A 57,671-nucleotide genomic window follows, 5' to 3' on the forward strand; every position below is an offset into this window, starting at 1 on the left:
TACTGATAATTTCAAGCGTTTGTCTGTGCATTTCATTGAAAAATTTTACGGTATTTTCATAGCCGTCAGCCAGTTCTTTTCCACATCCCGGATAAGCACTTTTCTTTCCCATAATGGTTTCTCCATACATATACCTTTCTATAGTGGCAATATGTCTTATCTGATCGCCAATGGTAAACTTCCCTGGTTTATAGGTGAAATCTATATGTTCAGGCGGAACTACTGTAATAATGCGGTTGGTTCTTTCCCTTATTTTCTCATAATAATCAATGAATGATTGTACTGTTTTTATTTCCATATTTATTGTTTTGTCTGATCTGTTTTTGCAGGATGAATATAAGGAATCTAATGACAGATGTTTTTGGTTTTATTATAAATTATTCATAAAAATTAAAAAAATCCCCAATAAGTGATAGTAAAATTTGGCAGCTTACTAAATATCCAATATTTTAGTTAAAAATAACCATGATGAGAAAAGGAATTTGCTTGTGCATCATTCTATTGGGCTTTAACAGTCTCACTGCTCAGTCTGCAAAAATTGACACTGAAAAGCTTCTTGAATATTATGAAACACAGCGTTATGCCGATGCTGCAAAATATCTTCAAAGTATATATCCCGGAGATACAGAGGATATAAAAGCTCTTGCACAAATAGCCTACTGTAATATGATGGCCGGAAAGCTACCGGAAGCAGAAAAAAATTATCTGAAAATCAACACCATCCAACCCAATAATCTTCCCACTTTATTTAGTCTGGCCAGTATCAATTCCAGGCGAGGGAATGCTGCTAATGCCAAAACCTATCTTCAACAGATTGTTCAACTGGATAGTCTTAATTTCAATGCTTATAAACAGCTTGCCACTTATGCAGATACTCCTGAAATCAAACTGAGCTACCTCAAAAAAGCCAACTCTCTTAACACTACAGATCCCGATGTAGCCTATGATCTTTCTCTGACCTACAGTGGCCTGAAACAATATCAGCCTGCATATGATGTTTTGAAAACAGCTATTGCTTATGACCCTGAAAATTTCACGTTACAACAGGCGTTATTACCGGTTGCCAATCAACTCGCCAAATATCCGGAAGTCATTGAAATTGGTGAAAAACTTCTTAAAAACCATGCGGATGTGAATGTAATAAATGATATGGGACAGGCTTATTTTTATGTGAAAGATTATCAGAAATGTGTTGGCCTTTATAAAATGCTGGAAGGTATGGGAGTACAAAACGAAGGCACTTTATATTTCATGGCTTTAAGCTATCGTGAACTGAAAGATTATAATAACGCTGCCATCTATGCCCAAAAGACTATTGATGAAGCCATTTCAGATCATACCACACTATATTATGCCGCATTGGCAGGCATTTATGAAGCCAAAAACCAGTACAATGATGCGGTGACAGCTTATAAAAGAGGATTGACTTTTGGGAACAGTAATATTATTTATTACCGCTTAGGCCTTTTGTATGATCTGAATCTGAAACAGCCTAAGAATGCGGCCACCTACTATCAGATGTACCTTAAAAACCATCCGGATCAGGAAAAGGAAAAAGAACAGATTGCGTATGCAAAAGGAAGGATACCTGTTTTAAAATAGTGTAAAATGGAGTCATTTTGTGATTATAGTCACAAGTGAAACACTCAGCGAACCGCTAATTTTGTACTCAACAATAAAAACAATATTATGGACAATACAACCCAAAATGTGGCGGAACAGTTTATTCAATATTTAAATGAGGAAAATTTTGACAAGGCCGAAAGCTGTCTTGATCCAGATTTTAAATTTATAGGCGTACTAGGGAAAAGAGAAGGCGCATCTGTTTACATTAAAGATATGAAGCAGATGAAGTTTAAGTATGAAATTCTGAAATCTTTTACATCTGGTGAAGATGTATGTTTCTGGTATATTATTGATATGGGAGAAAAATCGACAGAAGCTTCCGGATGGTACCAGATTAAAGATGGAAAGATTCATACCTTAAAAGTACTGTTTGACCCCAGACCTTTATTGGATAAGTAAAAAATGTTGAAAATCCGGGAAATACAGCATCTGATTATATTACATTTGAGCAAAAACCAAAGACAGATTAAAAATAAAATTAAAACTCTGTCCCTATTCTCATGTCTTAATCGTCATTTAAATAAAGAATCTGATTATGAAAGAATTTGCATTAATCTTCAGACTGAAAGACGTTTCTGATTTTAAGCCTTCCCCGGAACAGATCCAGGAGCGCCTGAACTGGCTGGGAAGCATTGCTGCACAAAATAAACTGGTAGATAAGGGAAATACTCTTTTGCCCGCACCGGGAGCTGCAAAAACGGTAAGACCGAATCATATTGTAACGGATGGACCTTATACCGAAATCAAAGAATTCATCAGCGGGTATATTATTGTACGGGCAGAATCTATTGAAGAGGCCGTAGAAATGGCGAAAGGAAATCCTATCTTTAAAATAGGTGGGAATATTGAGGTTCGTGAAGTTTTGAAAGTGAATAATTAAGATGGAAGCAGGAAGATGGGAATTGGAAGTTATTGAAGTTTAAGTATAAAAGCTTCTTCTTCATTTAACATTTTTTAAATCCAGCCTACTTTTTTCCTCCAAACCGTATATTCAACATTTTTATCATCTATTTCCGGAATGTCTTCAGGTTCCGGAATTTTGTTGATTTCTGCCTCAGAGAACGCATGAAGGTTTACTTTTTCCCGCTCTTTGTTTAAATTTTCTTTATTTTCTACGGGATACACCTTCCCATCAGCGGTAAGCTGTGTTCCATATTTTTGGGGTTTGCTTTGAAAGAACCGAATCCGGTCGTATAAATAGGCTCTATGGATGGGGTTAATATCACTGCTGTTATCTTCCATCATGGTACAGCATTTTTTCATAAATTCAGGCTCACCAATCGCGTGTTGAATAATAAGCCATGCAGCATTGCTTCCTTTTTCACCGACTTTTGAGGGGGTTGGAAATCCGATTTCCGCTATAATCTCCCGAAGCCGCCGGGCATTCGCTTTATGAACCTTCTCCATTTCAGGATGGTAACCTCCGGAAAGCTTTCCTGCAGAGAGCAGTTCTTCTCTTACAGCCAGATCTTTGTCGGCCAGTTCGATCAGTTCTTTTTCAAATGGGAAATTGTCCATACTATAATAAATGATAATTGATTGTTGATAAAGGATAGCCTTCAGCTGGGCCTGTTTCAGTTTTACATCAAAGCTCTGTCAAGGATAAACGCAGCCCTCATTTCTACAGTAACTTTTGATACTTCAATGATATTGAAACCATATTCCTGATAAATTTCTTTCATGCATTCAAAAGTAAGGATGGCTTTTTCAATGCTTTGTTTTCTTTCCGGGTCATTTTCATAAATTTCTTTCCATGGGGGAAGAATAAAAACATTGTTATTATAAACCATTTCCCGGGCTTTTGTTATCATTACTTCCGGAACAGGAATATTTTCAAGCCGCATATATCCCAGCGTATCCCATATTCCACGGTCAAAAAAAACGGGTTTCAAGTGGATCGATTGATTGAGTTTCCGGTAGGTTTTTACCGACTCTTCAAACATCAGTTTAGCAAAAAGTTCTTTGTTCAGCCAGGGAAGTCCTTCTCCTCCGGACTCTATCTGTTCTTTAATAATTCTCCTGCCTTCTTCAGGAACTGTTGCCAATCCATATTGGTTTAATTCATCCAACAGCGTTGTTTTTCCGGCTCCCGGACCGCCTGTAATAATATAGAATTTTGAAATATCCTGCTTCATGAGTTTGAATTATTTTTTAATACAGCCCATGTAAAACAGAAATTTTTGTTTTCCTGCAGGCTTAGTTATTATTTTTAATGATACTCTTATAGGTATAAACACGATCTTCTTCCTGATGCATATTACACAATATCAAAAGATTATCCGTATTGTACTTTTCTGAAACCTGTTCTAATCTCTGCTTTACAGACTGTGGTGTTTCTATGATAATTCTCTCTAAAAAGGTAAAAAATTCATCTTCATCTTTAGTTCCCAAAACCTTTTGCTCTACAGCTTCAGGAGATAGAACCGCATTAGGGCTGACTAATTGACGGGATTGTAAAAACTGGTAGGCCATTCCATAAGCATTCCGTCTGGCTTCTTCAATAGTATCAGCTACCGATACAGCAACGGCCACCTGCAAAGAAGGTTGGGAAAAATATTGGGTGTCGTCAAATTCTCTGAGATAAGCTTCTGTATTTTCCATCCCGTTCTCACTGTTCATAAAAGCAGCGAAGGAATACCCTGTCCCATGCTTAGCAGCTTCTTTTGCGGAAGTCATTCCTGATCCCAGCCACATGATTTCAGGAATATGCTGTACATGCGTGGGCTGTGCAATCAGTCCGTCATAAATTCCTTCTTCATCCCTGATCAGTTGAATGATTTCTTCCAGCTTCGTTTCCATATTTGATAAAACTACCGCTTTATGATTATTGAGCGCCATAACAGCATCTTTCAATCCTCCGGGAGCCTTTCCCAATCCGAGAATAAAACGTTCTGGATATAGAGTGGATAGCATTTTGGACCATTCTGCAATTTTATAGGCGGAATAGTTTCGCATCATAATTCCGGCGGTTCCTATTTTGATATGGCTGGTTTTACTGAGTATAATTGCTGCTAAAAGTTCAGGACTGGAACTTCCATAAGCTTCTACTCCATGATGCTCAGAATACATAATACTATGAAATCCTGTTTCTTCAGCCAGTAGGGCAAGATTGACACTATTTTCCAATGCTGAGGCTGCATTGCTGCCCATTGTTACAGGTGACTGGTCCAAGATCCCTAATTTCAGCTTCATACTATAGAATAGATTTTAGGTGAAGGTATGAAAAAAGACGATATAACTTTTTTATTCTTTAGGCGGAAAAACAATACCTTCATCTTTGATCAGGTCGTAACCAAACTGCATAATGGTTTCGATAACCGGAATGGCTTTTTTACCTTTCTCTGTAAGGCTGTACTCTACTTTCGGCGGTACTACGGGAAATACCTCACGATGAATCATTTCTTTGGCTTCCAGTTCACGCAGCTGGCTGGTCAGCATTTTGTCTGTGATATGAGGAATATCCTTTTTAAGCTCACTGAAACGGAGAGGTTTTTCCTGTAATCTCCATAGAACAGGCATTTTCCAGGTTCCTCCAATATGACTTAGAGCAAATTCAATCGGAGTATAATACAATCGTTTATCGTGGAAAAATTGAGGCATAATAGTCGTTTTTTTATGTACACTTTCAAAAAGGCAAGTATAGAACTAAAGAGTAAGTATATAGTTTTCTGATAGTCTATTGTGCAAATTTGCAAAAAAAATAATGAAAATGAACAGAAATCTTTATGTACTGGCACCTGGTGTTTTTGGAATTACAACCACAGAATTTGGAGTTATTGGTGTATTGCCTGAGCTTGCTTCAGCGTTCCGGGTTTCCATTGAAAAAGCGGGCTGGCTGCTGAGTGCTTTTGCGTTGATCGTTGCTGTTTTCGGTCCTTTTATGCTTTTGGCACTATCTTCTTTCAAAAGAAAAAGCCTGCTCATTTTTTCGTTGCTTATTTTTGTGACAGCAAATGTTCTTTCTGCATATATCACCCATTTTTATCTGTTGCTTGCTGTCAGAATGATTCCTGCATTTTTCCATCCGGTTTACTGGTCGATAGCTTTATCTGCTGCCGGAGAAACGTCTGATCCTAAAGAAAAGTCAATGGCGGTAAGCATTATTTTTTCGGGACTTACCCTGGCTACTGTGTTGGGGGTGCCTCTGGCTGCTTTTATGTCTGATCTGTTTTCCTGGCAGTCTTCTTTTTTGCTTACCGCTTTTATCAATGCAGTGGCTTTAGCAGGTGTTTGGATTTATTTACCAGCAATTCAGAGTAAAACCGAAACCTCAAAAGGTTTTCCCAGTCACATTTTTTACAATAAACACTTGTGGATTGGGCTTTTTCTTGCATTCTTCACTATTGCTGCCATGTATTCTACTTATGGTTATATAGCTGATTTTTTAAAGAATATAACGCAGATGAATGGAAAACAGGTCAGCCTGATGCTTTTCTTATTTGGAACGGTAGGAATTATCGGGAATAAAATTGCGGGAAAATATATGAGCAGATTTCCGTTTCAGACGACCCTCTTATTTTTGATGTTATTATCCGGCATCCATGTATTGATCTGGTATTACAGAAACCTTTTTTCACCTATGATCTGGATTGTTGGATGCTGGGGACTGGTTCATTCCGGAGGGTTTCTGATCAGCAATATCAATGTGACCTCTTCTTCAGATTCTTCGGAGTTCATCAATAGTATTTTTACTTCTTGCGGGAATTTAGCTGTAACAGCGGGTACGCTTTTCGGAGGATTCTGGATTGCTCATTATGGCATTGAAAATATAGTATGGTCAAGCATTATAGGCATCATTCTGGCTCTCATCATGTTGCTTATCAAAAGAAAATATACAGAGACTAATTTTTAATAGAAAAAAATAAAACCTTCCGGATGCCGGAAGGTTAGTTTATAAAATTTTTATGCACATCTGATATCACCACAGCCTCCGCCTCCGCCGTTTCCGTTTTTATAATAACATGCTGATGTAGGGCAGCCACATGCGATACATTCACTTTCTGCAGGCGGACGGCCTCCGGTGATTGATTTTAAACTCTTTCTTTCGATTTTCTTTAAATTTTTCATAATAAATAAGTTATTAGTTTGTGATGGTAATTTAATAAAAAAATCATTGAGAGCGCGTTCTCCAGATGTTAAAATAATATAAAAAACAATCTAGAATTTAAGGGCATTCAATTGGCTGAATTCTTCCTTTTCATAGATCTTTTCAATATTGCCATTTTGCAGAAAAGCGATTTTATCACAGGTATGAAAAAGAGTTTCAATAATATGGGAACTTACAATGACTATTTTGTTTTCGGATTTCAGATGTCTGATAATGTCATAAAGGATGTGAACTCCTTCAAAATCTACCCCGTTGAAAGGTTCATCCAGGATATTAATAGGTTTATCCAACATCAGCATTCCGATAAGAGCCAGTTTTTTCTTCATTCCACTGGAATAATACTGCACATATTTTTTCATCGGAAGATTGAACTTTTCAATGATTTCCTTGATTTCAACTTCTTTTTTTGAAGTAAAATACGCAAGATATTCTTCTCCCGTAATATAAGGGTAAAAATAGTTTTCGGTTTCCAGATAAGAAATCATTTCCCGCTTCAAACGTTCGTTCTTTCAGGTAATATCTCCGGTGAACGGCATGCTTTGGTACAGGGATTCAAACAGAGTGGTCTTTCCTGCCCCATTTTTCCCAAGCAATCCCAATATGCAGCCTTCTTCTATGGATAGATTCAGGCGATTTAAAACATTCTGATTTTTAAAATGAACATGTATATTTTTAATCTCCAACATAGGTTTTAATATTTTGAGAAGCTTCTTTTATATTATTTTTCAACAGGAATACCGCCGGAATAATGATTATACTGCATATAGTATACTCAATAAAAACGCCTATCGTATAGTAATTGCTCTTTTCTTTATGACGATACTGCTTATATTTCCTGGTCAGAATGAGCATAAAATACAGGTTCATAAAGGCAAAATAATAAAGTAGGTATAAACTTTCAGCAGGGTTCAGAATCAAAAACAGACAGTATGTTGGCAGCAGCAAAGCATTGAAAAGCAGAGAATTTCTTCTGAGCTTCTCTCTTAAAGTATATTTTTTGAAATACATTTCCAGCATTTCTTTGTTTTCATTAGGCTCGTAAAGATGTGAGATATAATCCAATGCAAAAGCTCCCACAAAAACCAGAGTCACAGGATGGTAAGCTGAGCACCAGAGAATAGCAAATCCCAGAACCGCCAGCAAAGTGTTTTTTCTCAGGAAACTCTTCCATTCAAACAAATCATCAGGAATAAAGTTCCACTGAAATGTCATCCAGGGTTGGGATCTTGGAGTGATAAAAGCCAGTAAGACAAACATCGGAAGTGAAAGTAATGCGGTTTTCTCAAATGTATAATGAATATTTCCGCATAGCAAAATACTGTAAATGAATACCGCTTCAAGTACAATGATCCAACGCCAGCTTCTGACAAAAACTTTTTTAAGAAAAGGAATGTCTTTTCTTTCGTAATGAAACAGCAATACCAGTATAAAAAATAAAGGTGGATAATAGTAATCTTCGGGTATCTTAATGGCAATCAGAACTCCAAGAATAATCAGAACAGGTATGCCTGCTCTCGGATTCAGGTTTAGCAGCCTGAAACTTTGATAAAATCTGAATTTTAAATGATGTAATAGTTTTTTCAATGGAGCTGACTGAATATTGAAGATTTTAAATATAAATATTTTTATCAGGAAGAATGGACACTATGAATTGATAAAGTCTTATTTCAAATCCTTATTTATTTTTGCGTAAACGGTTGTCTTTGATCAGAGTTATTATTATAAAGTAAATCAAAATTGCCAGCATATGACATCCTGATAAAACAAGCAGAAAAAACCACCAAACAAGACCTTGTCCTCCACTGCCATCATAAACTAAATGATAATATAATACTGAATTGTATAAGCAGAACAATATCATATTGACACCACCAAACTTCCTTTTGTGCCAGAACGTTAGAATAATGACCAAGAAACAAACTATTGAAACCGTATACAAAAGCAGATTATCATTCATGGATTCTCAAACTATTTATCACTTGTTTTAAATTTCACAAGAAGCGTTTCATCCCTCAGAGGATAGCCGTCTTTAGAAGCGAAACTCTTGTTCGTAATTACAAATTCATACTCCTTACCCGGTTTCAGATCTGCTGAAAGAACCAATGTTCTGTTATTATTTTCCATTCCTATTATTTTGGTGATCGGAAAATACTCTTTTCCTTTATCGGAGAGATTGAATGAATAGCTTTTGGGAAGCATTTCTTTTGAAAAGATAATTCTTATTTCTTTTGTGTCAGCATTGACCTGTACGGAACCGTTTGCTGGTTCTGTTTTCACAACATAGGGTAAATTTTTCTCATATTCTTTGATCAGCTTTTGTTTATCAATTTTTTCATTGAAAAATTTTGATCTGGTAAGAAAATTTTCAACAGCCTTATCGTTGTCATAATTCAGCTCTATAATATCTTTTATCGCCTGTTTTTTATCTTTTGTATTCTCGTAGTAGGATTTAGAGATTTCATATCCAATATAATAGCCCAGATCGGCGCTTTCTCCCTTCTTTCTCCCATTATACAGCCAGTTGGCAAAATTACCGGTAAACATTTCTTTTTTAAACAAATCCTTCACCTCAACTGCATGTGCTCTCCCATAGGAAAGATATTTCCTTTCCAAAGGCTTGTTCATGACCAGTTCGGCAATCAGATCACAGGCACCTTCTTTGATAGATTGGCTTAGAACCTTTCTGCGGTCTCCAATCTGCTGGGTATGGATATATTCATGAACATTTAAAGAGACGATATTATCCAGAGACTGATTTGCAAAAACCTCCTTTATCCAGTCATCCTGAAACTCTGAAACATCTGTAGACGGAAGCCCGGTGGCAAGTTCGGCACCCACCAATACCTTATTTCCACTCACTGTTCCTCCGGAATTAAGTCCGCCTATCGTAAAATACATTTCAGCTTCTTTGAGGTCCGGATAGAGTTCCTTCAGCCTGATAATACTGGCTTCAAGCTCATTTGTTTTAGTTTTTATCGACAGAGTATTTGGCCTGATCGAGTTCAAGAATTTAGGATACTTTTCTATGATGTTTACAAACACCGTATCATTATAATCTCTGGCTTTCATAAAGGCTTTCAGGCCTGATGTTGCTTTGTCTGTATAGAGCTTCTTAATCAGAGTCAGTTTTTGGGTATGATCGTTTGTTTTTTGAATGCTGTCATAGGCCACCCAAAAATTGTCAATATCTGAAGTAAAAATTTTAGCTGATTTTTGTGAAAAAGCACTTGCAAATACAAGCGAAAAAATAATCGAAGTGAAAGTTTTCATGGTTGTTTTTAATACCACAATGATACATACAATTATTATATTTCACAACTCTCATTTTACAGCATCAACACAGGATATTTTAGAGCTATAAAAGTTAAAAATCTGTCACAATAACTCTAAAAAATTAAACCGGAATATGTATTTTATCATTTATTTATATTAATTCCAAATAATTTTATTTCTTTCTATTTTATTGTCGTAAATATTTAATACTTTAGCTTAATAATTTGAACGAATGGGAATAATCCTTAAACCAATTGATATTGTAGATGATATTTCACAAGAAGATTTCCGTGAAAAATATCTAAAGCCATGTAAGCCAGTGGTAATCAGAAATATGGCTAGAAAATGGCCTGCCTACCAAAAGTGGACAATGGAATATATGAAAGAAGTGGTTGGCGACGTTGAAGTTCCCCTTTACGACAGTTCCAAAGCAGATCCCGCCGCTCCTATCAATACTCCGACTACGAAAATGCCTTTTCGTGACTATGTTGACCTTATTCAAAGGGAACCTACTGATCTGAGAATCTTTTTCTTTGATCCTATAAAATTTGCACCAAAACTGTTGGACGACTATGTTCCGCCAAAGAATCTGATGGGTGGATTTTTAGATAAATATCCGAGTATGTTTTTCGGAGGTAAAGGTTCTGTGACCTTCCTTCACTATGATATAGACATGCCTCATATTTTCCACACCCACTTCAATGGAAGAAAACATGTTCTTTTGTTTGAATACAAATGGAAATCAAGACTTTACAAACTTCCATATGCTACTTATGCACTGGAGGATTATGATATTGCCAATCCTGATTTTGAAAAATTTCCGGCACTGGATGGTATTGAAGGAATTGAATGTTTCCTGGAACACGGAGATACCTTATTCATGCCTACAGGATGGTGGCACTGGATGAAATATCTGGATGGGTCTTTCTCTATTTCCCTGCGTGCATGGGACAAAAGCTGGGCTGTAAAGGCACATTCTCTTTGGAATCTTGCTGTTCAGCGTAATTTTGATAATTTCATGAAAGGACGATACAAAAAAAGGTATATGGACTGGAAAGAAAGAAAAGCGGTGGAGATCGCCAATAATGCATTGAAAAGAGGACTTCCTAAATAACAGGAAGAATTTTATACTGATAAAAGAGGATGATTATAATAAACCATCCTCTTTTTTTGTTTAGAGACTTTAATTTTTTAAGATATCGTTTAAAATTTAATTAAATTGCATAGTACGTTCCCTAATCTCCATGTATATGTTTGAAAAGTTAATCGATAGTTTTGAGAAGCTGTGTCTGCAGATTATTATTGAAATATTGCTGGTTCCGGTAACCATTTTCAAATTATTTCAGGATCCCCGCCGATGCTATGATCTTTCTGTACATGAGATGGAAAAGGAAGAAACTGAACGTTTTCAGGACCATCTCTCCCCTATCAAACTATCTGTTTATACGTCTGTCATCATTTCTGTACTTCTGATGGATTACGGTGGTGAACACAATATTATTTCAAAGATCAAGGGATTGAGCATGGTAGAGAAGGCATTGTTTATATTTCTGATGAATAATGTTACGGCAGTACTATTCAGTGTTGCTTTATTATGGTACAAAAAGGAGAAAGTAAACACTGTTGCTTTCCGTACGCTGCTGTTTTCTTTCATTTATACTACTGTATATACGTCTACTCCATTTTTCATATTAATCAGCTCTGCCATGTTTCTGGGACAAACCATTAATGTGGAATCTTATCTGGACCACCTTGGAAAAGTAACCAATTATGAAACAAGAGATTATATCTTTTTCATGGCTTTCCTTGTTTTTATGATCGTTGGTCTTATCGGTATTTTTAAACTTTTCAAAGCCCTGCATTACATTCTGAAGAATAATTTCAGTTATCATCCTTATATCGTTTGGTTTTTTACACTGTTATTTTTCGTTATACAACTGTATTATGCCAGAGGATTTATTTAAAATGTACCAGTCTGTTCATATTTTGTTTACATTTGTGGAAAATTTTAAACTATGCCCCGACCTCGCGAAAGAATACTAAGCACCGCTATGGTCCTCTTCCATAGACAGGGCTACAACAATACAGGGATCAATCAGATCATTGAAGATGCAGGGGTCTCAAAAGCAAGTTTTTATCTGCATTTCAGATCTAAAGATGAACTTTGCATTGAGTTTCTTAATAAAAGATATGACTACTGGGCTTCGGAACTTGAACAGTTTACATCAGAAACAAAAACAGTACAGGAAAAGATGCTAAAATCGTTTGATTTTCTGGTTGATATGAATAAAAGAGAAGACTTCAGAGGATGCAGCTTTCTGAATATTTTATCTGAAATTCCTGCTGACAAGGAAGAGATTCACAAGGTAATCCGGCATCATAAAAGTAAGCTGAGAGAATGCTTCAATGAAGACATTCAAAACGATATTGCAGCAGCTCATATCTACCTTCTTTTTGAAAGTTCGATACTCACCAGCCAGCTTTACAGATCCAATGAATTAATCGAAAAGTCTAAAATTATCGTGCAGGAGATACTCAATATTTCGAAATTTTAAAAAGGCCAAATTTCAAAAAATTAAATGCATTATTTGGATTCCTACGGAATGACAATGTGTGCGTGTATTTGTATAGTATTAATAGTTATTTCATCAATTATATACTCTTAGTGTATCCTTCCTGTTTGTCATTCCGCAGGAATCTAGATTTATCTTATCATCAAACCGTTTATCTGAACTTTAATAACAACATCTTTTTCTTTTATCTTTTATCTTCCTATATTAACAATTCTTAAGAAACACTTAATTTTCTCTTCAACTCCTTTTCCAAACAGTCGTTTAATTTTGTTGTGATTTTTATCTAAAAAAGGAAAAGTGAAGAAAATTTTTACATCTGTTTTATTTTGTGCCTCTATTTTTTTCTATGCACAAACCGGATCTCTTTCCGGAAACATTAATGACGACTCGAAAATTGCCCTTCCGGGAGCTAAGATCTCTCTGAGCCCGGGAAACATTTATACCACCTCAGATGAGCATGGAAACTTTGTTTTCCTGAATGTTCCTCCGGGAAGTTATACTATGAAAATTGATTATCTTGGGTATGGTGTTCATGAATACAACGTAACAGTTGAAAGTGAGAAAAATACCCGTCAGAATATTATTTTCGACAAAAAAGAAAACTCTATTGCTGCAATTGTAGTCTCTGGAGCTACTTTAAAAAATCAGGCAAGAGCTTTAAACAAGCAAAAAAACAACGCCAATATTACCAATGTCATTTCTTCTGACCAGATCGGGCGTTTTCCTGATGCCAATATCGGGGATGCTTTGAAACGTGTTCCGGGAGTTACCATACAGAATGATCAGGGGGAAGCCAGAAATCTTATTATCAGAGGACTAGCTCCCAATCTTAACTCTGTTACCCTGAATGGTGACAGAATTCCTTCTGCTGAAGGGGATAACCGTAATGTACAGATGGACCTGATCCCTTCTGATATGATCTCCACGATTGAGGTGAATAAAACCTTGACTCCGGATATGGATGCTGATGCCATCGGAGGTTCCGTAAACCTTATTACCAGGGCTTCCCCGAACGGACAAAGAATTTCTGCAACGGTTGCCGGAGGATACAATCCGATCCGTGAAAAAGGAAATTATACCGCAGGATTTGTGTATGGAAACCGATTTTTAGATAAAAAACTAGGGGCTGTATTCAGTTTTTCCTATAACAACAATAATTTTGGTTCGGATAATATAGAGCCGGTGTGGAGCCAGGCGAACGATCTTGCACAGACGGTTTATGTAAGTAAAATGGGAGTTCGTTATTATAATGAACACCGTATCAGACATAGTTTTGATCTTAATATGGATTATGAATTCAATTCCAAAAACAAGATCTATGCTTCTGCCATGTATAATTTCAGAAATGATAAAGAAACCAGGCTGGCTTTAGGATATAAAATAAAACCGGTCTATAACGCCGATGAAACAGAGATTACAGACTGGAAAGGAAGTATCACAAGACAAAATAAAGGTGGTGATGCTAATAATGACAATACCCGTCTTGAGAAACAGAAAGTTCAGAACTATGCTTTGAGAGGGGAACATTTATTAGGTTCTAAAGTAGATCTGGACTGGTCAGTCAACTATGCCATTGCAAGCGAGGATAAGCCTCATCAGCGTTATATTGAGTTTGAAAACAGCAAAATGAATTTCTCTCCCGATCTTAGTAATCCTGAAAAACCGATGTTCAATCTCCTTGCTGCAGATAATTTAGGAAGTTACAAACTGAGTGACCTTTCGGATGCCAATAACTTTACACAGGAAAAAGAATTGGGCGCAAAAGTGAATGTACGTTTTCCATTTTCTGTAATTGATGGCCAGAAAGGGCGTCTTCGTACCGGTTTCCGTATGCGTCTGAAGAAAAAAGAAAGAGAAAATGATTTCTATTCTTTTACGCCTGTGAACACTATGGGAAGCCTTTTATCTGTGCCAACGATAAATCTTGACGGTCAGAACTTCCAGCCGGGAAATTATGTTCCGGGAACATTCGTTGATCCTGCTTTCCTTGGAGGGCTGGATTTATTCAATCCTGCTTTGTTTAATGGAAAATTAAAGCCTGAGAAATATCTTTCAAGCAATTACAATGCGAAGGAGCAGATCTATGCAGGTTATATCCGTTGGGATCAGGATTTCAATGATCAATTATCCATGATCGTTGGAGCACGTATTGAAACAACCAACATTGATTACACCGGAAACTATGTAATGAATGAAAAGAATCTTGTAGGACAAATCAATAATACGAATACGTATACAAATGTTCTTCCTAATATTTCCTTCAAATATGTTCCGATTCAGGATCTTGTGCTTCGTGCAGCATTTACTACAGCTCTTGCCCGCCCGAATTATTATTCATTGGTTCCTTACCTTAATGTTATTTCAGAAGACGAGATCGTAGCTGCCGGAAATCCGAACTTAAAAGCAACCTATGCATATAATTTTGATTTTATGGCAGAAAAGTACTTTAAGTCTGTAGGGATACTTTCTGGAGGTATTTTTTATAAAAACCTGAATAACTTTATTTACACGTATTCCCAAAGAAATTATACGGCAAATGATTTCGCAAATGATTTTGCAGGACAATCCAACCCAATTCCTGCAGGGGAAAGCAACTGGAAATTTACCCAGCAGCGTAATGGTGATAATGTAGATATTTATGGTTTTGAAGTAGCTTTACAAAGACAGCTTGACTTCATCCCCGGAGCTTTCTGGAAGGGTCTTGGAGTGTATGTAAACTATACGTACACCAAATCCAAAGCAAAAGGAATCACCAATGAAGAAGGCATTGAAAGAACAGATGTAGGATTCCCAGGAGCCGCTCCTCATATGTTCAACGGATCTCTTTCCTGGGAAAACAAACGTTTTTCAGCCAGAGTTTCTATGAACTATGCGTCTCATTATATTGATGAACTGGGAGGAAAAGCCTTTGACGACCGTTATTATGACAAACAGTTTTTCCTTGATGCCAATGCTTCCTACAAAATTACAAGCCAGCTCAGAGTTTTTGCAGAAGCCAATAATCTGACCAATCAGCCGTTAAGATATTACCAGGGAATCCAGAGCAGAACCGCCCAGGCTGAATATTACAGGCCAAGGTTTACAATGGGGGTAAAATTTGATTTTTAAATACATATGAAAAACATACATTATATACTGGCTCTTTCAGTTCTTCCTTTTGTGATGAACTGTACAGGGCAGAAAGAGTTAGCAGAAAAATTAAAACCCACAGTTATCACAGAAACTGTGGTTCATGATACGGATGATCCCGCCATATGGATCAATCCACAGGATACCTCAAAAAGTATCATCATCGGAACTGATAAAGATACCAACGGAGGATTATATGCTTTTGACCTTAACGGAAAAATCATCAATAAGGTTTTGGGATTGAAACGTCCCAACAACGTTGATCTGGAATATGGTTTTATGCTGAATGGTAAAAAAACAGATATTGCTGCCGTAACGGAAAGGGAAACCAACAAAGTAAAGTTATATACGCTTCCTGAGCTGAAAGAAATCGGAGAAATCTCTGTATTTGACGGAGAATCCGAACGTGGTCCGATGGGAGTTTCTCTCTATAAAAATCCTCAGACAGAAGAAATATTTGTCATTGTGGGAAGAAAATCAGGTCCGGCTAACGGCTACCTTTGGCAATATAAACTGATTGAAAAAGATAGCGTCATTACTGGAGAAGTTGTTCGTAAATTCGGGAAATACAGCGGGCTGAAAGAGATTGAAAGCATCGCTGTAGATGATGAAATGGGGTATATCTATTATTCTGATGAGCAGTTTGGCGTTCACAAATATTATGCAGATCCGGACAGAGGAAATGAGGAATTATCCGTTTTCGGGAAGGGTGATTTTAAATCTGATGTGGAAGGAATTTCCATCTACCCTACTTCTAAAGGAAAAGGATATATTCTGGTTTCCAATCAGCAGAATGATACCTTCAATGTTTATCTGAGAGAAGATCAATCAAAGGGAAGAATTGCCGAAATTCCTGTTTCTACACTGGAAAGTGACGGTTCTGAGGTAACGAATGTTAATTTAGGTCCAAAATTTCCTAAAGGAGTTTTCGTGGCGATGAGCAATGGCAGAGTATTTCACTTTTATGATTGGAGAATAGTTGAGAAAGCCATTAAATCTGCTGTGAAATCTGCTAAATAAAAATTAGCCTTTCAATCATAAAGGCTGATAAGGTTTTAAGAGTATTAATTTGAGCCACACTGTCATTGCGAACCAAAGATGAAGCAATCTCATGAGTTGAATTCAACTTAATACTCTTCATTTTTCATTCCTTTTACTGAATATGCTTCTTCAGAAACTCTGCAGTGAATGATATTTTGTTTTTCAACAGCTCCAGCGGAGTGCCTTCAAACAATACTTTCCCGCCAAATTTTCCTGCACCTGGTCCCATATCAATAATCCAGTCTGCCTGTGAAATAATATCCAGATTGTGTTCTATGACAATCAGTGTATTATTCTGATCTACAAGACTATTAAAAAAAGTCAGGAGTTTTTGGGTATCACTTGGATGCAGACCTGTACTTGGTTCATCAAGAATAATGATCTGATTGGTATTTTTCAGCTCTCTTGTCAGCTTCAGGCGCTGTCTCTCACCTCCGGAAAAGCTGTCCAGTCTTTGTCCAAGAGTCAAATAATCAAGCCCTAATTGTATCAGCAGATCAAAATTTTTGAGAACAGGTTCTTCTTTAAAGAAAGAGACTGCTTCGGAAACGGTCATATTCATCACTTCCACAATCGTTTTTCCACTGTATGTGTATTGCAGCACATCAGGATCAAATCCCGAACCTCCACAAACTTCACAAGGCTGCTCAATATCATCCATAAAAGCAAGATCAATCTTTTCTATTCCCAATCCTTTACAGTTTTTACAGGTTCCTTCACTATTTCTGCTGAACAGTTTGTCTGAAACATGATTAGATTGTGCAAAAAGCTTACGCACAATATCTGATATCCCCAGATACGTAAGCAAGTTGGACCTGGCACTTGCAGCGAACAAAGATTGGTCAATAATGGTCACATCAGGATAAAGCTCCGGCAGAATGCGGTTAATCAGAGTACTTTTGCCAGATCCTGCCACTCCCGTTACAACGGTCATTACTCCGGTTGGGATATTTACAGTCACATTGTTAAGATTATACCTGTTGGCATTTTTAATTTCCAGATAACCATCAGGCTTTCTGAATTTTTGCTTTATAAAAGGTTTCCTTGCAAAATAAGACCCTGTTTTGCCGGTTGAAGTCTTTAAGTTTTTAAATGTTCCCTCATAGACCACTTCTCCCCCGTTTCTTCCTGAGCCCGGGCCTATATCAATAATATGATCTGCCATTTTTATCAGGTCCGGATCGTGCTCTACAATTAAGACAGAATTTCCCTTATCTCTGATCTGCTGTATGATCGTGATAATATTTTGCAGATCTTTTGGATGAAGACCAATACTGGGCTCATCAAATATATATAAAAGATCTATCAGACTGTTTCCCAGACTCCGTACCATTTTTATACGCTGTGATTCTCCTCCGGAAAGGGTGTTGGTACTCCTGTCAAGAGTCAGATACTGCAATCCGATGGTCATAATATTCTGTAGTTTTGCCGAAAGTTCTTTGATAACGACTTCATATTGCTTTGATTCCAACGAAGTAATGAACTCAAGCAGTTCATCCACAGAAAGAGCCATACAATCTGCAATACTTTTATCTTCGATCTTACAGGACAGTATTTTTTCATTCAACCGTTTTCCCTCACATAACGGGCAGGTTTTTGTAATCACAATATTTTTCAGGGCATCTTTTCTTGTGATGTTTTCTTTAGAATCTTTTTTCAGGAACGCTTTTTCTATTCTTGGAACAAGCCCTTCATATTTTACGGTTTTTCCCCAGTCTTTATGGGGATGTTTGGGTTTATGCTCTGGTGCATACAGCAAAATCTCCCACTCTTTTTCTGTAAAATCTTTCAGTTTCTTATCATTATCAAAATATCCGGACAAGGTATATCTTGTTAAACGCCATCCACCCGGCTGAAAGGTCGGAAACCGGAGTGCTCCTTCATGTAAGGATTTTTCACGATCAATTAAAGCATTCACGTCCAGGGTCTGAACAAAACCCAATCCCTCACATTCCGGGCACATTCCCTGCGGATGATTAAATGAAAAAACGTTTGAATATCCTACAAAAGGTTCTCCCATTCTCGAAAATAACAACCTTAAGGAAGCAGATACATCAGCTGCCGTTCCCACCGTAGATCTGGCATTTCCTCCTAGCCGCTTCTGATTGATGATGATAGGAACATTCAGATTTTCAATTTTATCCACATCAGGCAGGCCATAATGCTGCAGACGGTTTCTGATAAAACTGTTCTGGGTCTCATTAATCTGTCTCTGAGCCTCAGCTCCAATGGTTTCAAAAACCAATGAAGATTTCCCGGATCCTGATACTCCCGTAAAAACCACGATCTTATATTTTGGAATTTTTATGGAAATATTTTTGAGATTATTTTGCCGGGCGTTCGTAATTTCTATATTTTCCATATTTAAATTGCTTAACTTTGTTAATAATTAACTAAGTTAAGTATATTTATCATGAAACACATTGAAAAAGAGTTTTTTAACACATTCACCAATTTCCAATGTTTTATTCTGGCACATATGAACCGGGGAAATATCAATGGAGTTACTGCTGCTCATTATAATATCATTGAATTTATTTTAAGAAAAGAAACAGCCACAGGAAGGGAAATCTCAGCAGCATTTAACATCAGCCAGGCAGCCATCTCGAAGCAGCTGAAATTTCTGATCAGCAATGATTTGATCCTTAAGAAACAGGAGGAAACAGATCACAGGAAATACAATCTTTCAGTAACAGATAAGGGAAGGTTTATTATAGAAAATTCAGAAACTTTCCGCAAAAACATTACCAAACAGACGGCTTCTATACTGACTTCTAAAGAATTGGAAAATTTTAATTACCTGCTAAGCAAAGTGCTGAGTCATGTAAAATTGTAATATCCTTCTCTTACTTATAGGTCCCAAATATCCTGTCCCAGATAGAAGTATAAAATCCAAAGTTTTTGCTTTCGTCCAGATGATGCTGATTATGAAATCTTGTTGTTCCTACGAATAAACGGTCAAATGAGGCCGGAAAAAATTCCCTGTTCAGATGTCCTATGGTTCCCCAGATAAGGTTGAGTATTAGATAAGTGGAAATAGAAATTACGGAGAAATCATAACCGATGAGTAAAACGAGCATCATGAATCCAAACCCTATTGTTTCAAAAGGATGGAGAACAAAAAGGCTCAGAAAATTGGTACTTACATGCTCGTGGTGCTTTCTATGCAGAATTTTGTAGATCAAAGGCAAGTGGGCTCCGTAATGAAAGAAATACATCAGAAGATCCATCAAAAGAAGCAAAGCAATGATTTCTGCTGTTATCCCAACTACCGATTGAGTTTCTCCAAGCACAATCCATCCGTTTTTCCATAAGAAAGCTCCCAGCAGCATGACGAAGCTGTTACAGATGATGGTAAAAAGGCTGAGGTAGAAATCGGATCTTGTAACAGGATGATTTTTTTCCTGCAGCTGACTTTTACGGCAGGTCTTTTCAATAAAAACATATAAACCTATAGAAAACAGGTACAGAAAACTGTTAATGACAAGACTGAATATCATCCATTGCGGCCAGGAAAACTGCCAGAACAGATGCAAATTACCGGAAAACTCTGCTTGATTAAAATTCATAAACCTTTCATCCTTCAGCTTGATGTTATAAAGGTATGAATTTCACAGCAAAATCAGCTGATAAAGTAGTTTCAGGTATTATTTCTGCCTTGCTTTTCTTCTGAGCTCCCGAAGCCTTACGGTAAGGTTTTTCCGTAAATCATTATGATACTGCCGGTAGTTTTTGATGCTGTTCTCCAGATTCTTTTTATTAAGCAGATATTCTTCATACAGATGACCCAGTTCTGAAATCTGTGTAACCACATCCGAAGGCTGGCTTTCAGGATCTTCTGCAGCTTCTATCAGCAGACGGTAATATTCAATACGGCTGGTCAGGTTCATGTGAAGTTTCGGTTCTATTCCCTGCATGATTTTGTGATTTTATGGTGTTCCTGAATAGGTAAAAGGGCAAAAAAGGTTTTATCCTTTTACTATTCGATATTATTTTTTTTATTATTAAATAAATCTTTTAATTTTTTCTTGAACCATTAAGATTGTATTAAGGTGTTAAGATTATTAAGATCAAACTTCGCTTTAACTTAAGATCAGAATGATTGGTCTTAACTATACTTTATTTCTTCAAATTTCTTAATGGTTAAAAATATTTACTTCATTTCTTTCTCTATCCGAATTCTATTTTTCCATCATCACAGGAGGCACATCACTCTGATAGAGAATTGTAACGCTTCCGTTCTTTTCCTGACCTGTGGATTTGAAATAACCTCCATTAAGGGCAGAAGAAATAAGGGTTTCGTTAGGATCACCCAAAGGTAATAATGGCAGCCCGGCATATTCGTTGACCATGATCTGTGGAGAAATTCCATTGCTGTATTCTCCGGCTCCACTGGCATTAAATACTTTATAAATTACCGGATGAATCTGCCAGGAAATTTTTCTCGGTTTCCGTTTGTCTTCTACTACAAATCCGGCCATATCTTTACCTAAAGTAGTATCTCCGATCTGAATAACCTGCATATACGGCTTCAGGTTGTTGATGACAATTTCCGCTGCAGATGCTGTACTGTTGGAAGTAAGAATAAATACTTTCTGTAATCCCAGTGCATTGGCACGTAGAGTATTAAAATCAAGAGCTTTGGGATCATAAGCAATCTGTTGGGCAAATGTTCTTTTTACTTCACCTCCGTTTTTATTTCCTTTAAAAATGATGAATGGCGAACCAGATGACAGCCCAGAAGGAATCAATGAGCAAAGAGCTGCTGCAGATGACACTGAACCTCCGTAATTATAGCGGAGATCAAGAATCAGTTCCTGTACTCCGGCAGCCTTAAATTCTGCAAACTTCTGATTCAGGGTTTGTGTCATTCCATCCGGGAAATCATAGATATACAGATATCCTGCTTTTTTACCGTTTTTCTCAAAAACTTTAGATAAAACGGGTTGTTCAAAAGAAAAGCCATAGTAAACGGTAATATTTTTTTCATCGGTAACCGTTCCGTTCTGCCATTTTCCTACGGTAAGGTCCACAACGGTCTGGTCTTTAATGGATGAAGCCATTGATTCTGCATTGGCTGCTGTGATGACTTTTCCATTGATTTTGGTCATAATCATTCCCCGTTCCAGTCCTGCATTGAAAGCCGGAGAGTTTTGAAGAACCAGCTTTACGATTGTAACAACCTGATTGTTGGCAAGTTTGGCAACGGTATAATCAAAACCGTACATATTCCTTATGGAACGTGGATAGGTAGAAGAATCTTCAGTATTGACCATGAAAGAAAACCGGTCCTGGGAAGACAGCAGACTTTTAAAAAAATCTTTTACGGGAAGGCGATAATCTGGTTTTGCAGGCATCTGATCTGCCCAGTAATAATACCGTTTCATACTGTCCTGAACCCAGAGATTGACAGATTCTGTACTTCCTTCCGGAAAAACAGGTGCGCTTTCGTCATTATTATTCGTACACGAAATGAGAAAGACTGCGATCGCAATGCATTGAAGTTTTAAAAAGTTTTTCATACGCAATTACAGATATTCTGCGACATCAATATCTCCTTTTACCACCCATTCCCCATTCTCTATTTTTTCCTGGAGAACAATCATGTTTGCTCCTGTGTGCTGTTTCAGTTTCACCTGAATCATTTTAGATCCGGAATAAGGTTCTGTAGTTCCCGGCTTGTACAGTTCCAGATATATCGGAGCTGTAGAACTGAAAAAACTATAGATTTTCATTGCGGTAAAATTGTCTTTTCCTATGTTGTCAAATTCTGCCAGTACCACTCCATTTTCTCTTTTAAGAACGCCTTTCACTTCTTTCAGTGTGGTTCCGGAAAATTCGCCAAGATTGGGAAAAATAAATTCAAACCCTACTTTTCCAAGATTAACCTGAGGTTTTACAGCATAAGTCTGCAGATAAATCCCCGGAAGATTGAAAAAGTATAAGTTTTTATAATCATTTATATTGTCATAGGTAATATTGTATTTTGCAATTTCGGTTCCTGTTTCATTATTATATACGGACAGCTTATTGGTTTCACCCTGATCCAGGACAAACTGAAGTTGTGTTTCAATTTTATTGGTATAGGATGTTTTTCCGTCAATGGATACAGGTGCTCCATTGAACCTCAGCTGAAGGACATCAGGCTTGGAAAATCCTTTGATATTAACCTCACCGGGTTTCTGTACTTTATCATACAGCTCCATCGTATTGTTGTCTGTGCATGAAAGCAGTGCAGTAAATAATAGTAGTAATGCAAAGATTCTGTTCATCTTTCGTCAATTATTTCATTGTAAAACTTAAAAATATTGCCCTACCCGGGAGCAGGGCAATATATAATTATAAAAAAACTAGTTGGATATGTTCTGGATAGCCTTTATCAATACTATCCATTATCTTATATTAAAAATTCATGGTCTTTCTGGAATCAGTTTCTAAGGGGAGAAGAGTTATTTTTTAATAAACTTCAACCTTTCTGTAGTCTTTCCATCTGTAATTTCTGCTATATAAGCTCCAGATGTAAGACCTGCTGTGTTGATTGCTTTAGAATACTGAGCGGTAAGTACTTTTTGTCCTGCTGCGCTGTAAATGGTTACCATCGTCATATTTTCTTTCAATGCCGGATTAAGCTGCAGCTGCAGAGATTCTTTTACCGGATTTTCTGCTATTTGTGTTACAATTTTGTTTCTTTTTACATCCTTAGTTCCCAAAAATGAAGTAGCGTAAATTCCGATTTCATCAATATTGATATTCTGGACATTATTTCCGCTTGTTTTTCTGTTTGACCACATTCCGATATAGATTTTCTTCCCTGCAAAAGCGGAAAGATCTACAAGGGATTCTACAAACTGGGTAAGATCAGCCGGAAAAGGATTAGCTGAGTCACCTACCTGTATTTTATATATACTCTGAACATCATTTCCATCCGCATCTACTGTCATTGCCTGGAAGTCTGATAATGCAGGAATTTCCTTTTGTGGTGTGCTTACATAAATAAAAAGCTCTCTGGCAACAATAGTATGAGTAGATCTCTGTCTCCCGATATAGGCAGCCAGCGTAACGGTTCCTGCAGTATTTGTAAGATCAATCTGAGGAGAAATAATCCAGTCATTTTCTGTTGCAAATCCAGTAGCATTTCCGGTTGGAACCAAACTGATAGAATGACGAAGAACTCCGGTAGTTCCATAGGTTAGAGCAGTTCCGTTGTGATAAATGTTCTGTCCCTGTACCCATCCGTTGCTATTGTTGTTCAAATCATGGAAAGTCCATCCCTGAAGGTCAGCAGGAGTATCAAAAGAATTTCCCCATACCAGAGTCTGTGCTGCAGCCAGGTGAGATAAAAACAAAACAGATGATAAAATTATTTTTTTCATAATGCTGATTATTAAGGTTTTTGAAGTAAAAGCAAGGAATCAGCATATGCTGTTCCCTGCTTTTTTAAAGTTTTTATTATTCTACAATTGAGAAATTGTATTTTGTCCAAAGTCCCTGGAAGTTTCCACAGTTTCTTGGCGATACATTCCAACCACCTTCGTTGAAGAAAGGCTGGCTCATACCCCATAGAGATGCAGGAGTACCAGTCGCTAGGTTAGCTGCAGGGATTCCTGCTGTTCCTGTACCTGTAACTGAAGTAGTAAATCCGTGGATCTGGATCGTGCTGTATGCAGAAGCTGAAGAAAGTTCAGAACCTGTACCTTCTACTTTGATTCCCACAGGGTAACCTGTAACCACAGCGTTATTTAATGTTAATCTACCGTGTCTTCTGATGTGGATACCGTTTTCATACAAAGCACCTTTAGTAGAGTTCTTAGAACCAATGATCGTAAGGTTGTTGATAACCGGGTGAGTCAACAATGTTGTAGAAGAACCTTCTGCGTTGTTATCAAGCTCGATACCGTTAGAATCAGGGCTTGCTCCGCTAAGACTGTGTGTAGAGTTGTAATCTGCCAAAGCAAGAGCACAAGTAATAGTTCCTGTATATCCGTTATCAAAATCGAAGTTATCATCATCCGCAGCGAAAGAAACAAGGTTTGAAGCGTTTACAGTACCACCGAAGAATTCAAAAGAGTCATCTTTCCCGAAAGATACCTGAATATGATCCAAAGTAGTTCCGTTTCCTACTCCTCCTAAAGTAAGACCGTTAATTTCGTTTCCTGAGTTAGGAGCCAAAAGATCATACCCTGCAAACTCGATACGTACATATTTCAATGTTCCTCCATTATGAGAAGCATTGGTACCTCCGTAATAAAAATCAGGACCAGATAATCCTTCAATCGTTTTTGTGAATGGAGTGTTTGTAGGAGCATCTCCTAATATAACAACACCTCCGAAATCACCAGGAGCAGCAGTTGTATCTTCGTTTCCGTCTAACAATTTGTAGCTGGTGAAAATGATTGGTTGAGCTTCTGTACCTGCTGCGTTGATTTTTCCTGTTTTAGCAATTACCAAAACTCCTGTAGCTGTATTGTTTGCGCTTGGCTTAGCCTTAATGAATGTACCAGGCTGGATTGTTAATGTAGCACCATTTTTTACAGTTACAACTCCATCTAATTCAACTACACCACTCCATGTAGTATTTGAAGTAATAGCACCACTTACGCTGGTTACCGGAAGAGCCGAAGCTGTAAGGTACTCAGCAGAAGTAGATTTCATTTCGAATGGAGAAGATGAGTCCGCCAGTTGATCGTTTTGACAAGCTGTAAGAGATAATGCTGCCACTGCAATTAGAGTTAGTCTTTTCATTGTTATAATTTTTAATAAATCCGGTCGTGTTATTTTATATACCAGATCAGTTTTTTATTCAGGAATATCTTCCTCTCTATTCCTTCGATTTGTTTTTTGGTGTTCATCCCATCTCTGCAGGAGGAACTGCATTGCGGGAGTTCCCATAGAAACCGTTAATACCTGGGAAAAGCCATTAACGTCCGGTTTTTTCAGAACTGTACTGCTGTGCGCATCATCAGTATTTTCCAGTCATTTGATCAGGTTCCCGAAACCTGTACGCTGCTATAATTAAGATATCTTTTAATCTAAATTTCTATTTCCATGCTCATAAGGTTCATTTCCTTATTCCAAAATGGAGAAATTATATTTAGTCCAAAGTCCCTGAAAATTGCCGCAATTTCTTGGTGATATATTCCATCCTCCTTCATTAAAAAATGGTTGATTCATCCCCCACCCGGAAGCAGAAAGCCCGGTAGATAAGTTTGTAACAGGAATTCCTGATGTACCAGCACCTGTAACAGAAGTTGTAAATCCGTGGACCTGAATCGTATTATAATTAGAGGCAGAAGCAAGCATTGAGCCTGTGCCTTCTACTTTAACTCCTACAGGATATCCCGTAATGACAGCATTATTCAATGTTAATCGTCCATTTCTTCTGACGTAAATTCCATTTCCGTACATAGCGCCCATTGTGGATTTCCAAGGCCCTATTATTGTAAGATTATTTACTACCGGATGTGTAACCAATGCTGTAGATGTTCCATCAATATTATTATCGAGTTCAATACCGTGAGAATCATTAACTGCCCCACTGAGACTATGTGTAGAATGATAATCTGCCAAAGCAAGTGCACATGTAACGGTTCCTGTATATCCATTATTAAAATCGAAATTATCATCGTCTGGTGCAAAAGAAATAAGATTGGAAGCATTTACGTTTCCTCCATAAAACTCAAAGGAATCGTCTTTACCGTAAGATACCTGAATATGATCAATAGTAGTACCACTGCCCACTCCAGCTAAAGTAAGGCCGTTAATTTCATGGATTGTATAAGGAAATATATCTGTTCCTCCGAATTCAATGCGCACATATTTCACAATTCCTCCGTTGTGATTCTGATTAGTCCCGCCATAATAATAATCAGGTCCGAACAGACCCTCAATGGTTGTTGTAGACGATGTATTCGTTAAAGCATCACCCAGCAGGATCAATCCTCCAAAGTCACCTGGCTCTCCAATAGTGTCTTCATTCCCGTCCAACAAGTTATAACTTGTAAAAATAATTGGCTGATTTTCTGTTCCTACGGCATTGATTTTTCCTGTTTTTGTGATGATCAGAACTCCTGATGGAACTGCTGTGCCTTTTGGTTTTGCTTTAATATATGTCCCTGGAAGGATTGTCAGTGTAGCTCCATCTTTTACTGTTATTATTCCGTCCATTTCGATGACTCCACTCCAGGTTGTATTGGCTGTAATATTACCACTTACACTGGTTACCGGAAATGAAGAAGCAGTAAGGTATTCTGAAGAAGTAGCCTTTATTTCAAAAGAAGACTGCTTATCCTCCAATCTATCATGCTGACAAGCTGTAAAGAATAATAATAGTATTACGATTGGAATTAATTTTTTCATTGTACAAGTTTTAATAGTATATTATATTTTCTCATTCTTTCTTCAGTCTTCTTTATCTTATCTTAAACCTTGTTTAAAACATATAGTTCACACTCAGGCTAAACATTCTGCCACTGTAGGCTCTAAACATGATCTTATCAATATTCTTGTCATACCTGTCGGTTGCACCCGGTAAAAGTCCCCATGCTTCCCTTTCTGTTCCGATAGCACTCCCCAATCCCAGTGGTATTACATAGGAATTATAATTATTATAATATTCCTTCACTCTATTGAATAAGTTTCTTGCATTGAATTTTAATTCAAGGTTTTTATTCCTGAGAAATTTATAGGAGATCTGTGCATCTGCTACGGCATAAGGGCGTTGTATTTCTTCCCCCTTGTAAGCATACCCAACGGTAATGTACTGGTCACCCTTTGCATTGTATAAAAAGCTCAGCCCCAAACGGTCACCATCATAGACCAATCCAAGATTATAGGCATAAGGAGTCTGCCCGTACAGCGGACGTTTTACTTCATAGGTTTCATCATTGTCCCCTGTTTTATACATATCCTTGAAAGCTATTACTTTTGTATGGTTATAGGTAAAGTTTCCACTTATGAAAAGTTTTTCCAGAAAAGTTCCTTCGGCAATAAATCCTAAATTCTTTCTTACCTCCGCCTCTACTCCTGCAAGTTTTGCATTTTTTGAATTACCATTATATAGGTATAGATTCCCTTCACTGGAAATATGCCCTTCACGTTCTATGGGTCTGTCTATATTTTTATAGTAAAGCCCTGCAGAAAATATTTCTCCCAAGCCGGGAAACCATTCAAATTTGAAATCATAATTATTAATGACAGAAGAGGTCATTTCTGTATTATAAATCAAGCCATTGGCAATCGGATCAAAATAAGGAAGTCCTGTTCTTTCATTAAACTGTGGTCGAATTACAGATTTATTATAGGCAAGTCTCAAATTGATTTTGTTCGTAGGACTATAGGTAAAATTTACAGAAGGCATCCATTGCCACGGTTTATCTTCTATGGGTGCTTTGGTAACATTTTTTGTATCACTTGGATCCAATTGTTGAGAAACAAGATCATACTTAAAATATTCTGCACGAACTCCCCATACTAGCCTTAATTTATTTTTCCAACGGTTATCAAACATCACATAAAGAGCGTGTTGTTTCACTTCTCCTTCATATTTATCATTTTTATACAATGCTTTGGTTTCCCACCCAATACCTCCCGGAACATATTGAGATCCATTGAACCAATCCGAAAGAGTACCGTACATTGTCAGGTAATTTTTTTCACTATTCGGAACATCACGGTTCTCGTCTACCCTTAAGAAGAATTTCTGCTGCTGATTGGTATTGTTCTTTAATGTTCCTGCGTATCCTGTCTTAACAGTATTTTTAAAATTCCCTGTATCCAGATCCCACTTAACTGAAGCTCCATAATTGTAATCGGTTTCTTTATTAGCGATATATCCTCTGTAAAAATTTCCTCCGGTATTATAAATTTTATGATAGGTAAGAATTTCACTTCCAATAAAATCATAAAGAGTAAGATACTGCGTATAATCTTTAGTATCAGAGGCTATCCCGGTTCTTGCTGCAAACCAGCTGACTTCTGTATTACCTATTTTATGGTTCCCTTCCAGTTTATTCTGCAAAAGGGTTTGAAAAATCGGATAATTGGTATTATCAGTATAAGGTCGGTCTAAGTTTTTGATCTGGGCAGGATCATTATTGGGGATGATTCCGTTATAAAAATAATTATAGGCTAATTCTGCGTTGGAGGCCATAGAACTTCCGGTAGTATATTCATTCCAGCCTGTAACTCTTGTTAAAGTATTATCAAAAATATGGGTGTATGAATTTCGGGAAGAAATTCTGTTCTTCCCCAGCTGAAGTCCAAAATTAAGCATCCCCGCCATCGTAGAGTTGTAATTATAGGAAGCCCCCTGGTTTTTAAAATTATAAAATGGTATAGGAGCTACCCCTTTTGTCTGCCAGTCAGCAACATAAGGTCCGGTAGTGTCCAGCCAGTTTCCTCTTCCCGTATGATCGATTTCCAGCTTATTTTGTTCGTTTCTGATGACAAATGCTCCGGCAAATCCCCATTTATTATTGTTCTTAAGGGCGTAAGTTCTTCCTAATGCAAGCTGTATATTAGATCCCATATCACCTCTTGTTTTATAGGTGCTGAAATTGTCATTGGTAAACTGTCTGGACTGTTCAAAAAATCTGGGATCTGTCCAGTTCATCGGCTCAAGCCCTTTGGGAAAATTTCTTGTTCCGTCATCATACCCGAAATAGTCATACTTTCCGCGCTGACGGGTCAGGAATTCTTTGAACGCCGACTGGTCATTATAAGAAGTTCCCATGGTTACTGTTGTAAAATTTTCGTTGGGGATATCTTTGGTTCTCACTTCTACATAACCTCCGGCAAAGCTTGCATTCATATCAGGTGTTGCAGATTTACTCACCACTACACTTTCCACCATGGCAGTAGGAATGATATCAAATGAGAAATTCTGATTATAGGCTTCCGTACTCGGGAGATTAATTCCATCCATGGCTGCGGTATTCCATCGTTCACCCATAGATCTTACGACTACATACTTATTATCAATAGTGGTAATTCCCGTTACTCTTTTCAAAGTTCCTCCTACATCGCTGTCCGGTGTTTTGGAGATCTGTTCTGCCGAAATCCCGTCACTCATCTGTGCCGCTTTTTTCTGTTGAGCAAGGAGTCCCGCCTGTGTATCTGCTTTACGGGCTGCGGTAATCACGACTTCTTTAATATCTGTGATTTTATCGGAAGCTTTATTCAGAGCAAATGATACAGAACTTGTTTCTTTATCGGTGACAGATAGTTTTTCAACTCTCAGCGTATTATATTTAGGTGCTTTTATTGTCAGATTATAAGTTCCCGAAGGAAGATCTACTGTAAAATCTCCGTTATTATCTGTGACTACGGTTTTCTGAGCTATATTAATTTCAGCTCCGGTAATGGGATTTCCTACCTCATCCACTATTTTACCGGAAATTCGTCCGTTTCCCAGTACAGAGATATTAGAATTTTCATATTTTATCGAAATAAGATCACCATGCAGGCGGTATACTACAGGAAGGCCATTGGTAATATCCTTCAGGCAATTGTTAACAGAAGTATTTTCGCATTTTACCCCTTTTACCTTCAGCTCTTTAATATCTACTTTGGAATAAGCGAGTCTCATTCCTGTTTTTCCGGCAAATTCCTCCAAAACTTCAATCAACGGTCTGTTGGCAGGTACAGAAAATGTTACTTTCTGAACCAGCTCCTGTGCTTCTGCTGCTACAGTAAAAAATAAGGCTGCTATGGTAATCCCACATTTCAAACTTTTCATACTTAAAGTGTTCTCTTGATTATGATTATTTATTTTTTTGAGTAGTGTTTTATTTTTTCAGGATATAAATGTTTTCTTTTTTCTGTACTTCCAATCCAAGGATGAAGGCCAGAGATTCAATATTTTCTCCTACCGTTCCACCGGTAAAGTCTGCGGTAATTTTCTTATCTTCGGCATCTTTAGGATATAATATTTTTGTGTTATAGCTGCTCTCCAGAACCGATACGACTTCTTTTAAAGGAACATCATTAAAGCTTAAAGACAGAATTGAAGAAACTTTCTTCGCTGAATTTTTCACCGGACTTATTGAAATGACTGCTGTAGTATGTGCAATCCCGAAATTCGTCCATTTCTGATTCGGTTTAAGGAAAGAAACCGGAACTCCCGGAGAAGATACAGCCACCTTCCCTTCATAAAGATCAACTGCTTTTCTCTTCCCTGATTGGGATATTTTAAATACCGTTCCCAAAACTTTAGTACTGAAACCATCAGCACGGACTACAAAAGGATGTACTTTTGACTTGGCTACGGAGAAGATGGCATCTCCTTTTAAATCCACCACTCTGGTAGAAGCAGGAAATGATTTCTCAACGATAAGTTCAGCGCCCGGTAAGAGTGTAACCACAGATCCGTCTTCGAGATGAACAATACGGTTTTCCGATGTTGCAAGATAAATATCAGGCTTAATGAACATAGTATACGTGAAAATACCTCCCAGTGACAAAAGCAGAATAATAACCGCTGCAATTTTATACAGGTTGGTTTTAAACCTTTTTACAGAATGGATAGAAATAATATCTGTTTGAGGAAAATAATGTTCCAGTCCGGATAATACCCTTTCTTTAGATTCTTTTCTATAAACAGTATCCAGATCTTTTTCAGTCCGGATTCTCCATTTTGTTAAAAGTTCTTTTTCTTTTTCAGAAATTGGTTCTTCAGAAACTTCCCTTTCCCACAGTCTGAAAACAAAGGCTTCAATATTTTTATATGTTAAACGATTTTTCATAAAGTCTTTCATGGTATTCACAGATACTTCTATCTATAAGACAGTGAAAATGAAAAACTTCCCCAGGGCATTCTTAACGTTATATTCATATTATGAGCAAATTGTTAATAATTTTCACCATTTTTCACATTTAGCCAACATTAAGCCGCTATTTTGACCCCGTTTTTCAGAAATATTTAATCTTACCATCCCCAAAGTTCACAAAAAGTTAATTTTCCTTTAGGTAATTTTGCATCAACAATATGAGCCCAACAGACTATACATTATTAAAGAAAATAAAATCAGGCGACCGCCCTGCATTTATGCTGCTGTATGACCGATACTGGGATAGTCTATATAACTTTGTTTTTGTACGGACCCGGGATAAAGAAATTGCTGAGGAAATTCTTCAGAACTTATGGGTAAAAATTCTTGAGAATACAGATACGATACAAACTGACGATTCCGAAAGTGCAAAAGGCTATCTTCTCCGCCATCTTCATTACCGTATCCTTGATTTTTACAACAGTTATAAAAAAGCCCCTCCAACGCTGAGTATTGACGAGTTTGACATCCCCAATGAATTAGAGATATCAGATACTGATTATTTTGAAATTCTTGAGGAGAATGAAATCAATTCTTTATTATCAATGATTGATGAAGTGGTTGCCAGCCTTCCTTCCACAGAGCAGCAGGTCTATGATATGAGGATCCGGAAAAATATGTCCGTTAATGAAACCGCAGAAGCATTGGGACTCAGCAATAAGACGGTAAGTAATAAATTAAGCAAAGCTTTGGGTGAAATCCGTGAACAGCTGAATCCGGAATATCAGTCGTCTAAGAAATTAGTCTCTATTCTGTTGCTGATGGATATTTTGATGAGGTATTGAGAGCGGGGTTCGGGGTTGTGTCAATCGTCAATTTGCTGCGCAGTCAATCGTCAATTTTTACAGAACTTATTAAAATTCACAGCGAAGCGGATTCACTATTCACTATTGATATTTTGCGTTAATGGTCAATTTGCTGCGCAGTCAATCGTCAATTTTTACAGAACTTATTAAAATTCACAGCGAAGCGGATTCACTGTTCACCATTGGTATTTTGCGTTAATTGTCAATTTGCTGCGCAGTCAATCATCAATTTTTACAGAACTTATTAAAATTCACAGCGAAGCGGATTCACTATTCACTATTGATATTTTGCGTTAATGGTCAATTTGCTGCGCAGTCAATCGTCAATTTTTACAGAACTTATTAAAATTCACAGCGAAGCGGATTCACTATTCACCATTGATATTTTGCGTTAATTGTCAATTTGCTGTACAGTCAATCGTCAATTTTTTACAGAACTTATTAAAATTCACAGCAAAGCGGATTCACTATTCACCATTGATATTTTGCGTTAATTGTCAATTTGCTGTACAGTCAATCGTCAATTTTACAGAACTTATTAAAATTCACAGCAAAGCAGATTCACTATTCACCATTGATATTTTGCGTTAATTGTCAATTTGCTGTACAGTCAATCGTCAATTTTACAGAACTTATTAAAATTCACAGCAAAGCAGATTCACTATTCACCATTCACTATTATCAACTTATTCACTAAACACCGGCAGCAAAGTATTGCTAAAGTTCAATATTCTAAAGTCGGCAAGATCAGAATCAATGCTTTCATCATCATTGGTAAAAACGATGGTCTGCATTCCTGCTTCTTTTGCAGCCTTTAATCCTGAGTGACTGTCTTCAATAGCAATGCAGTATTCAGGAGAGACACCAAGGCTTTTTGCAGAGGTAAGATATACAGCTGGATGAGGTTTGCCATGGGTTTCAAATTCAGATGAATGAACAGTATCAAACAGATCACGAACCTGAAGCTTTTCCAGAACTACGTTTGCCACACGCAAAGGTGCATTAGTTGCCAATCCTATTTTATATTCTTTATTCTTAAGATGTCTGATAAATTCCTGTACACCAGACATGGTACAGTCCTGGGTTTGTATCAGGTCGATCACTTTTGAAACAACTTTATTTTCCAGATCAGATGCATCCCGGTTTTCCCATGGAAATCTTTCATACCAGAATTCTGTCACTTCCTGAGTGGTCATGTATTTGGTTTGCGCCGCCAACTCTTCCGTTACCTGTACTCCATAGGATGAAAATACATCAAGCTCTGCCTGGGTCCAGAATTTTTCTGAATCTATCAGGACGCCATCCATGTCAAATATTACTGCTTTTAAAGCCATCTTTTGAATAATAAATTAAATTACTGGCTGATTTTATAAACACAACGCTGCCCGCCGGAAATAATATGGTCTACTCTCTCAACCGTATATTCTTTCCCGATCAGCGACTGGAAATTGGATAATTCAGCACGGCAGAATCCCTGACATTCTGTTGCTGCAGCACATATCGGACAATGGTTTTCAATCAGAAAATAATCTGTTCCTTCTTTTTTCCATTCTGCCATATATCCCTCTTCACTGCGTACTTTTGCAAGGGATTCAAGGCGTTGTTCCAGAGATTTTGCCTTAGAAAGTATTTTTTCATACCGTTCATGAGTATTCTTCTCACGGTCACTGATTAATAAATTCAGGGCATTTTCACCTAAAAGATTTTTCACTGATTTCAGAATCTGAACGGTTACATCTGCATGGGTATCTGGAAACTGACCCAATCCTTTTTCAGTAAGGGTATAGTAAGTAGAGGGACGTCCCACGCCTTCACTCTTCACCAACGACTCAATCAATCCTTCCTGAGCAAGATTTAATAAATGTTTTCTTGCCCCTTCTTTGGTAATTGACAATTCTTCAGCGATAAGAAGTGATGTAACTTCACCTCTCATCTTTAAAAACATCAGAATACGATCAGCAGCCGGCTTCTTCATTTAGCAATATTTAAGTTGTTTTATTTTTCAACAACAAATATAGTCATTTTCTATAACCTCAAAAAAAATCACACAAACAACACATTAACAATCTTTTGAATCATAAAAACACAAAATCTATAAAACAACCTAAAAGTTGTTTTATTCAAATATATTTTTACCTTTGTCAGACAATAATCAAAAAAATAAATACGATGAACCCATTTACATTACCTCAGTTACCTTATGCTTATGATGCTTTGGAACCTTTTATAGATAAAGAAACAATGACAATTCATCACCAGCGCCACCACCAGGCTTATGTTGATAATCTGAATGCAGCGCTGGCACAAACCAATGAAATCAATCCTGATCTTGATTCTTTACTGCAAAGAATAAGTGAATACAGTCCTGCTGTAAGAAATAACGGCGGAGGACACTACAACCACTCTTTATTCTGGGAAATTCTTTCGGCTCAACCAAAACTTGCTCCTGAAGGTGCGCTTCATGATGCTCTCATTGCCACTTTTGGAAGTCTTGAAAATCTTAAAGCAGAAATGAAAAAAACAGGTTTGTCACAATTCGGGTCCGGATGGGTATGGCTTTTTGTAAAATTCAACGGATCTCTGGCCATCAGTTCAACCCCTAATCAGGATAATCCGATGATGGATGTTCTTTCGATGAACAGAGGCTTCCCTATTCTTGGGATAGATGTGTGGGAACATTCTTATTATCTGAACTATCAGAATAAAAGGGCAGATTATCTGGATTCTTTCTGGTCGGTATTGGATTGGTCTTCTGTGGAAAGAAAATATGAAGAAGCTTTGTCAAAAGTAAGATAAGCAACACTGAAAGTAAACAAACTATGACTGAGGAAAATTTTATCAATAAAGCAAAAGCTTCAGGTATTATTGCTCTTGATCTTTCAGACTACAAACCGACAACGGAAATTGTGGAACTGGATATAAAAGCTCATCTCTTCATGGGAATGATTGTCAAGGAAAAAGAGTTTAAAGAATCAATTGCTACGGTGGATTTTTCTGTCTATAACGAAAAAGCAGTAGGAATCATCTGCTCTACGGATGCGATTATCCCGCCATGGGCCTATATGCTGATCATGGAAAAACTATCACCTTATGCTTCTTATGTAGATTTAAACAATGCAGAAACGGTTCTGCTTGATCTCTGGAAACGCCGTCTCATCTATGCAGACCTGAAACAGTACAGAAATCAGAAAGTAGTAGTCCGGGCGAGTACCCATCATGATCCTGCCCTTTATTTATTAGCTGCAGGGCTTCTGAAACCTTTGGTTAAAACACTGATGTACGGTGAGATAGGTTTACCTAAAGTAATTTTTAAACAATAAGAAATGAAAGCAATCATATTCAACGGATCTCTGGAAAGAAGATCACAATCTACTTCCGGACTGATTTCCAATTACTTTTCAGAGCGCCTGAAAATGCTGGGAATTCAGACTGATATTTTTACCCTTGCTGATTCCGGTATTCCGCTATTTGATGTCACACTTACCAAAACTCCTCTGGCAGTAGAACGCATGACCCAGATGTTTACCGATGCTGAGCTGCACATCTGGCTGGCTCCGCTTTACCACGGAAGCATTCCGGGAGTGATGAAAAACTGTCTGGACTGGCTTGAAGTGACCGCCAACAGGTACGAGCCTTATCTTACTGATAAAACTGTCGGACTCGTATGCTGGGCAGATGGTCTTCAGGCTATGCAGGGAATCAACACCATGGATTCTATTGCCAAGTCATTAAGAGCATGGTCATTACCATTCAGTGTACCTATTGTGAGATCATCATTATTTGATCCTGAACAATCAACTGAAATTTCGGAGCTCTATTCCGGCAAGTTTGATAAACTTATCAGTCTCGCAACAACTAAAAAATAGAAAGCCTGAATCCTTCAACATTCATAAAGTCAAAAGATTAGTCTAGTGATACCATTTATAAAGCAGATGCAGGGACTTCTCACAGAAATTGCTGCAGATTAATGATTTAAAAATAAAAAATAGCACACTTTATGCTGCTTATTTTCAAAGAACAGTGTTGAACTACTGTAATTAAGTTTAGCAGGGATTTCTGAACCGTTCAACGTTGAAGAAATCCCTTTTTAAAACCCTCTAAACATACACAATATGGCTATAAAAATAACGGATGCCTGTATCAATTGTGGGGCCTGCGAACCTGAATGTCCCAACTCCGCCATTTATGAAGGAGCCATCGACTGGCGCTGGAAAGACAAGACCAAACTTTCTGGTCATATAATTTTCCCGGACGGGACGGAAGCTGATGCCGATACTTATAATGAAGCTGTATCTGACGAGGTTTATTATATCGTATCCGGAAAATGTACGGAATGTAAAGGCTTTCATGAGGAACCTCAGTGTAAGGCGGTATGCCCCGTAGACTGTTGTATTGATGATCCTGATCATCGGGAAACGGATGAAGTATTACTGGATCGGCAGAAATTCATGCACAGTGCTTAAAAGTCGACACAATGTATAAATTCATTTTTTATTAGACCTCTGCACTATGCTTAACGATGGAATAGAATCTGGGAATTCTTAAGAAATTTCTATCTTTTATATTTAATTTCAATAGAGGCGGGTTTTAACCCGCCTTTTTATATTTCTTTTTCTTTTGGCTTTAGCCAAAACTTATTTTTGCTTTAATCTCAGTGTAGATTTTCTGAGTAAAAGGAGTATCAATACCTGTTTCAGAGCCATATTTCAGTACAGCTCCTGCAAACAGCTCCAGTTCGTTTTCTTTCTTTCCTGAATGAATGTCAAGCTGTAAAGAAGTAGGCGTTTCAAAAGGAAATGTAGACGCTTTTTCAAAGGTTTTATCAACGATGTCTTCCTGAAGATAGATTTCTTTTTTATCTGCAATCTGCTTTATTTCTTTCATAATTCCGGCAGCTTCATGCTTTTGCTGTTCATTTATACACACCGTCCCAATGGATGAATTATGTTTAGCTGTTACCAATCCGAAACTGGCAATGAAAATAAATTTCGTCCAGATATCTGTTAATGAATTGTCTTTAAAGTCAAAATCAATTTTACTTTCGCTCAAAAGGTCGGTAATCCACTCCAGAGAGGTGGAGAAATGCTCAGGATCTCTTCCCACAATCATTTTCCCGGCTTTTCCTTTATGTTCCACAATTCCTCTTTCCTTAATATGGGAAGCTACATAGATACAAGTCGGTAGAACCATATGCTCAGGAATTATTTTACGTATTCTGTCATAAATATCTGCTCCGTTCATCATCGGAAGCAAAATGGTTTCTTTATGAATGACTGGCAGCAGTTGTTTACACACATTTTCAAGATCATATTCCTTTACACAGATCAGCACGAGATCAGGATTTTGAATATCACTGATATTCTCTTCAACAGCATTGGGATATGTCTGAGTATTGGAATGTTCGGGAGACAGCAGAGTCAATCCGTTTTGTTTTATTTTTTCATAAGTTTCCCCACGTGCAACAAAAGAAATATGATATTTCCCTGAAGTTTCATTGGCCTGATTTATTTTAAAACCAAAGTAACCACCTACTCCACCTAATCCTACAACGACAATATGTTTTTTGTTCATGAAATTATTTTCAGCAAATATCAGGGTTGATCTCTGAACTATCACTTGACAAATGAAAAGAAATTAAAGTTTATGAATATCCCTTCTGATCCGGCTCAGGGAACTGTCTTTGATTCCCAGGTAAGAAGCAATTATCTTCAAAGGAACATGCTGAAAAATATCTGGATCTTTCTTCATCAGGTTAAAATATCTTGTGGAAGCTTTCTGACTGGCCATTTCTATCAATCTGTCATGAATATTGTAGTAATTAAGCACAAAAAGAAGCCGGCTGAACTCCCTGAATTCAGGAATATTGTGAAAATTATCCTGTACATTTTCCAATCCTGTTTCCCAGAAAATACAATCGGTTACCGTCTGGTATATTTCTTTGGTTGGCTGCTGCCTGAAGAAAGACAGAAAATCATTCACAAAGCAGGGTGCCGTATAGATATTGGTTGTGATTTCCTCATTATCTTCATTCAGTATGTAGGAACGTACATACCCTTTTTCCAGAAAGTATGTTTTAGTACTTATTGCATCCTTATCCAACAAAATAGTATTGCCTTTTAATTCAAAATGGATAAATTTTTCTGTGATCTTTTCAACCACTTCCGCTTTGATAGTGAAAAGGGAATGAAAGTAAGTGTTAAGTGATGATTTGTCCATGAGAATAAGAACTATGATACATTTATTTTTGAAATCTCTCCAAAACAAAAATAGTATTTAAAATCTTAGCGTTTGCTTTAATTCTGTACAATGAGGAATATTTTGTCAGTCTATTCCAAATTTTGTAATTTTCTTCTTTAAAAGCAACATTCTGCAGGTATAATTATGGACAACGACTTCTATTATAACTTCATCGAACCCGACAAAGAGATCGCTGATTTTGTTGAAAATCTGGGAACGTTTCAAAACCTTTCAGGTGAAGCTAAAGAAGTTGTGATTATTCCTGACGGAAGAGTTGATTTGTTCTTCTCACAGTCGGATTCAGAACCTTTTCATGTAACGCTTCTCGGGTTGGAAACTTATCCGGAGCAAAGATATATCGCTCCGCATATGACTGCTTTTGTGATCAGTTTCAAACCTATTGCTGTTGAATATATCTTAAATACTTCTATCGCTGATCTATTAAATATAGGAAAAGAACTTTCTCCCGGATTCTGGGATTTTAAAGCTGATGATTTACAAAACTTTGATCTTTGTTGTTTAAAAGCAACCCAAAAAATTAAAGATCTGCTTCCCCAAAAAGCAGATGAAAGAAAACACAGGCTTTTCGAGTTGGTATACGCTTCAAAAGGAGAAATGAGTGTAAAGGAACTTTCTGAAAAAACAGGCTGGAGCAGCAGGCAGATCAACCGTTATTTTACCAAACAACTTGGCTTATCATTAAAAGCCTACTCCACTATTTTACGTTTCAGAACATCTCTGGAACACATCGCGCAGGGAAGACTCTTTCCCGAGCTTAATTATACTGATCAAAACCATTTCATCAAAGAAGTGAAGAAGTTTTCGGGAGTTGCTCCTAAAGAATTATCCAAAAATAAAAACGACCGATTTGTACTATTATCCGTATTGAAAGGAAAATAAATTTGCATTGTAAAATTTAAATTTAAAATGCTGATAGAAAACAAATCAATAGCAATCGTTGGTGGTGGTCCCGCAGGACTTACACTGGCAAGACTTTTACAGCTGAAAGGAGCCAACGTAAAAGTATATGAAAGAGATTTCAATAAAAATGCACGGGTACAGGGTTCTCCTCTTGATATGCATGAAGATTCCGGATTAGCAGCCATCCGTAAAGCAGAACTATTGGATGAATTTAAAAAGACCTTCCGCCCCGGAGCAGACAGAACACTTATTGTCAATGAACAAGCAGAAATATTTTTTAACGATCATGAGACGAAACCTGAAGAAGATTTTGGTGAGGAACATTTCCGTCCTGAAATAGACCGCGGACCTTTAAGGAATATGCTTTTAGAGTCATTACATCCTGAAACTGTAGTCTGGGACAGTCACTTTCTTACGATGGAACCTCAGAACGAAGGTTGGCTTATGCATTTTAAAAACGGAACTTCAGAATATGCAGATCTTGTCATTGCAGGTGATGGAGCCAATTCTAAAATACGTCCTTATCTTACTGATATTAAACCTATTTATTCCGGAATTATCATGCTGGAAGGAAATGTTTCAAAAGAAGCTGCTCCTCAGATCGATGCTATGATTAAAGGAGGAAAAATAATGGCATTCGGAAATACCCAGAATATTCTGCTTGGCCAGAAAGGTAATGGAGATCTGGGATTTTATGCAAGCTTTAAAGCTGATGAAAACTGGCCTGCACACAGCGGTCTTGATTTTTCTGATAATGCACAGATGCTTAAATGGTTCAAAACAGAATATTCCGAATGGAGCCCCGTCTGGAATGAATTGTTTGAAAATGCTGCCACTCCATTTATTCCGCGCCTGATCTACTCTATGCCTTCAGATCAGACCTGGGAAGCACAATCCAGTCTAACTCTGATAGGCGATGCAGCTCATGTAATGCCTCCATTTGCAGGAGAAGGCGCCAATATGGCTATGCTGGATGCGCTTGAACTGAGTGAATATCTGACGAATGACAGTTACAGCACATTACAGGAAGCAATTTCAAACTATGAACTTCATATGCGGAAGAGAGCGGCTATTGCCACACAGGAATCTCTGGAAAACGGAGAACGGATGCATTCTGAAAACTCATTGGCAACCATGCTGGACTTTTTTAATGGTCATCTTACTTCATCATAAACAAAAGGCTGCCTCAACCAGAGACAGCCTTTTTTCAGTTAAATAAATCTTTTTCTCTCCGCGTTTTAGATCCTGATGCGGAGATTCATTTGTGTTATTTCTTGATTAACTTAGTATTATAAGTGTTTTTATCATCTTTTATAGTGACCACATACATTCCTTTTATCAAAGAAGCAACGTTGATCTTTCCATCAATTTTACCTTCCTGAACTAGTCTTCCGTCTGCACTGTAGATTTTGTAATCTGCTTTACCTTTAAGATTTTTCACTTCTACAAATGTATCTGCAGGGTTAGGATAAATAGATACTTCGGATGATTTTGTGTCTGCCGCTTCTCTCACTGCAAGGTTAGCATTTTCCGAAATTTTCACAGAAAAATCTCTGAAAGATCCTACAGAAACAATTCCTCCACCATTTACAGGTACGGTAGGGCTTCCACAAGGACCGCTGGCTGCATTAAAGAAAGTACTTGCAACTCTCATTCTCAACAATTTTTCACCAGAGTATGCCGTATCAGGCACTGTAAATGTTACATTTCCATCACGAAGGTAAGCCTGAGCAGCGGCAGCATAGAAAGGAAGAGCCCCACTGGTAACTACTTTTTCAGAGTTTTCAAAGACTCCGTTTCTGTTGTAATCTATCCAGATTTCAAGCCAGTCATTATAGTTTCCGCCTGCAAGGTTTCTAAAGCTTGCGGTGTACTGAGTTCCTTTTGTTAAATTAACAACTTTGGTTGCATCTTCACTAAAATCAAGATATGTTTTATAAACATCCAATCCTGAATATACATATGCCAGGTTAGATAATGTCAATTTTACAAGACCACTATTAAAGCTTCCTCCATTTCCTCCTGTAGTCATCAAACAATAATCTGCACCTGTTCTCAATCCTTTTGTTTTAAATGCATAATTAGTTGAGAATGCACCCGGAACACTGTTCACAACGGCAGCTACCTGTACTTCATAATTGGTTTCATCTTCAAGATTTGACAACAATACAGAGTTTGCAGCGCTTGTTGTATTCGACCAGCTTGCAACCCCCACTTTTCTGTAATTGACAGAGTAAGTGGCTCCCGGTACTTTATTCCACGATATTCTAGCTGTCGTTTTTAAAATTTCTGTCTCTATTGCAGAAACTCCTGTTGGAGCAACGGCAGTAGAAGTAGGAGCCGTTCCAACTGTTACAGCCGGAGATACAGCATAGAAAATATTGCCTACTGCTGATATTCTTAATTTAACGGCACCCGTTACATTTGCCGGCATTTGTACAGCATAGCTTCCTGTATTGGGTGTAGAAGCCACCAGATCTGTCCAAGTAGTCCCATTATTGGTTGTATAATCAATTTTTACAGCAGCTACATTATAAGGAGCGTTATTGGTGTTTGCGGCATCCCATGTGATGGTATTGGATGCATCATTATATAAAACAGAGGTTGTGGTAAGTCCGCTGAATTTGAAAGGTCCGTCATTACCTACCGTTACAACTGTTTCAGCAGTGGAAGTCATTGGTCTTAATGCATTCTGATCTCTTACAGTTACTGCATAGTTCAATGTTCTTGGGATATAGGAAACAGTTTCCCATACCTGTTTGTCTGTAAGTACACCATTCAATACAGTTTCCAGCTTAGGGAAATATCTTCTGCTGTTAGCTGTTCCCGGTAAAGATCTCGCGATAGCTCCTTCTGCATTATAACCCCACCCGCTATCTCCGGAAATGGTATTTCTGTCTCCTACACTGTTGTATTGTTCCCATGTATACGTAACAAGGTCACTTTCTGCATCTGCTGCTACAGCATCCAAATAATAGGCAGTTCCTTTAGGGATAGAATAATTAGCAAGTGGTGTAATTACCGGTGCTGTATTGTTGATGATATCAACAGCAACACCACACCCTACCTTAGATTCAAGGTTATTTAATACCTGAGAAATAGATTTATAATGGAAATATCCATCCATATTGGCCTGGATATTATCCTGAGTAATCCCCGGATATCCCATGATCGTTGTTCCTCCCCAAGGCTCCACATTAGCACCTGAAGCTTCAGTTCTCATAGAGAAGGTATGGTTGGCTCCCAGCTGGTGTCCCATTTCGTGAGCTGCCATTAAATCAAATACTTCTCCTACAGGGTCAGGGCTCATTGAAAAAGCCGCACCTTTACCTAAAGAAGTATTAGTGGCAGGGTTTGTACAAACAATTCCTATCCCTCCGGCATTTCCATTTCTGCTTTGTCCGACATTGCGATGAAATACGTGTCCAATATCATAATTGGCATTTCCAACATCTGCCGTCAACTTTTGTTGCAGCTGTAGGTTGAGTGACGGATCAGTGGCTGCTGCCTGAGGTGTATAAAAATCGGTAGCAGGATCTGTATAAATAATTCCCGGAAGATCCAGCACGTTAAAATGAGCTCCAAAATCTCTCTCAAAAACCCCATTGATTCTTGTCATTGTGTTATTGATCGCGGCGACAGCCCCGGCAACTGTACCTCCGTGAAATTGAGTATATTCACCGGTAACAGCCATAGCCATTCTGAAAGTTCTGTATTTGGTATTAGTAGGTCTATTGGTAATTCCTACATTGGAAAGCATCTTTTTCCCGTTTTCCACCAGTTTACCAATCTCTTTAAGATCATGCTCCGTATCACACTCAAACCCATGCATGTCTCCTTTTTCCTTTGTTTTATAAAAGACACCATAAGTCTGTTTATCTGTACTTATAGGCTCTATAAACTGAAATATACCGTCTTTAATAATCATAGACTGCATATCTGTTGGGGATGTACTGAATCTTAAATATTTAGAAGCATCATCCACACCAATTCCGACATATGAGCCCAGCTGATATCTGTCTACAAGGGATTGATCCATTACAGGATTGCTATAGACAGCAAATTTTTCAATCTTTCCTTCTGCTGTTGGTAAAGAAATAATAACAGGACGTGCATTTTTCCCCGTCTCTTCAGCATTTTTCAGCATTTCTCTCAAAGACTTCAGATCAACTCTATAAGAATGCTGTACTTCTACTCCTTCTCTTATGCGTGAAGATTTTTGAGAAACAGATTCCCATCTCTGAGCATTGAAAACCGTAAAACAAGACGCTAATGCGCAAACGAATAAAATTCTTTTTTTCATAGATTTATTTAAAGTTATTTTGGGAAGCTTATTGAAAATATTATCCAAAGACTGTTTCAGTTTCTATTCTTTAGTCATCATTAATGATAAAGCCACCATTATCATAAATTCAACAAAACGAAACATATCGTATAACATTCACAATAAAACTCTCTACAAAACTTATATATTTTTAATAAAAAACAAAAAAAGATGATACTACATAGATACACTTTTATCGTAAACAGCTAGATATCAATAATTTACATTTCGCTTCTTTTGTGTTCATTCATCAACAGAATTTTAACTGATAAAATACCTTGGATATTCTGATCAAAATATAACCGGAAAAACAAATTGAAAATCAGGAAGAAATTAATACTTATCTGCTACTTTAAGTAACATCCAAAAAGATAGATTATAAAAAATATAGGCAAAAAAATGAAGCAATTTAGAATCACAGGCTCTTTTTTTCATAAATAAACCTTCAAAACAACCAATAAAAACAACTCACTATGAATCAGTAGTTTAAAAACACAAATACACGATGTAGTACCCATGTAGTAGAGTGTTTTTTTCTGTTTTCGTTAAAAATTTTCATATTTGACCCAGAGACCACAAAAAAATTCAAGTGGTGAAAAGAGAATATTTTCGAGTACTGTCTGACCTGATAAATCAGACAGTTTTTTTTTGAATTATTTCAAAGTATCAAAGAAATGATAAATATCTGTTTCTCCCGGAATATTGAGTTTCTTTCTTATTCTGTATTTTTTCTGCTGAACACTTCTGTGCTGAACCAAAGTATAGCTTGCAATCTCTTTGGATGTAAAATGCAGTTTCAGCATTGCACAAAAAATCAATTCAGAACTTTCAAGATTGGGATTAATTGTTAAAAGCTGATCTATAAATTCAGGATAAACTTCTTTAAAACGGTTCAGAAATTCAGGATCATTCTTTTTACCAAGTTCTAAGACCTCTTCCTGCTTATTATCATTCATCCTGATTTTAAGGTTTTCAGCTTCAATGGTAAGTACTTCTTTTCTTTTCCCCAAAGCCCTGATAATTCTCCAGGCATACAAGCCCAGCAGAGAAAGACCTGCCAGTGACAGAAAGATTATCCAGTATATTTTACTTTTATGATGATCAGCATCCTGCTGAGCTCCCGTAATAAAAGATTCCATATCCTGGTTAATTGTGGCCAGTAAAGATGTATTGGTTTTATAATAAGCATCTGTATAGGCTTTCAGGTAGAGATATGCTTTTTCTTTATCCCCTGTACGTTCATACAACACTCTGAGATCGTTATAGATATACTTTCCGTAGTAGGCGTAGATGCGCTTAGTCTTCTCATTGATCTTCAGAGCTTTTTTAAGCGTTTCTTCTGCCTTGTCGTATTGTTTGTTGGTAAGAAAATATTCTCCCATAATAGTATTGGCATACAAGGCTATCCCGTCCTCCTTCCCTCTTATATTCGCTTTATTATAAGCAGTGCTTACATATTTATATGCAGAATCTTTGTTTTTATGCATATAAACATAATCACCTATAGCACAATCCGTAAGGCCTGAATTATCCATCTTTTTTGCTTTGTGAAAATACTCAAGTGCTTTTTCGTAATTCTTTTTCTGGATAAAATAGATGGCCTGCCTGAAATAAATACTGAAAAGAAGATCCTTTTTAAGTTCAGACTGACCGCTTTTCTGGATCAGGCTCATCGCTTCATTATTATATTGAAAAGCTTTGTCCACTCTTCGGAGTTCTATATTGAAACGGCCATAAACATTATAAAATCTGGCTTTATGTAGATTATCATCCGATTGATCCAGGATTTCTTTCGCATTGTCAAAAAGAACCTGGGACTTCTGAAAGTTTTCTAAAGAAATATTAAGCTCTGCCAGATTGATATAGCACAGCGCTTTTCCATCTGCGTAATTTATTTTATCAGCCAGTTTGTAATACTTTTTGTTGAGATTGATCAGAGAATCATATTCTCCGGCCACTCTGAATTGCTCATTCTGTTTCAGCAGGGAAACATCAAATTTCTTTTCAGCCTCTTTCTTTGAATGAGAATGGCACGAAACCAAAATAATAAGTAAAACAACAAGAAAAATACGCATCATATGTTTCTCTATTTAAGCTAAATTCCTGTATAAATTATGTTTAAAATAATCTCTCAGAATACAATTGTACTTTATTTTTAATTCTCTGGTGTTTCTGCTGAGATCAATAATAAAATCTTTTATAAAACAGAATACAGTACTTTTTATTGTGATGAAATTATTTATTCCGTTAAGTTTTCAAAAAAGTCATAAATATCTGTTTCTCCGGGGATATTCAGTCTTTTTCTGATCCTGTATTTTTTCTGTTGTACAGATCTGTGCTGCACAAAGGTATAATCTGCAATTTCTTTGGATGAAAAGCGTAGTTTCAACATAGCACAGAAAGTCAGCTCTGAATTTTCAAGGTCAGGATTGATTTTCAAAAGCGCTTTTATAAAATCAGGATGCAATTCTTTGAATTTTAATAAAAAAGAAGAATCATTCCTCTTGGCAAGTTCTATTACTTCTTCCAGCTGCTTGGTTTCCACATGATTTTTCAGCTCATCCGTTTCTTCTTTCAGGGAGTTTTTCTTTAGCTTTAAGTTGTTAATTATTTTCCGGACATATACTCCTGAAAAGGTAAGAACACTGATAGACAAGGCAATAAATAACGGAAGATCATTCTTATGCCAGTCCGACTCCTGCTTTACTTCAGATATAAAATCTTCGGTTGCCTTATTCATCGTGGTAAATCGGGCGGCGTCAAACCTCCCTTCTTCTTCCATATACTTTTTCAGATAGAAATAAGCCTTTCCTCCGTCATTCTTTTTCTTATACAGTTCTGCCAGTGCCTTGTAAACCTCTTTGATATGCGAAGAATATGTACGCCTTGTTTTAATATTGATGTCCAAGGCTTTCCTAAGTGCTTTCTCGGCCTCCTCGCTATTATCCACTTCATTATAGTAATATCCCATGGTATAGTAAACCCAGAGAGATTCTACATCGGTTGTTTTCTGGCTTAGCATCTTCTCATCTGCCCGTTCAATATATATTCCGGCAGAATCAGGTTTGTGAACAAATAAATAGTATTGGGCAACCATACAATTGCTATAGGCCGAGTTTTCCAGCATATTCGCTTTCGTGAAACATTTTAGAGAAGTTCCGAACCACCCTTTCCAGGCATAGTAAATTCCTTTGTTTACATACAGTCTCGGAAGTAATTTTTGAGTAAGACTTGTTTTTTCGGCCTGTTTTAGATAATAGAATGCTTTGTTATTGCATTCAATAGCCTTGTCATTTATTTTAAGATGAGAATAATACAAACTGTAGTCATTATAGAATGCTGCTTTATGATAGCTATTCTCAGAGTTTTTCAAATCTTTCTCCGCTTTGTTGAAAAAAAAACGGGCTTTATCATAATTTCCTGCTGAGACATTCACCCCTGCCATATTCAGGTAGCAAAGGCCTTTTCCAGCTTTATATTTCATTTTTGCTGCCTTTTTCAGGTATTTTATATTCAGCCGGATAAGTGCTTCGTATTCCCCTGACAGTTGGAGGTCTGAAGTCTGGTTTAATAAAGAAGTATCAAAATTCTCTCTTTCTTTATTCTGGGAATCACGGCTGCACGAAAGCATACATAAAAATAACCCTATGCAGATTGTACAGGCTATTATTTTCTTTATATCCTTTGAATTTATTTTTTTATTCGTAAGAATGATCAAACTAATTCTTTCCATCAGCTCCACTTTTCCCTATATCTACCTATACATATTCCATTGAAATATGTTGATAAATTTCTACTGTTATTCTATTATTATTCCCCAATAAGTGTTATAAATATACATAAATTATCATGCTTATTATGAAATAAGCAGTTAATTTTGCAAAAATGTAACATTTAAATAAAGTACTAAAATTTTCCCCCTTAAACAGACATCTTCTTAAGTTTTTCAACGGTTTCTGTAAGCTATTCCGCTCAAAAAATCTGTTTTTCTTTATAATAAGACTATCTGAAATGAAATTTGTTACAAATAGATCGGCTAGTTTGAAAATTTTAATATAATTATTGGGATTTATATTAAAAAGAAGTTCAAAATAATGTACATTTTTGTATCGGATATTAATGAAAATAATCATGACAAGTATTAACTATCGAAAACTTCTCCCCAACGAAAGTAGAATTTACAGGGCAATTCGCCTGGAAAGTCTGGAAAAATTTCCTGAAGCTTTTGGAGCAACCTATCAGGAGGCCTTGAGTATCGAAAAATTCCGGATGGAAAGCGATATTGAAGAACAAACACCAGAAAGGTTTGTATATGGAGCTTTCGCACAGGATGAACTTGTGGGCATCTGTACTTTTGTTAAAAATGAAAGCAACACAGGAAGTATTTACCAGATGTATGTAAAAAGAGAATTTCAGGGGAAAAATATCGGTAAGGGATTGATTGAAGCTGTTATTGCTGAAGCCTGCCGGAACTTTAATGGTATTGAAATCCATTCTGGAGGTTGCTCCGGAAATAATAAGGCTTATAATCTGTATCGGAAAATAGGATTTCAGGAAGTTACGCGTACTTCTTCTGAAGAAATCAGGATGAAATATATTCCCTGATAAAATATTTTATTTTCTCTGCTTCTTCAGTCTTAACAACAGTTGTTCTTTACTAAATGGTGCAAAATCCATTACTCCATTTTATATTTAATTATGAGTTCTTTACTTTTATCAACATTCCAAGTCAGTATGTGTTAACTGGGGATTTAAGGCTAGAAGCTTCTGATTGAAAAGAGGAAATACTTCACAAAACTTATCAACTAGACTATCTATATAATTCATCGGATTCTATAAAATCCCAAGCATAGAATTTCATATTAATGACAGTAAATAACAGATATCACTAGGCAATGACAGGTCTAAACTTCATCGTTTTATATTCAAAAAAATAATTTTGCATTAACAATTCACTGATTAATTATATTTTGAATCATCTAAGTAAAAAATATATAAATACTAAAAAGCACAAACAAATATTTTTTAAACCAATGAAAAATCTATTCACAATTGCTGGAATTTTATTCAGTTTTTTTTCGTTTGGACAGGTTGGGATTAATACTTCAACTCCAACAAGTACATTAGAAATAAGTGGCTCCCTTGAAGGTCAATATCGCAAAACTACAACAAGCACTACTCTTACAGATAAAGACTATTATCTCACGTATGAGGGTACAGCTCAGGCAACACTTACCCTACCTTCAGCATCACCAGCAAGTGGACCGACTAGCTTTGCCGGTAGAATTTACAAAATAAAAAACCTCAGTACCTATCCTATTGTCATACAAGCAGCTTCTGGACAAAATTTGAGATTTGGAGGGGGAACTGCAAATAATTCTAACTTTACATTAAATGGAGGTGAATTTGTTTCTATTACAGCAAATGATACGGGAAATACATGGAATTTGGATTTTTTAGGAGTACCAACAGCACCAAACAATGGTTGGAAACTTAATAACACAGTTTTAGGCTCAATAATTAATGTTGCACAGTCTATTACCACTCCTTCTCAAATACAAGTTGATGGTGGACAGCTAGCAGTAACGGTACCATCGGGTTATAACCAGGTGATGATAATTCTTCGATGGGATGTATGGGGTGATGTTAATACCACAGGAACAGGATATGGCTCATTAAGATTTCATATTTCACAAACTGGTACATCTTCAAGGACAATTTCCAGCATTATGATGACTTCCTGGGCAAGATCTCTTTCAGGGAATACATCCCCGTATGTAAGATTTTCTGCCCCTGTGGCATACACAATAAGTGATTTAACACCCGGAACCTATAATTTCAATCTATTGGTTAATAGGGAAGGCGAAAACTCAACAGCTTCAATCAACAGCCTCCAAATGTGGGGAGTACAGGCAAAAGCTGAAATTTATGTTAAATAGAAATTATAGCTTTTCTTGATAGTATTACATAAAGTGTAGCACCATGATTAAAGATAAGTCTTGGCAATGATATACTTAAATGTACTAGCTAATTGCAAAGAGGGAGTTTTGATAAAAGAGTCTATAGAATTTCTGTACAAGAGCTTGAATTTCGTCAACTTCTACTATTGGTACATTTAAGTATATTAAGACCTTCTTTTTGGTGACAATATACTTAGGTGTATCATATTATTTTGTTACTTAAAAATGGATTAGATTTTTCAATTTCAGTAGTGTCATTGGGTACTCTGGGCTAAAATAATTGGCCTCTGGATAGGAAAACCACCAATCAAATATATAAATCAGTAAACAAAGATCATAACTCAAGTAATTTTTCACGTTCATTAATAGAACAAAATACTCAAGAATATTTAAAGAAAAGAGATGAAAAGGTTAAAGAAAATTTTCTATAAATGAAATTGGGTACAAACTGAGATTTGAACTTTGACAGTTTTTCAAGTTGTCTAACTTAAACATTTCATAATTATCATAAGCTTTATATAACGCAATAGTAATAATAAATAACAAAAACTTATAATATCTTTGTTGAAGAATCAAAAAAAATATTGCCGTTTGTGAATTTATTCTATGTTATCGTTATTTTCTTTCCCCTATTTTTTTCTGCTCAAGATTATACTTTCCGGTGGTATAATATGGATCAGGGACTTCCCCAAAACAGCATAAAAGACATTACAAAGGATAAATATGGTTTTATATGGCTATCAACTGATGGTGGTATCTTGAGATATGATGGACACAATTTTTTATTGTACAATAACTTTAAAACAAGTAATCTCAGTTTCGGAAGCTTTCTTCGTACTAAAAACAGAGATTTTATTTGTTTTAATAATAATGATGAAAATTGTGTGTTAATATCAGACAGAACTGTAAAAATGCTGCCCAATGGAAAGATTTCCAAAACTTACTCAATGGGGAATAATGTACAGTATAAAAGATATTATAAAAGTAGTTTTATTAATAATTTTTTTCCGGAGACCAATTGTTATTATGTCATCTCAAATTCTGGAACTTATTTTTTTAACAATCGCTACATTATTTATAAGAAAGAAAATAAGCCGGAAAAAAAAATTCTGGCCCCATTTCTGATGAAAGAGCTTAGAAATGCTTTTGAACATGAAAATATCATTTTCCTACCAGATCAGAAAAACCGAAAAACCATTATATTAAAAAACGGAATTGTTTCGTACGACAGCAAACCATCATTATACAATGATCCTGGATCTAGAATATATTGGCATCAGGGTACGGGGCAAGTTTTTGTAATCAATAACGGTAATATTTATCGGAGTAAAATATCTAATGGTATACTTACCCTTACATTTCTTATGCGATATAAAAAAATTGAAAAAGAGCTTTTATATTGTATGTTTTATGATGAAGAATCCAATAAACTTTATCTTGGAAATGTTTTGAAAGGCTTGAAAATTATAAACCTGTCTAATTTTTATACTCCACAGAAAAATGTCCCGTTCTCAGGTGAGTTTGTTTATGAGGCTTTACCTTTTACCCCTAATTCAATTATTTCAAAACAAGGATTTGAATATTATAAAGATAAAGTAAATAAAATATATTCTGCTGATTTTAACTATGATAGGCGTTATCTCTTGTATGACAACTCTCTTAATCTTCTGTATGTAGAATATAATAAAATACACCGGAGATACAGATCTTCACACTATCAAGCACATGATTCCATAAATTTCCCCCAAAGAAATGTTGAAGGAATTTTTAAAGCAGGTAACAATTTTGTAGTAAACATGGCGGATAGTAAATATCAGTATTATTATCTCAACATATTTGCCGACGACCAATTCAAAAAGACAAAAAGTATTTTTAGATTTAAAGCTAATATCAATTTTGTTAAAGAATTGAATAAAGATTCTATGTATGTGGGAACAACTGATGGAATTTATCTTGTTTCCAACTCTAAAAACAAGATTTTAAAGCATTTTGCAAAAAATTTACCGATAAAGGAAATCCAACAGACAAAAGATGGAAACTTTTGGTTTACCACTCACAACAGAGGCTTCTATCTCCTGAAAAATGATAATGAAATCCGAATACCTGAAGACAAGAACGGCTACCTTTCGAGTGCGCATCATATCCTGGAAGATCACTATGGTTTTTTTTGGATTTCTTCTAATAACGGTTTATTCAAAGTCTCTAAAAAATCACTTTTGGGGTATGCAAAAAATAAAAAAACAAAAGTTATCTGGTATCGCTATACCAAAGAGGATGGTTTGCTCAATAATGAATTTAACGGAAGTGCAAATCCCAGCGGTAATATTTTGGAAAATGAAGAATTTGTATTTCCTTCTATGGAAGGTTTTGTTTTTTTTAAACCCGGTGAAATCAGAGTCCATTATCCCCGAAAGAACCAGCTGTTTATAGAAAGAGCCCAAGTTGGAAAAGAAACTATTAAATTTACTGATACCCTTTACCTAAAAAGTGATTACAAAAACGCCGAGATCTTACTGGATTTCCCTTACTATCATAACATCGAAAATATTTATATAGAAGCCAGACTTGAAGGAAGTTCAAACAGCAAATGGGAAAAAATAAAAAACGATAGAAAATTTATTTTAAACAATGCTGAACCCGGAGATTACAAGCTTAATATCAGGTTTTTAGGATCAGAAGATGGTCAATTCATATACAAACAGATTGTTGTAAAAATTAAGCCCTTCTTTTATCAGACAATTTGGTTTAAATCTTTTATGATCGTTCTGGGAATTATGTTTGTTGTTCTGATTATTTATGCGCGGACCAATTTCCTTAAAAGAATGGTCAAAACTTTAAAACATACCTTAAACAGTAAAGATCAGGAATTAGAAATCACTGCAAACAAACTAAAGAACGAGACTGAATATCAACAAAAAATCATGGAAAGCATCAGTCATGATATTACCACTCCGATAAGATTTCTAGTTTCTATCTCGCAACGGCTTAACAGCACAAAAGATAATGAACTTCAGAAAAAATATTTTGATGAAATTTATCATACATCCGAACAGCTGTTTAAGTTTACCTTAGATTTGAAAGAATATACCAGCTTATTTAAAGAGGAAAATATTTTTGATAAGATTGAAAATCACATACATACCTTAGTACAAAGCAAAAAACTATTGTTTGATCAGATTGCATTAGCCAATAATACTACTCTATATAATCTCTGTGATCCTCATATAACCACCAGAGTTAACCATAACATTCTTTCTTCAATTGTTCATAATTTGATAGATAATGCTGTAAAAAACACTCAAAACGGTAAGGTCCTTATAGAGACGGAACAAAAAGGAGAAAAACAAATAGAAATTACCATATCAGATACAGGTAAAGGGATGTCACAAGACCAACTTGAATACTATTCTTTTGTTTTTGAAAATATGGAAAAAGATAATTTTGTTTTTAAAAATTATGGGTTGGGTTTGCATATGGTTATCCAATTAACAAAAAAAATTAACGCTAAAATAACTTTTCATAAAAATACTCCTAAAGGAACTATTATAAAAATCTTTCTTAAAAACTAACGTATGAAAAAAAAAATATTGATTGCTGATGATCATTCTGTGGTAAGATTGGGAACATCAATGGTATTGCAAGATACATTAAATAATGTTTCAATTGATTTTGCAAAAAATTATCCTAACCTAAAAGAGAAGCTCAGAGCTGAAAAATTTGATTTGTTAATCCTTGATATTGAAATGGAAGGCAGCATCTATAAATTAATGATTAAAGAACTGAAAGAAATTCAGAAAGATCTTTTGATCATGATCTTTTCTTCCTCCATGGAAAATGTTGCCATCGAATATATTCTGGAAGGCGCAGAAGGTTATGCAAGTAAGCTAAGTGATGATGAAACTCTGACTAAAGCCGTAAAATATATTCTTGAAAATGGACATTACTATCCTCCCACCCTGGTAAAAGTACTAGCACAGAAACCGGACAACAATGATCCGGTAAAAAAATTATCTAAAAGAGAGTTTGAGATTTTCAAACTTTTAGGTGAAGGAAATGGAAATTTGGAAATTGCCAATGAACTTAACATCAAGGCCGGAACAATGAGTACTTATAAAAAAAGAATATATAGTAAATTAAGCATAAATAGTCTCATTGACCTTTTCAAAATTTACAAAAACTTAAACTAGAATAACCCCTGTCTTTATTTTCGTACATCCATGTCTTAATCTTCCACATGCTAAATTCTTCGAAAAAAGCATTCAGTCAATATTTTTGCACAGACAGGACAATGCTTATTTAAAACTTTGTCCTGTTTTTGCATTTGCCAGAAATTAATTAAGCAGAAATTTCATTACTATCTTAACCCATCGAATACATTCTGAAAGAAACAGGTGTCCATGTAAATAAGCTAAGTTTACAAAAACTCAGATCAGACCACAGGCAAGTTTGTCTTATTTTTAATACAACAATGTCTTTATTTTCATATACCCATGTCTTAATCTTCCTACAAGCTAAATTCTTCTAAAAAAGCAATTAATCTATACTTTTGGACAGGTTAAAAATCTTAGTTGAAAAAAAATTTATTGCCTTAAGTTGCTTATAGGATTTGCATCTGTTTAGCTGTTCCCTAGATACAATAGATGCAGATCTTGAGCAACAATTATGGGCAATGCAGCTTAAATTAGCAGAATTTCATTGGATAAAATTTCAAAGGAAATTAATAAAGAAGGACAACGTCATTTGATCGTGCTTTCCTTTGATAAATAATTTTTCCTGAGACCTCTTGATTTTTAATAATAGCTTTCAACTGAATGATCCATACAACAGAATTTGCTGTTGAGTAATCGGTATCATTTTCACCAAAATTATAATGAAACTGCATTTTAAGAACAATTGTAATAATTAGAATATGAAAAAAAAGGCAATCAGCATGTTAATTTTAATGATAGGATTAACTAAAACTTCTGCCCAAATTGGTATTAATACCCCGAATCCGCAAGCACAGTTTCACATAGACGGAGCAAAAGACAATCCAACAACAGGAGTTCCTACCGCTGTACAGCAAGCAAATGATATTGTGGTAACCAATCAAGGCAGATTGGGTGTGGGTATTGACACTCCTACAAACAATATAGATGTAGACAGCGGAATAGATGAAACCTCAGGGATAAGAATGCGTCGATTGCCCTCTGTAACGACACTTGCTACGGATGCCAATGGAAATGTTATTTCGGGAGCGTCGGAAACGGCAGGTGTTTCAGTTACAAAGCAAAGATTAATCGTACCTAACAGTAATGTTGTTGTAACCAGTGGTTCTGGCAAATATTCCTTTAGATATGCAGGCTATAATGCAACCACTTTATTAAACGGAACATGGCAAATCAGGTTAAATGATGGAGCTACACGACAATTTATGATCTGGGATGTGGAATTTGGTGGTGGTACCGACTCAGGAGTAAATGCTGCTGTATATAGACAAAGAACGACCCCTACGCTTATTCCTGGAACGTGGGTTAATTTAGACAGTAATATTGCTGGTGGTTCCCAAGAATATAATATTTATCATGTATATGATAGTGCTACTGGTACAATCATCAGATTTACCTGTACACTTTCTAATATGGGAACAACAACTGCTGGGATTAGAGAGGCTATGATTGTTGAAGAATTTTAAAATGTCTATTAAATTTAAAATCAATATAAAATAATACAAACCTAACAGGAAGATTTCTGTTCTCTACGATACTTCATAACCGAGATAATACGAGTGTTTATCTTTTTACTTTTTATGATATTCCAATATGGTTTACCTATAATGTAATTTTTATTTTTTTAATAATAAAGATTTAATTAGTGCTAATGGGGCAAAGTTTTGAATAAGCTTTGTCCTGTTTTGCATTTTAAACAGAAATCAATTAAGTAGAAATAGAATTTTCACCATCAATTTTAAAGCTGCTTCCTGCGATAAATATGGTCCATCAAATACATTCTGAAGAAGCAGAGGATTATAATGTAAGGTAAGCTTACAAAAACTTAAACCAGAGCGTAAATAAACTTGTCTTCTTTTTAATACAAACCTTGTCTTAATTTTCATACACCAATGTCTTAATCTTCTTACAAGATCAATTCTTCAGAAAAAACAATTAATCAATACTTTTGAACAGGCTAAAAACAACTTAGTTGAAAAAAAATTTATTGCCTTTAGTTGCTTGCAGGGTTTGCATTTATTCAGCTGTTCCCCAATAGATATAATAAATGCAAAACCTCTGTAAGAAGGTACTAATTATACTTAAATGCACCAATAGTAGAAGGAAACTAAATCAATAGGTCTCTAAGTCAGAGTTATTATGCTGTCTCTTACAAATTCTATTATAAAAATCATTTTATAATCTAACTAGTAGATTTAAGTATTTCATTACCTAAAATAACCACAACATTTAAAATAGATACAAAAAAGATGAAAAAATTATACACAGCAGCATTATTACTGATAGGTGGATTAATCTTTTCCCAAGTGGGGATTAACAGTATTGATCCGAAAGCAACATTAGATATTGCTGCAAAAAATGCAACAGGTACAATAACGGATACAGATGGAATCCTTATTCCACACGTCGACAGGGAGCGCGCACAGAATATGGCTGCAGTAGAAACTTCCACCATGATATATGTGAATGATATATCAACAGGAACAAACTCCGGAAAGGCTATTCGTATTGATGAAGCAGGCTTTTATTATTTTGACGGAATTGTTTGGCAAAAGCTTGATCTCAATAATCATTCATATTCTTTAGGAGATATCCAATATTCTGCGAGAGCAACAGATCATGATGGTTGGTATCTTTTGGACGGCAGACCTGTTGTAAACCTTCCTGCAAATGCCCAGTCAGCCGCTGCAAACCTGGGGCTGACAGGTAATTTATTCGATGCAGTCGATAAAACACTGAAAGCAAAGAGCACAACCGAAAGCATTGGTACCGTGGGAGGAAATACTTCTTTCACAATTTCACAAAGTAATTTACCCAATATAGCGCTGGCTGGGACTGCAAGCGTAACAATAAATTCGGCAGGAAGCCATGCCCATGGTCCCGATAAAGGTACGGGTTTTTTAATTACCGGATTACCTGGAGGAGGATATGGAGGCGGGAGTGCCGGCTCCTGGGGAGGAACTGGTGTGGCTACTACTACAGCAAGTGCAGGAGGGCACACGCATACTTTATCCCAGGCAGTAGCTATTCCATTGGGAGGATCCAATCAACCAATTGATAACAGATCTGCCTATCTGGCTTTGAACACTTTTATTTATTTAGGTGAGTAAAACTATCATTATAATCAAAAATTTATCAGCTATAGTGAAAAAAAAAATAAATATATCATCAATTGTATTTCTTACAATTGTGAATATAGCAAATGGACAAGTGGGAGTTTATACTTCGACTCCTCAATCAACATTAGATATCAAAGCCATAAATCCTATAGGAACATTTACTAGCACAGATGGAATTCTAGTTCCTCGTGTTGATCGCCAGAGGGCACAGAACATGGCTTCTATTGAAACATCTACTGTCATATACATCAATAATTCCACTACGGGAAGCCAGACAGGAAAAGCTCAGAATATTGATAATACCGGATTTTACTACTTCAGTGGAAGCCTATGGGAAAAATTGTTTTATACCGATAAAAGCTCTCTTACAGGAAATATAAAATATTCAGTGAAAACATCTGATCACAATGGATGGTATTTATTAGATGGAAGAGCTGTTTCTGCTTTCCCAGCTGCAGTTAAAGCCAAAGCGGAGGCTTTAGGTTTTACTACTAACATTCCTAATGCATCTGACAGAGTTTT

General features: G+C 36.4%; 49 protein-coding genes and 1 pseudogene (2 of these 50 only partly in view). 24 read left to right on the forward strand and 26 right to left on the reverse strand.

The annotated features are described in order from the left end of the window. Positions 1-298 carry the 5' portion of a DinB family protein gene (locus LC457_RS05765; RefSeq protein ID WP_223599014.1) on the reverse strand. 206 nt of this gene lie to the left of the window's left edge, so 298 of the gene's 504 nt are visible here — the first part of the coding sequence; the start codon lies at positions 296-298; the stop codon falls past the left edge of the window. 170 nt (positions 299-468) lie between these two features. On the opposite strand from LC457_RS05765, the gene LC457_RS05770 reads away from it, so the two are divergent. The 3 genes from LC457_RS05770 to LC457_RS05780 all read left to right on the forward strand — a co-directional run bounded on the left by LC457_RS05770 (position 469) and on the right by LC457_RS05780 (position 2,506). After that, complete coding sequence (locus LC457_RS05770; RefSeq protein WP_223599015.1) at positions 469-1,602, forward strand: lipopolysaccharide assembly protein LapB; 1,134 nt, start codon at positions 469-471, stop codon at positions 1,600-1,602. Positions 1,603-1,689: 87 nt separating this feature from the next. Further along, positions 1,690-2,025: a nuclear transport factor 2 family protein gene (locus LC457_RS05775; protein ID WP_223599016.1), complete on the forward strand. Its 336-nt coding sequence runs from the start codon at positions 1,690-1,692 to the stop codon at positions 2,023-2,025. Positions 2,026-2,161: 136 nt separating this feature from the next. Continuing rightward, positions 2,162-2,506, forward strand: coding sequence for a YciI family protein (locus tag LC457_RS05780; RefSeq protein ID WP_223599017.1), 345 nt, complete (start codon positions 2,162-2,164; stop codon positions 2,504-2,506). A 74-nt stretch (positions 2,507-2,580) separates the two neighbouring features. Here LC457_RS05780 and LC457_RS05785 read toward each other — a convergent pair whose 3' ends face one another. The 4 genes from LC457_RS05785 to LC457_RS05800 form a co-directional block, all read right to left on the reverse strand. Further along, entirely contained in the window at positions 2,581-3,144 is a 564-nt protein-coding gene (locus LC457_RS05785; protein WP_223599018.1) for a DUF6624 domain-containing protein, read from the reverse strand. A gap of 62 nt (positions 3,145-3,206) precedes the next feature. Further along, entirely contained in the window at positions 3,207-3,761 is a 555-nt protein-coding gene (locus LC457_RS05790) for an AAA family ATPase (RefSeq protein WP_223599019.1), read from the reverse strand. A 61-nt stretch (positions 3,762-3,822) separates the two neighbouring features. Next, positions 3,823-4,818 carry an MsnO8 family LLM class oxidoreductase gene (locus tag LC457_RS05795; RefSeq protein WP_223599020.1) on the reverse strand — a complete coding sequence of 332 codons (996 nt, stop codon included), beginning with the start codon at positions 4,816-4,818 and terminating at the stop codon, positions 3,823-3,825. Positions 4,819-4,869: 51 nt separating this feature from the next. Beyond that, positions 4,870-5,226 carry a helix-turn-helix domain-containing protein gene (locus LC457_RS05800; protein WP_223599021.1) on the reverse strand — a complete coding sequence of 119 codons (357 nt, stop codon included), beginning with the start codon at positions 5,224-5,226 and terminating at the stop codon, positions 4,870-4,872. A 109-nt stretch (positions 5,227-5,335) separates the two neighbouring features. On the opposite strand from LC457_RS05800, the gene LC457_RS05805 reads away from it, so the two are divergent. After that, a complete protein-coding gene (locus LC457_RS05805) occupies positions 5,336-6,478 on the forward strand; it encodes an MFS transporter (RefSeq protein ID WP_223599022.1) in 1,143 nt (380 codons plus the stop codon). 50 nt (positions 6,479-6,528) lie between these two features. On the opposite strand, the gene LC457_RS05810 is transcribed toward LC457_RS05805, so the two are convergent. The 4 genes and pseudogenes from LC457_RS05810 to LC457_RS05825 all read right to left on the reverse strand — a co-directional run bounded on the left by LC457_RS05810 (position 6,529) and on the right by LC457_RS05825 (position 10,003). After that, on the reverse strand, positions 6,529-6,693 hold the full coding sequence (locus LC457_RS05810) for a hypothetical protein (protein ID WP_156121018.1): 165 nt from the start codon (positions 6,691-6,693) through the stop codon (positions 6,529-6,531). 90 nt (positions 6,694-6,783) lie between these two features. Continuing rightward, a pseudogene (locus LC457_RS05815) lies at positions 6,784-7,419 on the reverse strand (ATP-binding cassette domain-containing protein). Then, positions 7,406-8,317, reverse strand: a complete 912-nt coding sequence (locus LC457_RS05820) for a hypothetical protein (protein WP_223599023.1) — start codon at positions 8,315-8,317, stop codon at positions 7,406-7,408. The pseudogene LC457_RS05815 and the gene LC457_RS05820 overlap by 14 nt, the downstream one beginning before the upstream one ends. Before the next feature lie 384 nt (positions 8,318-8,701). Further along, positions 8,702-10,003, reverse strand: coding sequence for an Ig-like domain-containing protein (locus tag LC457_RS05825; protein WP_223599024.1), 1,302 nt, complete (start codon positions 10,001-10,003; stop codon positions 8,702-8,704). A gap of 235 nt (positions 10,004-10,238) precedes the next feature. Between LC457_RS05825 and LC457_RS05830 the strand changes: the two genes are divergently transcribed. The 5 genes from LC457_RS05830 to LC457_RS05850 all read left to right on the forward strand — a co-directional run bounded on the left by LC457_RS05830 (position 10,239) and on the right by LC457_RS05850 (position 16,728). After that, positions 10,239-11,120, forward strand: coding sequence for a cupin-like domain-containing protein (locus tag LC457_RS05830; RefSeq protein WP_149831655.1), 882 nt, complete (start codon positions 10,239-10,241; stop codon positions 11,118-11,120). 136 nt (positions 11,121-11,256) lie between these two features. Next, positions 11,257-11,970, forward strand: a complete 714-nt coding sequence (locus tag LC457_RS05835) for a hypothetical protein (protein ID WP_223599025.1) — start codon at positions 11,257-11,259, stop codon at positions 11,968-11,970. A 51-nt stretch (positions 11,971-12,021) separates the two neighbouring features. Beyond that, on the forward strand, positions 12,022-12,561 hold the full coding sequence (locus LC457_RS05840; protein ID WP_223599026.1) for a TetR/AcrR family transcriptional regulator: 540 nt from the start codon (positions 12,022-12,024) through the stop codon (positions 12,559-12,561). 315 nt (positions 12,562-12,876) lie between these two features. Then, positions 12,877-15,687 carry a TonB-dependent receptor gene (locus LC457_RS05845; protein ID WP_223599027.1) on the forward strand — a complete coding sequence of 937 codons (2,811 nt, stop codon included), beginning with the start codon at positions 12,877-12,879 and terminating at the stop codon, positions 15,685-15,687. Positions 15,688-15,693: 6 nt separating this feature from the next. Next, a complete protein-coding gene (locus tag LC457_RS05850) occupies positions 15,694-16,728 on the forward strand; it encodes a phytase (RefSeq protein WP_223599028.1) in 1,035 nt (344 codons plus the stop codon). A gap of 133 nt (positions 16,729-16,861) precedes the next feature. Here LC457_RS05850 and LC457_RS05855 read toward each other — a convergent pair whose 3' ends face one another. Beyond that, a complete protein-coding gene (locus tag LC457_RS05855) occupies positions 16,862-19,111 on the reverse strand; it encodes an excinuclease ABC subunit UvrA (protein ID WP_223599029.1) in 2,250 nt (749 codons plus the stop codon). 51 nt (positions 19,112-19,162) lie between these two features. Here LC457_RS05855 and LC457_RS05860 point away from each other — a divergent pair, with 51 nt between their 5' ends. Beyond that, positions 19,163-19,585 (forward strand): MarR family winged helix-turn-helix transcriptional regulator, encoded by a 423-nt coding sequence (locus LC457_RS05860; protein ID WP_223599030.1) that lies wholly within the window; start codon positions 19,163-19,165, stop codon positions 19,583-19,585. Positions 19,586-19,595: 10 nt separating this feature from the next. Here the strand turns inward: LC457_RS05860 and LC457_RS05865 are convergent, their stop codons facing one another. The 9 genes from LC457_RS05865 to LC457_RS05905 form a co-directional block, all read right to left on the reverse strand. Continuing rightward, complete coding sequence (locus LC457_RS05865; RefSeq protein ID WP_223599031.1) at positions 19,596-20,318, reverse strand: sterol desaturase family protein; 723 nt, start codon at positions 20,316-20,318, stop codon at positions 19,596-19,598. Between the two features lie 78 nt (positions 20,319-20,396). Then, a complete protein-coding gene (locus LC457_RS05870) occupies positions 20,397-20,666 on the reverse strand; it encodes a hypothetical protein (RefSeq protein ID WP_047422568.1) in 270 nt (89 codons plus the stop codon). 264 nt (positions 20,667-20,930) lie between these two features. Beyond that, a complete protein-coding gene (locus LC457_RS05875) occupies positions 20,931-22,271 on the reverse strand; it encodes a S41 family peptidase (RefSeq protein ID WP_223599032.1) in 1,341 nt (446 codons plus the stop codon). A 6-nt stretch (positions 22,272-22,277) separates the two neighbouring features. After that, the gene (locus LC457_RS05880; protein ID WP_223599033.1) at positions 22,278-23,021 is read right to left on the reverse strand and encodes a hypothetical protein; all 744 of its coding nucleotides are present in this window, start codon (positions 23,019-23,021) and stop codon (positions 22,278-22,280) included. Between the two features lie 177 nt (positions 23,022-23,198). Further along, complete coding sequence (locus tag LC457_RS05885) at positions 23,199-24,122, reverse strand: T9SS-dependent choice-of-anchor J family protein (protein ID WP_223599034.1); 924 nt, start codon at positions 24,120-24,122, stop codon at positions 23,199-23,201. A 76-nt stretch (positions 24,123-24,198) separates the two neighbouring features. Beyond that, complete coding sequence (locus LC457_RS05890) at positions 24,199-25,491, reverse strand: hypothetical protein (RefSeq protein ID WP_223599035.1); 1,293 nt, start codon at positions 25,489-25,491, stop codon at positions 24,199-24,201. 324 nt (positions 25,492-25,815) lie between these two features. Further along, positions 25,816-27,105, reverse strand: a complete 1,290-nt coding sequence (locus LC457_RS05895; RefSeq protein WP_223599036.1) for a hypothetical protein — start codon at positions 27,103-27,105, stop codon at positions 25,816-25,818. 73 nt (positions 27,106-27,178) lie between these two features. Next, positions 27,179-30,484, reverse strand: a complete 3,306-nt coding sequence (locus LC457_RS05900) for a TonB-dependent receptor (protein WP_223599037.1) — start codon at positions 30,482-30,484, stop codon at positions 27,179-27,181. A gap of 49 nt (positions 30,485-30,533) precedes the next feature. Next, positions 30,534-31,490, reverse strand: a complete 957-nt coding sequence (locus tag LC457_RS05905) for a FecR family protein (protein WP_223599038.1) — start codon at positions 31,488-31,490, stop codon at positions 30,534-30,536. Between the two features lie 242 nt (positions 31,491-31,732). Here LC457_RS05905 and LC457_RS05910 point away from each other — a divergent pair, with 242 nt between their 5' ends. Continuing rightward, positions 31,733-32,359: an RNA polymerase sigma factor gene (locus LC457_RS05910; RefSeq protein ID WP_223599039.1), complete on the forward strand. Its 627-nt coding sequence runs from the start codon at positions 31,733-31,735 to the stop codon at positions 32,357-32,359. A 707-nt stretch (positions 32,360-33,066) separates the two neighbouring features. Here the strand turns inward: LC457_RS05910 and hxpB are convergent. Together hxpB and LC457_RS05920 are read right to left on the reverse strand one after the other, a co-directional pair. Then, the gene (hxpB, locus tag LC457_RS05915; RefSeq protein ID WP_223599040.1) at positions 33,067-33,714 is read right to left on the reverse strand and encodes a hexitol phosphatase HxpB; all 648 of its coding nucleotides are present in this window, start codon (positions 33,712-33,714) and stop codon (positions 33,067-33,069) included. Between the two features lie 20 nt (positions 33,715-33,734). Next, complete coding sequence (locus tag LC457_RS05920; RefSeq protein ID WP_223599041.1) at positions 33,735-34,355, reverse strand: metalloregulator ArsR/SmtB family transcription factor; 621 nt, start codon at positions 34,353-34,355, stop codon at positions 33,735-33,737. Between the two features lie 194 nt (positions 34,356-34,549). Between LC457_RS05920 and LC457_RS05925 the strand changes: the two genes are divergently transcribed. The 4 genes from LC457_RS05925 (at position 34,550) to LC457_RS05940 (ending at position 36,843) form a co-directional block, all read left to right on the forward strand. After that, entirely contained in the window at positions 34,550-35,176 is a 627-nt protein-coding gene (locus tag LC457_RS05925) for a superoxide dismutase (protein ID WP_223599042.1), read from the forward strand. Between the two features lie 23 nt (positions 35,177-35,199). Continuing rightward, positions 35,200-35,700: a DUF2480 family protein gene (locus LC457_RS05930; protein ID WP_223599043.1), complete on the forward strand. Its 501-nt coding sequence runs from the start codon at positions 35,200-35,202 to the stop codon at positions 35,698-35,700. A gap of 3 nt (positions 35,701-35,703) precedes the next feature. Next, positions 35,704-36,246 carry an NADPH-dependent FMN reductase gene (locus tag LC457_RS05935; RefSeq protein ID WP_223599044.1) on the forward strand — a complete coding sequence of 181 codons (543 nt, stop codon included), beginning with the start codon at positions 35,704-35,706 and terminating at the stop codon, positions 36,244-36,246. Between the two features lie 246 nt (positions 36,247-36,492). Continuing rightward, positions 36,493-36,843: a 4Fe-4S dicluster domain-containing protein gene (locus LC457_RS05940; RefSeq protein ID WP_223599045.1), complete on the forward strand. Its 351-nt coding sequence runs from the start codon at positions 36,493-36,495 to the stop codon at positions 36,841-36,843. A gap of 160 nt (positions 36,844-37,003) precedes the next feature. Here LC457_RS05940 and LC457_RS05945 read toward each other — a convergent pair whose 3' ends face one another. Continuing rightward, positions 37,004-37,951: a ketopantoate reductase family protein gene (locus tag LC457_RS05945; protein WP_223599046.1), complete on the reverse strand. Its 948-nt coding sequence runs from the start codon at positions 37,949-37,951 to the stop codon at positions 37,004-37,006. Between the two features lie 63 nt (positions 37,952-38,014). Further along, positions 38,015-38,596, reverse strand: coding sequence for a Crp/Fnr family transcriptional regulator (locus LC457_RS05950; RefSeq protein ID WP_223599047.1), 582 nt, complete (start codon positions 38,594-38,596; stop codon positions 38,015-38,017). A gap of 165 nt (positions 38,597-38,761) precedes the next feature. On the opposite strand from LC457_RS05950, the gene LC457_RS05955 reads away from it, so the two are divergent. Beyond that, positions 38,762-39,517, forward strand: a complete 756-nt coding sequence (locus LC457_RS05955; RefSeq protein WP_223599048.1) for an AraC family transcriptional regulator — start codon at positions 38,762-38,764, stop codon at positions 39,515-39,517. A gap of 27 nt (positions 39,518-39,544) precedes the next feature. Further along, positions 39,545-40,711 carry an NAD(P)/FAD-dependent oxidoreductase gene (locus tag LC457_RS05960; protein ID WP_223599049.1) on the forward strand — a complete coding sequence of 389 codons (1,167 nt, stop codon included), beginning with the start codon at positions 39,545-39,547 and terminating at the stop codon, positions 40,709-40,711. A 94-nt stretch (positions 40,712-40,805) separates the two neighbouring features. Here LC457_RS05960 and LC457_RS05965 read toward each other — a convergent pair whose 3' ends face one another. The 3 genes from LC457_RS05965 to LC457_RS05975 form a co-directional block, all read right to left on the reverse strand. Then, complete coding sequence (locus LC457_RS05965) at positions 40,806-43,841, reverse strand: reprolysin-like metallopeptidase (protein ID WP_223599050.1); 3,036 nt, start codon at positions 43,839-43,841, stop codon at positions 40,806-40,808. Between the two features lie 674 nt (positions 43,842-44,515). Beyond that, positions 44,516-45,940 (reverse strand): hypothetical protein, encoded by a 1,425-nt coding sequence (locus LC457_RS05970; protein WP_223599051.1) that lies wholly within the window; start codon positions 45,938-45,940, stop codon positions 44,516-44,518. 161 nt (positions 45,941-46,101) lie between these two features. Next, complete coding sequence (locus LC457_RS05975) at positions 46,102-47,595, reverse strand: tetratricopeptide repeat protein (RefSeq protein ID WP_223599052.1); 1,494 nt, start codon at positions 47,593-47,595, stop codon at positions 46,102-46,104. A 398-nt stretch (positions 47,596-47,993) separates the two neighbouring features. Here LC457_RS05975 and LC457_RS05980 point away from each other — a divergent pair, with 398 nt between their 5' ends. The 7 genes from LC457_RS05980 to LC457_RS06010 form a co-directional block, all read left to right on the forward strand. Beyond that, positions 47,994-48,467, forward strand: coding sequence for a GNAT family N-acetyltransferase (locus LC457_RS05980; protein ID WP_223599053.1), 474 nt, complete (start codon positions 47,994-47,996; stop codon positions 48,465-48,467). A 428-nt stretch (positions 48,468-48,895) separates the two neighbouring features. Further along, complete coding sequence (locus LC457_RS05985; protein ID WP_223599054.1) at positions 48,896-49,801, forward strand: hypothetical protein; 906 nt, start codon at positions 48,896-48,898, stop codon at positions 49,799-49,801. Between the two features lie 614 nt (positions 49,802-50,415). After that, entirely contained in the window at positions 50,416-53,391 is a 2,976-nt protein-coding gene (locus tag LC457_RS05990; protein ID WP_223599055.1) for a HAMP domain-containing sensor histidine kinase, read from the forward strand. Positions 53,392-53,394: 3 nt separating this feature from the next. After that, positions 53,395-54,009 carry a response regulator transcription factor gene (locus LC457_RS05995; protein WP_223599056.1) on the forward strand — a complete coding sequence of 205 codons (615 nt, stop codon included), beginning with the start codon at positions 53,395-53,397 and terminating at the stop codon, positions 54,007-54,009. 722 nt (positions 54,010-54,731) lie between these two features. Beyond that, positions 54,732-55,496: a hypothetical protein gene (locus LC457_RS06000; RefSeq protein WP_223599057.1), complete on the forward strand. Its 765-nt coding sequence runs from the start codon at positions 54,732-54,734 to the stop codon at positions 55,494-55,496. Positions 55,497-56,279: 783 nt separating this feature from the next. Next, entirely contained in the window at positions 56,280-57,140 is an 861-nt protein-coding gene (locus LC457_RS06005; protein WP_223599058.1) for a hypothetical protein, read from the forward strand. Positions 57,141-57,219: 79 nt separating this feature from the next. Beyond that, positions 57,220-57,671: the 5' portion of a hypothetical protein gene (locus LC457_RS06010; protein WP_223599059.1), read on the forward strand. 385 nt of this gene lie beyond the right edge of the window; the window shows 452 of its 837 coding nt (coding positions 1-452); the start codon lies at positions 57,220-57,222; the stop codon falls past the right edge of the window.

Origin of the sequence: Chryseobacterium sp. GVT01B, assembly GCF_019970045.1 — a bacterium.
Lineage (GTDB): Bacteria > Bacteroidota > Bacteroidia > Flavobacteriales > Weeksellaceae > Chryseobacterium.

Coding starts and splice junctions, on each gene's coding strand:
- LC457_RS05770 (WP_223599015.1), top strand. CDS start 469: ATGAGAAAAGGAATTTGCTTGTGCATCATTCTATTGGGCTTTAACAGT.
- LC457_RS05775 (WP_223599016.1), top strand. CDS start 1,690: ATGGACAATACAACCCAAAATGTGGCGGAACAGTTTATTCAATATTTA.
- LC457_RS05780 (WP_223599017.1), top strand. CDS start 2,162: ATGAAAGAATTTGCATTAATCTTCAGACTGAAAGACGTTTCTGATTTT.
- LC457_RS05785 (WP_223599018.1), bottom strand. CDS start 3,144: ATGGACAATTTCCCATTTGAAAAAGAACTGATCGAACTGGCCGACAAA.
- LC457_RS05790 (WP_223599019.1), bottom strand. CDS start 3,761: ATGAAGCAGGATATTTCAAAATTCTATATTATTACAGGCGGTCCGGGA.
- LC457_RS05795 (WP_223599020.1), bottom strand. CDS start 4,818: ATGAAGCTGAAATTAGGGATCTTGGACCAGTCACCTGTAACAATGGGC.
- LC457_RS05800 (WP_223599021.1), bottom strand. CDS start 5,226: ATGCCTCAATTTTTCCACGATAAACGATTGTATTATACTCCGATTGAA.
- LC457_RS05805 (WP_223599022.1), top strand. CDS start 5,336: ATGAACAGAAATCTTTATGTACTGGCACCTGGTGTTTTTGGAATTACA.
- LC457_RS05810 (WP_156121018.1), bottom strand. CDS start 6,693: ATGAAAAATTTAAAGAAAATCGAAAGAAAGAGTTTAAAATCAATCACC.
- LC457_RS05825 (WP_223599024.1), bottom strand. CDS start 10,003: ATGAAAACTTTCACTTCGATTATTTTTTCGCTTGTATTTGCAAGTGCT.
- LC457_RS05830 (WP_149831655.1), top strand. CDS start 10,239: ATGGGAATAATCCTTAAACCAATTGATATTGTAGATGATATTTCACAA.
- LC457_RS05835 (WP_223599025.1), top strand. CDS start 11,257: ATGTTTGAAAAGTTAATCGATAGTTTTGAGAAGCTGTGTCTGCAGATT.
- LC457_RS05840 (WP_223599026.1), top strand. CDS start 12,022: ATGCCCCGACCTCGCGAAAGAATACTAAGCACCGCTATGGTCCTCTTC.
- LC457_RS05850 (WP_223599028.1), top strand. CDS start 15,694: ATGAAAAACATACATTATATACTGGCTCTTTCAGTTCTTCCTTTTGTG.
- LC457_RS05855 (WP_223599029.1), bottom strand. CDS start 19,111: ATGGAAAATATAGAAATTACGAACGCCCGGCAAAATAATCTCAAAAAT.
- LC457_RS05860 (WP_223599030.1), top strand. CDS start 19,163: ATGAAACACATTGAAAAAGAGTTTTTTAACACATTCACCAATTTCCAA.
- LC457_RS05865 (WP_223599031.1), bottom strand. CDS start 20,318: ATGAATTTTAATCAAGCAGAGTTTTCCGGTAATTTGCATCTGTTCTGG.
- LC457_RS05870 (WP_047422568.1), bottom strand. CDS start 20,666: ATGCAGGGAATAGAACCGAAACTTCACATGAACCTGACCAGCCGTATT.
- LC457_RS05875 (WP_223599032.1), bottom strand. CDS start 22,271: ATGAAAAACTTTTTAAAACTTCAATGCATTGCGATCGCAGTCTTTCTC.
- LC457_RS05880 (WP_223599033.1), bottom strand. CDS start 23,021: ATGAACAGAATCTTTGCATTACTACTATTATTTACTGCACTGCTTTCA.
- LC457_RS05885 (WP_223599034.1), bottom strand. CDS start 24,122: ATGAAAAAAATAATTTTATCATCTGTTTTGTTTTTATCTCACCTGGCT.
- LC457_RS05890 (WP_223599035.1), bottom strand. CDS start 25,491: ATGAAAAGACTAACTCTAATTGCAGTGGCAGCATTATCTCTTACAGCT.
- LC457_RS05895 (WP_223599036.1), bottom strand. CDS start 27,105: ATGAAAAAATTAATTCCAATCGTAATACTATTATTATTCTTTACAGCT.
- LC457_RS05900 (WP_223599037.1), bottom strand. CDS start 30,484: ATGAAAAGTTTGAAATGTGGGATTACCATAGCAGCCTTATTTTTTACT.
- LC457_RS05905 (WP_223599038.1), bottom strand. CDS start 31,490: ATGAAAAATCGTTTAACATATAAAAATATTGAAGCCTTTGTTTTCAGA.
- LC457_RS05910 (WP_223599039.1), top strand. CDS start 31,733: ATGAGCCCAACAGACTATACATTATTAAAGAAAATAAAATCAGGCGAC.
- hxpB (WP_223599040.1), bottom strand. CDS start 33,714: ATGGCTTTAAAAGCAGTAATATTTGACATGGATGGCGTCCTGATAGAT.
- LC457_RS05920 (WP_223599041.1), bottom strand. CDS start 34,355: ATGAAGAAGCCGGCTGCTGATCGTATTCTGATGTTTTTAAAGATGAGA.
- LC457_RS05925 (WP_223599042.1), top strand. CDS start 34,550: ATGAACCCATTTACATTACCTCAGTTACCTTATGCTTATGATGCTTTG.
- LC457_RS05930 (WP_223599043.1), top strand. CDS start 35,200: ATGACTGAGGAAAATTTTATCAATAAAGCAAAAGCTTCAGGTATTATT.
- LC457_RS05935 (WP_223599044.1), top strand. CDS start 35,704: ATGAAAGCAATCATATTCAACGGATCTCTGGAAAGAAGATCACAATCT.
- LC457_RS05940 (WP_223599045.1), top strand. CDS start 36,493: ATGGCTATAAAAATAACGGATGCCTGTATCAATTGTGGGGCCTGCGAA.
- LC457_RS05945 (WP_223599046.1), bottom strand. CDS start 37,951: ATGAACAAAAAACATATTGTCGTTGTAGGATTAGGTGGAGTAGGTGGT.
- LC457_RS05950 (WP_223599047.1), bottom strand. CDS start 38,596: ATGGACAAATCATCACTTAACACTTACTTTCATTCCCTTTTCACTATC.
- LC457_RS05955 (WP_223599048.1), top strand. CDS start 38,762: ATGGACAACGACTTCTATTATAACTTCATCGAACCCGACAAAGAGATC.
- LC457_RS05960 (WP_223599049.1), top strand. CDS start 39,545: ATGCTGATAGAAAACAAATCAATAGCAATCGTTGGTGGTGGTCCCGCA.
- LC457_RS05965 (WP_223599050.1), bottom strand. CDS start 43,841: ATGAAAAAAAGAATTTTATTCGTTTGCGCATTAGCGTCTTGTTTTACG.
- LC457_RS05970 (WP_223599051.1), bottom strand. CDS start 45,940: ATGATGCGTATTTTTCTTGTTGTTTTACTTATTATTTTGGTTTCGTGC.
- LC457_RS05975 (WP_223599052.1), bottom strand. CDS start 47,595: ATGGAAAGAATTAGTTTGATCATTCTTACGAATAAAAAAATAAATTCA.
- LC457_RS05980 (WP_223599053.1), top strand. CDS start 47,994: ATGACAAGTATTAACTATCGAAAACTTCTCCCCAACGAAAGTAGAATT.
- LC457_RS05985 (WP_223599054.1), top strand. CDS start 48,896: ATGAAAAATCTATTCACAATTGCTGGAATTTTATTCAGTTTTTTTTCG.
- LC457_RS05995 (WP_223599056.1), top strand. CDS start 53,395: ATGAAAAAAAAAATATTGATTGCTGATGATCATTCTGTGGTAAGATTG.
- LC457_RS06000 (WP_223599057.1), top strand. CDS start 54,732: ATGAAAAAAAAGGCAATCAGCATGTTAATTTTAATGATAGGATTAACT.
- LC457_RS06005 (WP_223599058.1), top strand. CDS start 56,280: ATGAAAAAATTATACACAGCAGCATTATTACTGATAGGTGGATTAATC.